The organism is Bradyrhizobium sp. AZCC 2289 (genome assembly GCF_036924615.1).
GTDB lineage: Bacteria > Pseudomonadota > Alphaproteobacteria > Rhizobiales > Xanthobacteraceae > Bradyrhizobium.
The window spans coordinates 790414-847516 of sequence record NZ_JAZHRY010000001.1 but is presented as its reverse complement, the minus strand read 5'-3'; the positions used below and the strand labels follow the sequence as shown (position 1 = coordinate 847516).

Here is a 57103-nt window from a genome sequence, read left to right as displayed (position 1 = left end):
CTTCTGCGATGGCTCGCCGGCGATCGTCCGCTTGACAGCCGCGCGTATCCGCACAGCTTCAGAGTCGTCTTCCGCCAACCGCCTGGCCAGGGATTGGATCAGGTCGCGGTCGGCATCCAAGGCAAGAACCTCAAATCGCGCCATGCCGCGTTTGACGCACCGAGTCCGATAATTCCGAAGCGCTCGCTTCTGCGCGGTGTTGCCCATGGAAGATCCCAAACTTCTCAGCCAAATCGAGAACTACAACCAGAAAATCTGAGCGGTGCGGTCGTCTTTGCGATCGACGATTCAGCTGCGCGTGATCACCGGTTCGCCGTTCCAGTTCCAGCAATCGTAAAGCACCTTCCAGGCGCCTTGCTCGCGTTTCCAGACCACGAGATATTTTGCCGTGTTCTGGGTATCGCCGGGTTTGGCACTCGGCTTGAAATGCACCAAGCCGAAGTCGGAAGCCATGTCGCCGGCGATCTCGATGTGCGTGGGCCTGAAGTCCAGGTACATGCCGGGCGATGCCTTGTAGGCCTTTTTCCAACAGGCGCGGATGGCGGCGTGCCCTTTTGCGGGCGGCTGATCCGGCCACACCACCGAACCGTCCTTCGCGTAAAATTTGATGACCTGATCGACATTCTTTGCGGTTGCCGCTTTGCTCCATTGCGCATCGAGCGCCCTGATCGCAGCTTCGTCCGGGTTCGGTTTTTTCCTCGCCATCGTGATGCTCCGTGGTCAGGTCAGTTTTTTTGAACGATGCGGGGTTGTCGCGAAGGCTGGGCGCTGCGAAGCTCGGCCAGGAGTTGGGCGGCTTCCTTCAAGTCCCTGGTGTCGCGGCCCTCGGTGAACCAGTCGTGGATGGGTGCCAGCAGCGCCAGCGCTTCGGCCTGATCGCCGCGGCTCGCCAACAGGCGGGCGAGCGTGATCGTGGCCCGAAGCTCCCACGATTTCGCTCCCTGCTCGCGCGCGACCGCGATGGCCTTGTGCAGGGCCGCCGCGGCCTGATCTGGCGCGCCCCGCAAGATCGATATCCAGCCCTTCAGGCGCAACACCTCGGCATGGTGCGAGCGTTCCTCGCCGGCCTCGATCCGGGCCACGCTCTCCTCGATGAGGATCCATGCAGCATCGAGGTCACCGATCAGAGCCAGCCCCTCGGCCTGCAAGGCCTTCAAATACCAAATCCAGATCCGGTGCCCCGTCTGCATCAATCGCTCGATGCCTTGATCGAGCTGCGTCAAGGCCTCGACCAAGCGTCCGGCGCGCAGCCACGCCACCCCACAGCTGATCTCGGCCAGGATCTCGCCGAGCAGGGCTATGCCGCGCTGCTCACCGATCCGTTCGGCCTCTTCAGCGCGCTGCTGCAACGCGTCTGAATCGCAGAGAAAGTCGAACAATTGCGCGCCGAGCGTGAGCGCGAAGGCGAGGTCGAACGGATGGCCCCGGCGTCGCGCGTTGGCCTCGGTGGCCTGGTTCGCCGCCAGCGCCTGATCGGGATAACCCATCATCCAGAGGAATTGCGCGCGATAGATGCCCTGTCCGGTGAAGGGGTCGGTGTTGGTGAGCGCCGCCAGACTGCGGTGCCGCTCCGGATCGTACATTTTTTGCACGGCATCGCTGGATTGCCGCGCCGCCTCGAATTCTCCGAGCCAATAGTGGCAGGCACTCGCGGCGCGATGTCCGATGATTTCTAGGCCGTCGTCGCCGAATTCTGCACCGCTTTTCAAAAGCCGGTCGGCCCAACGAAGCGACTCCGCCAGTTGACCTGCGCTCATATAGTGCACCGACAGCGCGTTCAGGATCGGTACGTAAGCGCCGCTTTGCTTGAGCGGCTGGGCGAGCCGCCAGGCGGGTTCGAGCGTTTGGCTGACCTCCGCATGGGCCCAGCCGCGTTGCGCCACCAGCGTCGGTCCGAGCGCGGTCCGGAGCGCGATTTCGACCCGATCCCGGCCCTTGGAAGGCCGCAGTTTCGATACCGCCGACAGACCGGTCCGCAATTGGGTGACGGCTTCGGGCAGGGCGAAGCGCGCAATCGCCGCTTCGCCGGCGCGCAGCCACAGCGGCGCGGAGACAAGATACTGTTCCGCAGCGTTATAGTGAAAGGCGAGCAACTCCGGGGCCAATTCCGGGGCCGCTTCGCGATTTGCCGGCCAACGTTCCTCCAGCAAATGGGCGATTTCGCCGTGCAGTTGCTTGCGCCTGCTTCTCAGCAGCGAGTCGTAGGCGGCGTCCTGAACCAATGCGTGCGAGAACTTGTATACGGCATTGGGAATCTCGCCATGACAGGTCGCCAGTCCGGACGAGATCAGGTGCCGCAGTCCCTCGGCCAGCGCCTCTTCGCTCATCAACTCGAGCCCGGCGATCAGCTCGTAGCTGAATTCGCGGCCGATCACCGAACCCACCTGAGCGATTTCCTTGCTCGCCGCGACCCGATCGAGGCGGGCCATGAGCGAGTCGCGCAAGGTTTCCGGGATCGTGACGTTGGCCGACGACCCGGCATAGGCATAGCGGTCGCCCTCGACGATCAGATCGCCCGACTCCAGGATGGTCTTGGTCAGTTCTTCGACGAACAACGGAACGCCGTCGGTTCGGGCTACGATCTGGGCGGCGAGGCCGGGCGGCAGCGCCTTGCCGCCGACGACCTTGGCGACCAGCGAACCGCTCTGCGCCGGCGTAAATTTGGCCAGATCCATCACGGCAACGGTGGGATGGCTGGTCCATGACGCGTTGAATTCGGGGCGCGCGGTGACGACCAGAAGCGTGCGGATGCCGGCAAGCACGCCTACGAAGTGTTCGATCAATTGCAGCGTCGTTGGGTCGGCCCAGTGGACATCCTCGAACAGAATGACCGTAGGTCCCTTGCTCGCTTGGGAGCGGGCGAGGTCGATCAGGACGCGCATCGTTTCTGCTTTGGCGAGCTTGGGTGAAACGAGAATGGCGCCGTAGCGCTCCTGGTAGGGGAGCGACAGCAACGCCGCCATGAACCGCATGTCCTCGATGGGCAGGCCAAGCCGGTTGACGACGACCGTTTCCAGGGTGTCAACGCGGGCTTTCGTGTCGATGGTGCCACCCAGGGTCAGTGCTCGGTCGATTTCAGCCCTGAGGGGATACAAAGCGCTACTCATGAAGAACGGCGAACATTGATAGATCACGATATGGTAGGGCTCGCCGAGCAGCCGCTCACGCAGGGCGCTGACCATCCGGCTCTTGCCGATACCGGCTTCCCCGCGCAGCAGGATAGCCTGCCCGGTCCCTGTCGCCTGCACCTTGCGCCAGCTATCGATCAACGCGGAGATTTCGGCCTCGCGCCCGACGATGGGCGTCCGACCGCGCAGCGTTGCCGCCTCGAAGCGGCTCTCGGTCTGGCTGACGCCGACCACGCGATAGACCCTTGTAAGGCCGCTGATGCCTTTCAGCTCCTTCTCTCCCATATCCTGGTATTCAAATTCCCCGCCCGCCAACCGGCGAACCAGGTCGCTCACGACGACGGAGCCTGGCTTGGCGATGGTCTGAAGGCGGGACGCGAGATTCATCGTTTCACCGACCGCGTTGCGCTCGCCGGCGGCGACGACGACCATGCCCGAGGCGATACCGATGCGAACCTGGAGCCTTCCTACGCCTGGAAAATGCAGTCGCGCCATGGCCTGGACAATATCCAGTCCGGCGCGGACGGCGCGTTCAGGCTCGGATTCGTGCGCCAGAGGAAATCCGAAGAAGGCGACGACGCCATCGCCCAGCGTCGTGAAAACATAGCCCTCGTACCGGTTGATACAGGTCGCGCAGGCCTCCTCGTAGGCGCGAATGATGATCTGCAGCGTTTCGGGATCGAGCCTGTGGGCGAGCTTGGTGAAGCCGACCATGTCACAGAACAGCACTGTGAGCTGACGGCGCTCACCGACCGGCGTCTCGATGTGACCGCCCGCCGCGGCCGCTCGCACCCGTTCCTCGCCCAGGAGATTGAGCATTCGCTTGCGCGGCCCGAATGGCAGGCCGAGTTCCATGAGATCGTTTTCGGTCAGCACGCGAAGCGTTGCGAGATCGACCTCGTTCTCCTCGAAGACGTCGATGAATCGTTCCAGGTCGTGGGACTTGAGCCAATCCAAAATCGACGAGGCTTTCATGACCGCGCTCCGCCCTGGTCAGGCCGTTCGACCAGGATGCCGTGACTGACGAGCCAGCCCGCGATGGCCATTCCGGATTCGAGCGGCATGCTGTTCGACCAGGATTGGGCGATCTGCAACGGCGTCTGGCCCGGCGGCAGTCTCTGCAGCAGCGGCGCCAACTCGCGACCGCCAAGGAACACCAAAGGGCCAGCGAGGCGCGGGTGATGCAAGGCCGAAGCGAGGCTGACGAAATCGCCCTGCAGACAAGGCGTGCGGACAAATTCCAGCTTCGGTGACAACGCCATGGGCGTCGTGATCAACGCACGGGCGTCAATTGCCGGAAGCGGAGGCGGCTCGATCGCAGCCCGCGAGGGCGAGCGATTCCGCCAGAACGGGCGGTCGCATGTGTCGGCAACCTCGCGATAATGCCCGGAGGTCCAGCGGCGATGCCGTTCCGATGCCTCGGCCAGATGCGAGCGATAAAACCCGAGAGCGGCATGGCTCAACTCGGGCCGGCGCAGCAGGGTGTTGGCGACGATGGCGCCGGAGAGCGCGCTCTGGATCGCCTTTTGAACACCGCTTGATGAGATCGGATCGATCGCCACGGCTGCGTCGCCCAACTGGATTGTTGTCGGCGTGACGTAATCACGGGCGAGATAGGGCGTCGCGTCGATGGCGCGCACTGGCGCGATCAGTTCGGCGTCACCGCATTCTTCCATCAGGCTTGAACGACCGATCAGCCCCAGAAAGCGCTCCGACATGGTTGAGCCGGGCGCGGAGCGGAACCAGGCGGGATCCACGAACGCGAGCGTATTGTAGGTTCCATCGGGCAGCGGAACGCCCCAATACCAGCCGTCCTGGCCCGCCTCGATCCGCGGCATCGACGGCAGGCTTGCGCCGCGCCAATAGCCGTAAACCGCCAGCGTGGACGCGCCGGTTCTGGTTTGACGGCCGGGCGAGATGCTGCGCCGTCCGCTGGCATCCGCCACGAAATCGGCGTCCAGGCATTTCGACGTGCCGTCGGCGTCGATGGTCAGGCGCCATTTCGCGCCGTCCCAGTTTTGTTCGAGGACGCGTGCGGGTTGATGAACCTGTACCCCGAAGGTTCGCGCGCGCTGCAGCAGGCGCAGGTCAAACTCGCCGCGGTCGACCAGCACGCCCTTTTCACTCGCGTCCTCGCGCAGCCTCGGACCATCCGCCCATTTGACCCAAACGCTTCGCACGGCCGGAAAGCCCGCCGCTTCGACGGTCTCGTGCATATCCGCCGCCCTGAGCAGGGTCATTACGCCGGCGCTCAGGGATTCGCCGAGATGTCCGCGGGGAAAGCGCTTTCGCTCGATCAGATGGACCTGGTGTCCAAGCTGGGCCATCCGCGCCGCGAATACGCTGCCGGCGGGGCCGGCGCCGATGACGCAGACATCAGCCATGGGCTGCTCCCGTCAGGCCGAGCCCTGCCGTTCCTGGTTTGGCCGACAGCCGAAGATAGGCCTCGAGGCAATAATGCAGCCAGCCCCGGATGTAGTCGCAAGCCGGCCGACCGCGCCGGATGACCTCGTGGTGACAGCCGCCGCCGCAGAGATAGCGCGCCCAGCAGGACTGACAGGGGTCTTGCCGGTGAACATGCCTTGCGGCCAGCCAATCGGCCTGGCGCGAAACATCGACGCCGTCATCGAGCGAGCCCATCGCTCCCTCTTCGTCGCCGACAAACCGGTGGCACGCCGAAAGTTCGCCCTCGGCGGATACGCCGAGATAGCCGGCGCCGGCGCCGCAGGGGTAGGGGCGGTGGGTGCCGCGATGGATCTCCCGCATCGCGTTGACCATGTTGGCGAATGGATAGCGCCGGCCGCTGCGCGAGGCGCGCTCGAACTCCCGCCCGCAATCGATCATTTCGCCCAGCATGAGTTCGAGATCCTCGGACTGCATTTCACCTTCGCCGGTGGGCGCGCTGAGCATAGGTGAAAAGCCGACGCTGTGAAAGCCGGCGGCGATCAAGGTGTCGAGCGTCTGGAGCAAGACAAGGTTTTTTGGCGTCACCGTCACCCGCGCGGAAACCTGCATTCCTTGCTGCATCTTCAGCAGGGGCGCGGCGCGTTTCATGATCCCATCATAGCTGCCGCGGCCGCCCTTGTAGGGACGCTGCGCGTCATGGATCTCCTGGGGACCATCGATGCTGATGGTGACGGCGAAGCCGTGCTCCTCAAAGAAGCGCCCGTCGTCCTCCGTCAGCAGCGTGCCGTTGGTGGTGATCGAGAACGTCATCTTTGCGCCGCGGCTGCCGGCCAGTTCCCGAGCGCGAAGGGTCGCGGCCCGCAGCACCTTGCGGTTGACCAGCGGCTCGCCGCCGAGAAACGCCAGATTGAGCCGTGCCCTCGGTTCGGCGGCTCCCACCAGCAAATCCACGGCGCGAAGCGCCTCGGTGAGTTCCATGTTCTTCGCAGGCCCGCCGAATTCGCCCTGCTGGGCGTAGCAATAGGTGCAGCCGAGGTTGCACTTCTGGGCGATCGCCAGCGAGAGCGCGCGGAGCGGCGGAGATGACAGCGGCGCGTCGTCGATGAAGGGGCGGCCGACCAGACCGGCCTGCCGCAGCAATTCGTCGATGGCTTCGTTGCTGCCTTCCTCCATCGCCGCGTCATAGCTTGCGAATAGATCGGCATCGGCGTCGAACAACCGGCTGCCGTCGGCGACAAACAGATGGCCGCCGAGCGAACTCTTGAGCAAGTGAATCCGCGGCGTCCGCGGCGACGACATGCGCATGTAGCGGCGAGCGTCCGCGGTGTTCACGGTTTCTTGTCCGTCGCTTCAACCGCGGGCGGGCTGTCGTGATCTTTCCCTCCAATCTGAAACTTCAGCAGATTTTCCCAGTCGGCGAACAAATCGTCGTACATGATCAGGCGGCTGTCGCCGTAGTCGTCGGCAACATAGGAGCCGGTGCGCTGCTTCTGCATCCAGTTGTCGCCCGCGCTCAGGCCGCTTTCCGTGAGCGTGACGTTGACGTAATCGGGCCGCGCGGACGCCCAGTAATAGCAGGAGCACTCGCGAAAATCGTTTTGCCACGGCGAGCACAGTCCCTGGGTCAGTTCGCCGGGCTCGGCCAGCGCGGTCGAAATGACCGCGGTGTCGCCCTCGAAGAACGACCGCACCTCGAATTCGAAACTGACGTATTTCGTGGGGTCGTCGATCCAGGGCTGTTGATGCTCCGAGGGTCTGGCGGTGAAATAGCAGCGAAGGCGCGAACCCTTGTGAGGCAGCACCCGCGCCAGCGCGTTCGACCATTCCATCGGCGCGAGCCCGTTCGGATTCTCGGAGGTGGTCAGGAGGATTTTCCCCTCCGTGTCCGAGGAGGCGGGGCCCCAGATCGGCGTCATCGTGAGAAGCGCATCGCCGGCGGGCAGGTCCACCCGCAGCAAGCGGTGTCCGGCGAGCCCGCCGGGCTTGAGCGTGACGCCCTTGTGGCCATCGACGACGGCGTCGCAGTCATCGTCGACCTTCACCACCAGATTGTCATACTCGCGCAGTTCGATTCCGCGAAACATCCGCCGCCACACCGCGCGGAAGTCGACTTCGAGTCCCGGACAGCAATTGGCGACCGAGGTGACCGGGCGCGAACTGATCGGATTGCCCTTGGCTTCGTAAGATATCTGCGCCGACAGATTTTTTGGCGTGAGTTTGTTTTTCACGACGGGCGCGGTGCGCGGCCCGGACGCGCGCGGCGCGAGTGCTGCTTTCCTGATGGTGTCGATCTGACGCCAGGTCAGGGCCAGGTAATTATTGTCGGCCCCGCACATCAGCGCCGGCATCTTGCGCCGCCCGCGGTCGGTGAAGTCAGCGACCTGGTCGGGCCGGCGCAACAGCCGCAGGAACCAGGGCGCCGTGGCGCCACGCAAGGCAGCGTAGGCCTGCTGGTGCAGGGTCATGATCGCGTGCGTGTCCACCGTGCCCGACGCCATGATCGGACGAATGGCCCGCTCGGTGTCGGCCGCTTCCTCCTGCGGCATGGAGTCGAGCGTGAGCGCTGGCCGGCCCTTGAAATCGTTGCCGTTCATGACCGCGACATTCATGAAGCGCACCGTCTCGAAGGCGCGCCGCACGATGTCGGCGGCCCTCGCACGCGTCACCTCCGATGGCTCATCCGCAGGGATATCGGGGCCATGGATCACCTGCTCGAGATCGTCGATGAGGGTGCGCACGAACAGGGAGTCCGGCGCCATCGCCGGTGGTGCGGCGCAGATCCGTGCCGTTGCGGTGAGGTCGTCGCCACCCTTCCGCCTCAGCTTGACTTCGACAATGCCGTCGCAAGCGTCGTCGAGATAGCCGCGGCTGATCGCCTGGTTGTCGTAGAGCCAGGAAGGGGCGGGTGGTTCGATCGCAAACAGTGAAGGCGGCACCGTCGGGTTTTTGGCATCGATTCCGTTCAGGCCGGACCATTCCCCTTTCGCATGATCGTAGATCCGGCGATCCGGGGGAACGCGATAATAGTCTGCACCGGCGTCTTTCGCCGCGGCGCTTTTATCGGGTCCATAGATCAATCCGGCCGCCGGCGTGAAGCGCAAACGAATTTCCGGGAAACGGTGGTTCGGCCGGATGAAACGTACCGAGCCAAATTTGACGGAGGCTCCTTTGATGAAATTTTTGCATCTGCCGTGGAGCGTGTGGCTTTTATGGTCGGAGAACTCGATCTTCGCATGGACGAGGTCGTCCGGGTTTTCGGTGCGTCGGACAATCTTGCGGTTGGAAACCCTCACTTGCCATGAGATATCTTCGATCGTCAGACCATGCTTTCGCAACAGGCCGACGGTGAGCGGCACCAGTTGATCCCGGTCGATGACCGCAAAAACTTCCAGGAACGGCGCTACCGGCCGGATCTTGCCATTGTGTTTGAATTCCAGCGAAGCCGGCGTGCGCTCGCCTTTGATTTCACCGGAACGCTTGTCGACGATCAGCGTCGGCTGCGGCTTGATCTGGCGATAGTGCAGCGGATGGTCGGGGTCGATGTCGAGGTCGAAAGAATAATTGTCCATGGGTTCGCTGGCCGAGCCCAACCGGCCGATCGCGAACGGCGGCAGAATTCGCAATTGCTTGATCGTCAACGCTCCGCCCTTTCGTTCAAGCCGCACCCGCGAGAATTTTGCCGATCCACAGCCGGGTCTGCTCGTCGAGACTCATCAAGGTGTGCAAATAAGCCTCGCCCCCGGTGCGGACGATCTGCTCCCGCATGGCGGCAAAGCCTCTTTTCTTCGCAATACTAATGACATCGGTGCATGTCTTCTGCGAGGAGGCCAGCAGGTCGTCATACAGGCGCCAGATATCGCGATCCGCTTGCGGGAGGTCCAGCGAATAGGGCATTTCGAACGGGGGGCCGGCGCGGCCGCCGCGATGACGCGGCAATCGCACCAACAGATCCGCGACGGCCTTCAGATTGTACATTTCGCCAAACACGCGGTGCATGACCATCGCGCGCAAACCCGGTTGATGGTTCGGCTGGGTCCGCGCCAGCCGGAAACTATGCGCGAGATAGGTCAGCAGCAGCCGGTAGCGCTGATTGAACAGTTGCGCGAAAAGATGGGCGGCCAGTTCGTCGTTATGGTCGGTGCCGATGTAAGTGGTGCGTTTCGGGTTGAGCTTGTGGAAGTCAATGCGGGTGGTGGGATTGCGCGGAACCGCGTGTGTTGCGAATCGCCTGCGGGCGCTGAATGCTTTGAATTCTTCATAGATCTGGACGAAACGCTCGAAATGAGATGGCTCCCCGGTCTCATCCTCTCGCAAATGCGGCGCTTCCCCTTGCGCGGCCAGCGCCCGCAAGGCCTTGACGGCTTGCGCGCGGGTCGCCACGCGCTCAACCTGCACATGGGCATGCCGATGCGCCAGGGTCTGCGGCGGCGCGCGCGAGCCAGGATCGTGCTCGGGGTCGAGGTTGCCTTCGGCGTCGACCAGCCGCGGAGACGGCTTGTAGCCGCGCGCCCAGTCGTCCCAGGAGGCCTGCATGTCGAACGTCGTGTCGTCGAAAGCCGAATCCGGAATCTTTTCGGGGTCCGAGATCAATTCGATGATCTCGTCATAGAGCTCGCCGACGCGGTGCATGTCCTTCTTGACGTGGTTTTCGGGAAATCGCGCCGCCAGTGCGCCGGTGATCTCCTTTATGATGTTCTTATGTCGCTCGGGAGGAATCGATGATTGTACAGATTTTGCCCGCTGTTTACCGCGAGCAGGCTTTTCCAGGCTGTCGAGCCTTGGCATCTCGGCATAGATGAAGCACTGCAGTGCTTTTTCGGACAGGCGCTCGAGCGAGAACGGAAACGGATAGAATTCGTGGTCCCAGGGCAGCATCTCGCGGCCGAGATTGATCGGCGCGCCCAGCAGCACGAGCACGTTCTGAACCGTCAGCAGATGCCCCATCTCTTCCCTGGCGACCGAGAGAATGCTGGCGCGCCAGCCTTCGACCATCGCCTGGTCTTCGTCGGAAGCCTGGTCTCCGTCGATGGAATAGGCGGCATAGAGATACTGCACCATCAGCGCATGCTCTATCTCCGCGCCCGAGGTGAGCATCATCACGAGATGATCGCGCGCCGACATGTCCGGTCGCTGGAAGTTGTGCAGCGGGCCTGAATTCTTCGCCGCCTCGCGATCGAGGGGCTGGTTATTGGAATGGGTGCTGTTGGGCAAAGGCGCTCCAACGTCAGAGGCCCGTATTCAGCTGCGGGACGAGCAAAAGTACATAATATGAGGGCAGCGTAGGCTTTGCGGTTGAATACTGTCAAGGGCGGCAGCTGGAGTTGCGATTGAATGCGCTCGAGCACCACTCCTGTTCCGTCGTTCGGTCACGAACCCGCCCAAAACAAAAACGGAGGCATCGCTGCCTCCGTTCTGCATTCAACAACAAGCCTTAGCCTTACCCCAGCCGTCCCGCCGCATGCGCGAGCAGGGTGTAGACCAGCCCCGTCTCCGAGGTGAGGTGGCCGCGCAGCGCCTGCGGTCGGCGATCCTCGCGGGCGACTTCATCGAGCAGCCGCTCGAATTCGGCGATGTAGCGGTCGACGGTCTGCTTGAAGCCGCGGTCGGCGCGGTATTTGCGGGCGACCTCGTCGAAGGCTTTCTGGCCGGCCGGCGTGTAGAGCCGCTTGGAGAAAGCCTTGCTCTCGCCGCGCTGATAGCGATCCCACATCTCGGCGGCGAGGTTGCGATCCATCAGCCGGCCGATGTCGAGCGACAGCGATGCCAGCGGGTTGTCACCGGCGGCCGGCTGGGTGGGGCGGGCGCGCGGGGCCTCGCGGCCGCTCGGGCCACCGGCGTCGGTGCGATTGAGGAGATCGGACAGCCATCCGTCGCGTCCGCCATCCGAGCTCCCCGGGCTGACCGGCGGCGCTTCGGTGCGGCGTGACGACGGCATGCCGAGATCCGGCGGCGGCAGCGTCGCGGCGCTGCCGGTATCGCGCATGCGGGCGTCGTTGCGGCCACCGGCGACAGCCATCACGGGCTCTTCCTGGCGCTGCACGCTGGCGCGGCCCGAGCTGACGACGTCGAGGCCGCGACCGTGATGCGCGACGATCCGGTTGAGCTCGGCCAATGCCTCGATCTGGTCGACGATCACCTTGCGCATCTGCGCGGTGTTGTCGGCGGCCTCCTGCGGCATTTCGAGCACGCCGCGGCGCAGTTCGTTGCGGGTGGCTTCGAGCTCGTGATGCATCTCCGAGGACATCTGCTTCATGGCCTGCACCATGGCGGCAAACTTCTCGGTCGACTGCTTGAACATCGCATCGGTTTCCCGGTTGCTCTGTTCGTACAGTTCGCTCATGGCCTCGTGGGTCATGCGGCGTTCTTCTTCGGCCGAAGTGCGGACCGCTTCGAACTGCCGGCTGATCGCGGCAGAGCCGGCACCGGCGGTTTCGGCCACCACGCGGGCGATATCGCGGGCGCGTTCTTCGGCGGCGGCCAGCGATTCATCGAGCAAGCCGGTGAAGCGCGACAGCCGCTGATCGAGGTCGGTGGTCCTGAGATCGATGGTAGTCACCAGCGATTCAAGCTGCGACTTGCGATCCGCAACCGAGGTCGTCGTGCTGCGGTTGGCCTGCTCGACCACGGCTGCGGCCTCGACGAGTGCCTGGCCATGGGTTTCGAACTGGCTCGACAGCGAGCCGAGATCCTCCAGCGCCTTCGACGTCTTGCTGTTGAAGACGGTCAACTGGTCTTCCAGGGTCTGGGTCGCGACGCCGTTGCGCGAGGTGACGTCGTTCATGGCGGACACGAAGTCGGCCACGCGGGTCACCAGCGCACGCTCCAGTGAGTTGAGGTTGTCGTGGGCGCCGGTCAGCACTTCCTGCAGCAGGATGTTGCCTTCGCGCAGGCGCTCGAACAGCGCCACCGTGTCGGTGCGCAGGATCTTGCTGGTCTCCTGCATTTCGGTCACAGCCGCGATCGAGACCTGACGCGACTGGTCGATGGCCGAACGCGACGCCTGCTCGAGGTCCTTCAGAGATTTGCTCACCGCGCCGGTGGCGAGATCACCGGCGGAGGTGATGTTGCGTGCGACTTCGGAACCGTTGGTCGACATCGCCTGCGAGAAGGCCTGGCCGCGGGTTTCGATTGACTTCAGCGCGTCCGCGGTGACGCGGTCGATGTCGGTGGCGAGCTGCGTGGTCTTGGACGTGAGCGCCTCGACCAGCGAACCGCGCCGGCTGTCGACGATCTGCGCCAGACGATCGGTCTGCTGCTGCACATAGGTCACGATCTCGTCGGTCTTGCCGGTCATCGTCGAGCCGAAATTGCTGCTGGCGGCGAGAACCGAACGTTCGATGTCGGCCGAGGTCGACTTGACCTTCGAGCTGACTTCGTTCGACGCGGCGACGAGCGCGCTCTGCGCATTCTGCGCCGAGGTCTGGATGTTGTCGGTGGTCTTTGCGGTGACCGCACCGAGCGAACGCTCGATATCGGCCGAGATCGCCGAGATATGGCTTGCGGCGTCGGCCGAGGTGGCTGCGAACGAGCTTTGGGCTTCACGCGCGCTGGCCAGGATCGAAGCGGCGGTATCGGCGCCAACAGCGGTCAGCGTGCGTTCGACATCGATCGCCAGCGACTTGACGTGGTTGGCCGCTTCCGAAGATGCGGTGACCAGCGTGTTCTGCGCTTCGCGGGCGCCCGTGGTGATCGACTCGGCGGTGGCATTACCGGCCATCGAGAGCGAGCGCTGCACGTCAGCGGCGAGCGATTTGACCTGGCTCGTCGCATCGGCGGACGCCGTGACGAGGGTATTCTGTGCCTCGCGGGCGCCTGACGTGATCGACTCGGCGGTGGCAGCACCGGCCATCGAGAGCGAACGCTGCACGTCGGCCGCCAGCGTAGTGACTTTGCTGGCCGCGTCCTCGGATGCGGTGACGAGCGTGTTCTGGGCTTCGCGCGCACCTGCGGTAATCGACTCGGCGGTCGCGGTACCGGCCAGCGACAGCGAGCGCTGCACGTCGGCGGAAAGCGACATGATCTGGTTGGCGGCGTCGGTGGACGCTGCCAGCAGCGTGCTCTGGGCGTCACGCGCACCGGCGGTGATCGCCTCGGCGGTGGCCGTTCCGGCGCTCGACAGCGAGCGCTCGACGTCGGCGGCCAGCGACCTGACCTGGCTTGCCGCTTCCGTGGATGCCGCCACCAGCGTGGATTGGGCCTGGCGTGCACCGGCGGTGACCGCCTCGGCGGTGGAAGTACCCGCGATCGACAGCGAACGTTCGACGTCCGCGGCCAGCGACCTGACCTGGTTTGCCGCGTCCGCTGACGCCGCTACCAGCGTCGACTGCGCCTGGCGCGCACCGGCGGTGATGGCCTCGGCTGTGGAAGTACCTGCGCTCGACAGCGAACGTTCTACGTCGGCGGCCAGCGACTTGACCTGGCTTGCCGCGTCGGCAGATGTCGACACCAGCGTGGTCTGGGCTTCGCGCGCGCCGGACAGAACCGAGGCGGCGGTGGCGCTGCCGGCGGCCGAGAGCGTGCGCTCGACGTCGGCGGACAACGCCTGGATCTGCGAGGCGACTTCGGTGGAAGCCGACACCAGCGTTGCCTGGGCTTCGCGGGAACTGGTCAGGATCGAATTCGCAGCACCGGTACCGACGGCGGTGAGGGCGCTTTCGACTTCGGCCGAGGTCAGCCGCAGCTGGGCGCCGACGTCGGTCGACACCGTGAGCAGCGCCTGCTGCGCGGTGCGCGCACCGGTCTGGATGGTTTCGGAGGTATTGACCACGAGGTTGGTGAGCGAGCGCTCGGCATCCTCGACATGAGACCGGATGCCCGAGGACAACAGTTCCGCGCGCGCCATCAGGTCGTCGCTGGCCTGCCGGCCGCTGCTTTCGATGCGCCCTGCCACGGCTTCGACGCGCGAGCCCAGCAAATCCTCGAACTGCGAGACGCGGGTGTCGATATCGGCCGCAATGGCGCCGACCCGGCTCTCGATGCCCTGATGGATTTCCTGGAACCGAGCGGTGATGGTCTCGGTCAAATGGGCGCTGCGGCCGTCGATGGTCTCGGTCACACCGGTGATGCGCTGGTCCACGGCATCGACCGCCTGGGCGGCGCCCGATGTCAGTGACGTGGTGAGATGGGTGAGGCGGGAGTCGATCGACTGGATCGCCTGCGCGGTGCCGTCGGTCAGCGAAGAGGTGAGGTGGGTCAAGCGCTGGTCGATCGACTGGATCGCCTGGGCTGCGCCATCGGTCAGCGACGACGCCAGCGTGCCGAGCCGGTTGTCGATGGTCTCGGTCACCGACTTCGCCCGGGTATCGAAGGTCGTTTCGAGCGATTTCAGGCGGCCGTCGATCGAGTCGTCGAACAACTTGATCCTGCCGTCGAGCGAACTGTCGAAGTTATGGATCTTGCTGCCGAGCGAGCCGTCGAGGAAATTGATCTTGTTGTCGAGCGACGCGTCGAGACTGGTCACGCGGTTGCCGAGCGTGGTCTCGAACTGCAGCAGGCGCTGATCCAGCGACGCGGTGATCTCGCCGCCGTTGGAGGTCAGGCGGGTGTCGAAAGTATCGACATAGTTCTTCAGGCTGTCAGCGATGTCCTGCGTGCGCTGGCCCATGCGCTCGACGATTTCGCCGCCGAATGTTTTGACGGTGCGGTCGAATTCCGAGATGTGGCGGGTGATCAGCGCACCCAGCGTGCCTGAGTCGCGCGCAAACTTCTCCACCAGTTCCGAACCCTGGTTCTTCACCAATTCGTCGAACGCGCTCATCTGCAGGGACAGCGAGTCATGCGCGGTTTCGGTCTGGCTCACCACCTTGGCGACCAGCGAGTTCACGGTCACATCCAGCGCGTCGCTGGCCTTGTCGCCCGACGTCATGATGCGGGTCGCCAGCCGATTGCCGGCCTCGTCGATCTTGCCGACGAGATCGCCGCTGCGCAGCTCGAGTTCCAGCAACAGCGAGTCGGAGGAGTTCTTCAGCGAGTCGTGAACCTGTTCGGTGCGGTCGGAGATGCCGTCGACGATGGTGGACGAACGCTGCTCGAATTCGCTGGTGATGCGGTCGATGCGCTCGTTCAGCATCTCGTGGACGCGATCGGCCAGATCGACGAACTCGTCATGGACGTGGCCGGTCTTGAAGTTGAGGCTGGTGGTCAGGCGCTCGGAGGCATCGAGCACCGCGCGGGTGGTCTCGGCGCTGGCTTCTTCAAGCCGGTCGAGCAGGTCGCCGCCGCGCTCACCGAGCGCCAGGATCATGTTGTCGCCGGCGTTGCTCAGCGCGCCGGTAATGTGGGCGCCGCGTTCTTCCAGCGCGCCGGTGATGCTTTTGGCGACTTCGTCGACGCGTGACGCAATCGCGTCCGAGATCAGCGCGATATCGTGGCGCAAATCGATCTGCACGCCGGAAATGGCGCTGCGGACCTGCTCGGCCTGTCCGACCAGATTGTCGCGCTGATGGGCGATGTCCTGCAGCAGCGCGCGGATACGCACTTCGTTGTCGGAATAGGCGCGCTCGAGTGCTGCGACTTCGTTGGCCACCAGCGTTTCGAGTTCGCCGGCGCGCGCGATCGCGCGCTCGACGCCGTCACCCATCGCCGCGACCTCGCGGCGGATCGCCTGACCGACCGTCACCATCGAGTCGGAGGCTGCGCCCTCGGGCTCGGAGAAGCGGATCGCGACCTGCGCCATCGACTGCGCGATCATCCGCATTTCCTGGCCGCGCCAGGCAAGGCTGGCGAGGAAATAGAACAGCAGCACCGGCGCAAAGAACAGGGCGGCAAGGCCGCCGAGCACCAGCACGCCGCCGCTCTGACCCATCGCAGCCTGCAGCGAGGGCAGGAAACTGACGGTCAGAAGGCCGCAGCCGACGATCCAGATGGCTGCGAACACCGTGGCCAGCGTATAGACGCTGCGGGCCGGGCGGCCTTTCTGAATGGCCTGAAGAATCTGTCCGATGGTTTCGCGATCGTCGTTGGCGGCGCGGCGCGGGCTGCGCGGCTCCTCGATCGGATCGTAGGTCTGCCGGTCGCTCGGGCGCGTGTCGAACGGTGTGTCGGAGAACGGTGTGTCGGAGTAAGTCGGCGTCGACGGAATGCCTGGCGGCGCGGGTTCGTCGCCGATCGTATTGCGGCCGGTGTCAGCGTTCACGTCGCTGATGTTGAGCGCTTCCTGAATGGCGGAAAGCGCGACTTCGGTGGGATCTTTGACCTTCTTGGGATTGTTCGCCATGTTCAGTCTGAGCCCTCTTACTTTGTACGCGTCCGGCAGGCTTGCTGACGTCCCCGCAAGCCTGAAGCCGGGATCATTCCCCGAGCGGAGCGCAAGCGCCCCCTCGGCGGCTTGTCCGCTACATCCGCAAACATCCTATTGGCAGAGCGATGCGAATGAAATGGTCGCGATTAAGACATTCTTAATCATCGTTAACAGCTTAGTGCGATAACGCCTTACGGGCACTCAAATTTCCCGCGGGAAGAGGTTAACTGTGGCGTCTCTTCGTCAAAAACAAGGCGAACTTGCGGCAAATCCATCGAACGTTCCGTTAACCAGTTCCGTGATTGGCTGACGAAAACGCCCCTGCCGGAATCGATGCGGCCGGGAGATTTGGGTTAGGCCATGCCGCTTCGTCTCGAACGGATTGACTGGATGCCATCGCCGCCGCTTGCTCCCGATGACGGTCCGATCGATTTCGACCATCTCAAACGCATGACGCTAGGCGACGCCGGCCTCGAGCAAGAGGTGCTGGCGATGTTCTCGGCGCAGTCGGCCAAGCTGATCGCCACGCTTGCGACCGCGCCTGCCGATGCGGGCGCGTTGGCGCATACGCTGAAAGGCTCGGCGCGCGCGATCGGTGCATTCGGCGTCGCCGATGCCGCCGCCCGGCTCGAAGCAGCGCTGGCCGGCGGCGCCGGTCTGTCCGCGCGGCTCAGCGAACTCGGCGAGGCGGTCGCGCTGGCGCTGACGGCGATCGAGGCGAACCTGCGCCGCGCCTGAGCGGATGCCATCCAGAGCCGCCTGAACCAGAACCGCCAAAACCGCTCCAACTCCTGCCAAAACGGCCCCGCAGGTTTGTCGTCCCGACCGCTGGCGCTGCGCGTACCGACCCGTTATAGGACTGCCCGGACCCCTTTTCCTATCCCCCGGCAGCACGAGCGATCATGGCCAAAATTCACTTTGTCGACCATTCCGGCGAAAAACGCACCATTGAAGTCGAAAACGGCGCCACCGTGATGGAAGCCGCGATCCGCAATGCCGTTCCGGGAATCGAAGCCGAATGCGGCGGCGCCTGCGCGTGCGCGACCTGCCATGTCTATGTCGACGAGGCCTGGCGCGAGAAGGTCGGCGCGCCGACACCGATGGAAGAAGACATGCTGGATTTCGGCTTCGACGTGCGGCCGAATTCGCGCCTGTCGTGCCAGATCAAGGTCAGCGACGAACTCGACGGGCTTGTGGTGTCGACGCCGGAGCGGCAGGCCTAACTAAGCGACAAAGTTTCTAATTCGGATCCACGCCGCGGCGAATCCAGCGCTGGAAATTGCCTGTTATCTCCGGCGTCAGCGGCGTCGGCTTGCGGGTTTTTTCATCGAGCAGCACCGATACCGATCGCGCTGATGCGATGCATTTGCCTTCGGAAAACACTACCTGATCGAACGTCACCGAGGTCCGGCCGAACCTGACGAGGCCGAGCCCCATTTCGATCGTGCCCGGCCAACGCAACTCGGCGCGAAAATGCATGTCGAGCTTGACCATGATCCAGGTGACCCCCTCGGGCATCAGCCCGTAGCTGCGGTCTTTCATCAGGGTGACGCGGCCGGTTTCGAAATAGGTGGCGTAAACCGCGTTGTTGACGTGCTGGTTGGGGTCGAGGTCGGCAAAGCGCACATTGTCGGTCAGCCGGTAGGGAAAATCCTCCAGACGCGGCGTTGAATCGAGACGGGCAGGCGCATTCACGGGACGATCTCCGGGCTTTCATGCCCTTACAGCCCAGTTATCGAAGCCCGGCAAGGGCTTGCCGGGAAGCCCAGCCTCCCATTTATGGCTTTCCTCAACCGGCGGCGTTGGCTAGACAGGCGCGGCCTCCCCAGTTCAACCGAAAAGAAGCTGAGTATGAGCGAAGCGATCAAAACCGATGTGCTGATTATTGGCGCGGGTCCCTGCGGACTGTTCGCCGTGTTCGAACTGGGTCTGCTCGACATGAAGGCGCATCTGGTCGACATCCTCGACAAGGTCGGCGGCCAGTGCGCCGAGCTGTACCCGGAAAAGCCGATCTACGACATTCCCGGCATTCCCTTCGTCACCGGCCACGGCCTGACGGAAGCGCTGATGCAGCAGATCAAGCCGTTCCATCCGACCTTCCATCTCAACGAGATGGTGGAGACGATCGAGAAAATCGGCGATCCCGGCTTTCGCGTCACGACCGACGCCGGCCAGGTGTTCGAGTGCAAGGTGGTCGTGATCTCCGCGGGCGGCGGATCGTTCCAGCCGAAGCGCCCGCCGGTGCCGGGCATCGAGGCCTATGAGGGCAGCTCGGTGTTCTACTCGGTGCGCAAGATGGAGCACTTCCGCGACAAGAATCTTTTGATCGTCGGCGGCGGCGATTCCGCGCTCGACTGGACGCTCAATCTGCATCCGGTCGCCAAGCGCGTGACGCTGCTGCACCGGCGCGACGATTTCCGCGCCGCCCCCCACAGTGTCGAGCAGATGCGCGCGCTGGTCGCCGCGGGCAAAATGGATCTGAAGATCGGTCAGGTCACCTCGCTGGAAGGCGAGAGCGGCAAGCTCTCCGGCGCCGTCATGAAAGGCAACGACAACGCGATCTCGAAGATCGATTGCGACACCATGCTGCCGTTCTTCGGGCTGACCATGAAGCTCGGACCGGTCGCGAACTGGGGCGTCGCGCTCGAGAACAATCTGGTGCCGGTCGAGACCGCCGCGTTCGAGACCAACGTGCCCGGCATCTTTGCCATCGGCGACATCAACACCTATCCCGGCAAGCTGAAGCTGATCCTGTCGGGATTCCACGAGGGTGCCCTGATGGCGCAGAAGGCCCACCGCTACGTCTATCCGGACAAGCGGCTGGTGTTCCAGTACACGACATCGTCGTCGAGCCTGCAGAAGAAGCTCGGGGTCAACTGATTCCAACCGAAATATGACTGAAGGGCCGCCACGGGCCTGCCATTGGTGGTGGCGATCGTCGTCACTGCCACTGGAACCCTCCGCGAAATGGCCTTAGTCTGGGGCCATTCATTTTGTGGATTGATCAGGTGGTGACGATGCGGAATGTTCTATCCAGATTTCGACTACTGATCGCGACGGGATTGGTATTGTCGGCCGCGTTTGCCGCGGCACTTCCCGCGCAGGCACAGGAGCCGTCGGCCGCAGGCCTGTGGCAGAAAATCGAAAACGGCAGGCCGGTGGGCTGGTTCCTGTTCGTCGATCATGACGGAATCTTCGAAGGCGTGATCGCCAAGACATATCCGTTGCCCGGCGACGATCCGAACGAGATCTGCTCGAAATGCACCGACGATCGCAAGAACATGCCGCTCGTCGGACTGCCCTTCATCCGCGACATGAAGCGCGACGGACTGAAATACGAGAATGGCAACGTTCTCGATCCGCGCGATGGCAAGATCTACAAGGCCAAGATGACCGTCAGCGCCGACGGCCAGTCGCTGACCATGCGCGGCTATTTGGGCATTTCCCTGTTCGGCAAGGATGAGACCTGGACCCGGTTGCCGGACACGGCGATGGCGTCACTCGATCCGGCCGTCATTGCGAAATATCTGCCGGCGCAGGCCGCTGCGATGAAGCCGCCGGTCAGCGCGAAGCCCCCGGTCGCGGCGAAGAAGACCGCCGCACCTGCGCATTAATATAATCCGCCGGTTTTGCCGGATGGTCGGGGCGTATCGGGCGTCGGTGTGATCGGCGGCACCGGCTGCGAAATCACTTCCGGCACGTTGGCGTCGAGCTGCAGCACGGCGGCTGCGGCCGGGAGTGCCGCATCCGCCATCGCGGCGTGGCCTTCGGCGCTGGGGTGCACGGCGCCGCCATACACCGCCGACAGCACTCCCCAGGTCGCGTCATGGATATCGGAAGGCTGCATCGACGATGGCAGCGCCTGCGGATAAGTCATCGCCGCGAAGTAACTGTCATTGGCGTCGCGAATCCAGCGCGCGCGCGGCAGATAGGCGCGATATTCGCCGGCGCCGCGGCCGCACAGCATCGGCTGGTTGGCGGCGGTGACGATGTCGGGATCGAAGCTTTCGCCGCTGGCAGAAAAGCATTGCCGGTCGAATTCCGGATCGCTCTCGGCCCGCGCGCAGAAGCCATGATTGGCAAATGCAGCCTGATGGGCATCGACAAAGGTCATGCGGTCGGCGCGCGGATCGCGGCACAGGATGCCGGACTGGCACAGCGCGAGCGCCTTGAGCTGCGGCAGGAACTCGCTTTCGACATAGTTCGAGACCGCAGCCAGCCGCTGCGGCTGGAGATTGAAGGAGGGGTGGATGTCGAAGCCGGCCCGCCCGCCCGGACAGGGTGTACCACTATCGGCCAGCGTCGGGTTGGCGTAGGAGGTGTAGATCACCCGCGACAGGTCGCCGACCAGCGGCTTTAGGGCCTCGCGCAGCTTGCTGAATCCCTGCGGCAGGTCCCGCGTCAGTGCGGCGCGTGAATCTTCCACCGACGCCATCACGCCGCTGCGCCGGAACAGCGCGCGCTCGGTCGGCGTGTCCACGATCACATCGGCGACGAGGCCGGAAAAATAGATGTCGTTGGCGCCGACCGACAACAGCACCAGATCGAGCTTGCGGTCGGGCTGACGGCGCTGTGCGGCGGCGAGGGCGTCGCGCAATTCGGAAAGCTGGCCGTTGACGGTGCCGGAGCAGGTGTTCGCCGTTTTCGACGGCAGGCATTCCTGCACGCGCTGGGAGCTCAACAGCCCGTCGGCAATGGTGGCGCCGGTGCAGGCCAGCGGCAAATAGGTCACCGCGATATGCGGATACTGCACCGCGAGCGCCAACGCGGTCCGGGTTTGGTAGCTGTAGAGCGAGCGATGGCAGGCCGAATTGAACCAGAGCGCGCGCTGCTTCTGCCATACGGTCAGGAAATCCGGCGCTTCGCAGGCCCGTCCGCCTTTATAGCCGGCGCGGCTCGGACGGTAATATTGCGCGGACGCCGTCCCGAGATAGGAGCGGAAGCAGAAGCCTTCGTCGGCCAGCGCAACGGCACGGTCGGGATTTCCCTCGCCGGAGGCGATGCTGTCGCCGAGGCCGGCAATCAGGATGTCGCGTACCGCAATCTCGGTGGAGACGCGCTGGGTCGCATCCGACCCACTGGAGACGTCGACATTCGCCACGGTGGTGCGGCCGTAGCGCGCCCTGAGATTGACCGGCTCGGCGCAGTCGAATGTGGAGCTTTGCGGTCCGTCGCCATCATCAAACGACCAGGCGCAGGTGGCGCCGACCGGAATAGGGCCGGTGAGCCGGACCACGATCGGATGGTCGACCGGGGTCAAATAGCTTTCCTTGACGTTGTCGCGGGTGCAGGGCTCGTTGACGCGGCCGGAAAGGTCGATGCAAAGCCGGTTCACGGTGTTGCGCGCCCAGCCGCGGCCGTCGCTTTGCAATTCCAGCGCCTGTTCGGCGGCCAGCACGCTGCGGCCGCGCTCTGCGTCGGTCTGCAGCAGGAAATCCCGTTCCTCGCGGAATAGCCGGAAGCGGTTGCGGACTTCCCATGAAATCTGCAACGGCGCGTCGGCGGCGGTCTGCGCCTCCGCCCATGACGCCGACAGCGCAGCCAGCACGCATGCGAGCAGCACGGTCGACCTAATCGAATGAGAGAGAATTCGGCCCATGGCGCGTTTGACGTTAGCGGTAAGGCAAAAATAAGAGAATGGGCTGGGTTGGCCGAAAAGATAACGCCGCTGTTACCGGTTACGACTGCCGGTTCTTGACCGGCTGCCGCACCCGCGCTTTGGCCGTGCAGGCCTCGGTCAGCCGGCGGCGTTCCTGCCAGGGCCGCACGACGTTGAGCCAGAATTCGCGGGTCCCCATGATCGAAATCGAGATCCCGAACGGGATCAGGAAATACAGGATCCGGAACACCACCAGTGTCGCCAGCAATTGCTCCCGGCCAAATTCGGGCAATGCCACCAGCATCGCGGCGTCGAATACGCCGATGCTTCCGGGCGCATGGCTGGCGAAGCCGAGCAGCGTCGCCAGGATGAACACCACCGCCAGCGAAACGAAATCGATATGCGGTTCGGTCGGCATCAGCAAATACATCGCCAGCGCGCAGAAGCCGAGATCGACTACGCCGATCAGGACCTGCAGGAGCGTCAACCGGGCCGAGGGCAGCACCACTTTCCAGCCGTTCTGCCCGAGCTCACGGCGGTTCTCGCCCAACATCAGCCAGACGAAGTAGGACGCGATGCCGGCGAGGCAGCCGATCGCGATCAATCGGTTCATCGCCGGCGGCAGCAGGTCCATCGCCGACGCCGCCCAGGGATGCCAGGCCATGCCGAAGCCGAGCACGAACAGGTTGCCGAGCCAGAAAGTGAGCCCGGAGAGGAAGCAGATTTTCGCGACATCGATCGCGGTCAGGCCGTAGTCGGAATAGATCCGGAAACGGATTGCGCCCCCGGTGAATACCGTTGCGCCGATATTGTGGCCGATGGTGTAGCTGGTGAAGCTCGACATCGCGGCGATGCGATAGGGGACCTGATTCTTGCCGATGGTTCGCAGCGCGAAGAAATCATAGAAGGTCAGCGTGCAAAACGCGCCGACCACGCACAGGGCGGCGAGCGCGATCCGGTGCGGGGCGATCTCCGTCAGCGCCGTCAGGATGATGCTGGTGTCGACACCCTTCAGGGTGCGGAGCAGCGTCGTGACCGCAAAGATGATGATGAGGAGACTCGCAGCGATACCGAGCCGTTTCCAGCCGATCTTCTCCTTGAAGCCACGCCTGAGCGTGGTCAGCAGCCGATGCATTCATCCTCCCGGCGGGGCGGTAACGCGTTGGAAAAACCGGTCACAAAAGCGACCGGAGACGGCGAGATGCACCGTGCGTGAAGACCCATAAGCTAAAACCGCGGCCTTGTGCAGTCCTTGACATCCAAGCTTCTGCCATCGTTGGCCGCCTTTGTCATACGGTGGACATATGTATTGACGTTCGGAATTTTGAGTCGCCTTTCGGCCCGTTCCGGAGATTCAAATCGTCGCATTGTGTCGTTGTTCCCTGACGAGGCTTTCAGATTTCATTACGCCGGGAAACAACTCGTCAAAGCGCAAAAATGGCTGAAAAGGCCACTGACAAGCAGCTCAAGCAAAGCTTTTTGACCCATCTCGAGGAAACCAAGACCCATGTGCAGCGGCTGGAGCTGGTTTGCCGGATGCACAGGGCAAGCTGACCACGCTCGCCGAAGGTAAAGTCAACCTGACGGCCGCCAGCTAGTCTTTTCGGATATTGAGGCAAAACGCCGCGCGGGACTCTCGCGCGGTGTTTTTGCGTGGCCGGACGCGTTCCGCTGCAAACATACTTCGATCCATACCGTATCGTCAGGTCGAAACAGGAGGGTTTATTGCGCGTTGGTTCTCCAAATTGAGGTGATCCATGCCAAGTGCTCCGGTAAAATTTGCGTCGATAAAATTCCAATCGACGACGGACACGCGTGCGTCGTCCCGTCCGGAAACCACGTCAACGCCCTCGAAACTCGCGAGTTCGCTGACGCTCGCCGCCATGAGTCTCGGCTACGGCGTCGTGCAGCTCGACGTCACCATCGTCAATACCGCGCTCAATGCCATCGGCATGTCGCTTGGCGGCGGGGTCTCGGAGCTGCAGTGGGTGGTGAGCGCCTACACCATCGCATTTGCCGCGTTCATTCTGACGGCAGGCGCGCTCGGCGACCGCGTCGGCGCCAAGCGGGTCTTCATGGCGGGCTTTGCGATCTTTACCGCAGCGTCGGTCACCTGCGCCGTGGCACCCAATGCCGCGATCCTGATCGCGGCGCGCTGCGTGCAAGGACTGGCTGCAGCCATATTGGTGCCGAATTCGCTGGCGCTGCTCAGCCATGCCTATCTGGACGAGAAGGCGCGCGGACGCGCGGTGGGCGTCTGGGCCGCCGGCGCAAGCCTGGCCCTGACGGCAGGCCCGTTGGTCGGCGGCGGCCTGATTACGCTGGTCGGCTGGCGCTCGATCTTCCTGGTCAATCTGCCGATCGGTCTTGCCGGCCTGTGGCTGACCTGGCGGTTTGCCGGCGAGACGACGCGCGCGCCGCAGCGCGAGATCGATCTGCCCGGCCAGTTCGCCGCGATCGCGGCCCTTGGCACGCTCGCCGGGGCGATCATCGAGGGTGGCGCGGGGGGCTGGGAAGACCCGCTGGTGATCGCGGGCTTTGCCGCGTCCGCGGTGCTGGCTGTGCTGTTCGTCTGGCGGGAATCGCGCGCGAGCCAGCCGATGTTGCCGCTGTCGCTGTTTCGGCATCGGATGTTCGCATTGACGTCGCTGGTCGGCCTGCTCGTCAATGTCGCGATCTACGGTCTGTTCTTCGTGCTCAGCCTGTACTTCCAGCAGGTCAACGGCCTTTCGGCGTTCGCAACCGGTCTCGCCTTCGTGCCGATGATGGGGGCGGTGCTGCCGGTCAACCTGATCGCGCCGCGCGTCACCGAACGAATCGGCGCGCCCGCGACCATCGCTGCCGGTGCAACGTTGTCGGCGGCCGGATGTCTGGCGCTGCTCGGCATTGCGGCCCATACGAGCTACTGGGCGATCTGCGCGCAGCTGATCGCGATCAGCACCGGCCTCGGCCTGCTGGTGCCGCCGCTGACCTCGACGCTGCTCGGCAGCGTGGCGAAGTCTCGCTCCGGCATCGCCGCCGGCGTGCTAAACGCCACGCGTCAAACCGGCAGTGTGCTCGGCGTCGCCGTGTTCGGCGCGCTGGTCGGCCAGTCCGCGGCCTTCATCACGGGTCTGCACGCGTCGCTGATCATCTCCGCCGGCGTATTGCTTGCAGCGGCTGCCGCGATCTGGCGGGGAGCTTCCATGAAAGATTCTTGATGACACGGAACATTGTGGAAATACCCAGTCGCGCCATGCTCTCAGCCGATCGGAAATGACTTTGCCGGGTCGTCGCTCAGGATCGAAACCGGTGGCGAATGGGTGCCGGGAATCGCCAGATAGTCGCAGGAGTTCCACACTAGAGTACGGTCGTTTTACGCGCCACTTTGAACTCCATTCAAAGCTTTGTTCACCATTCGCGCAACGAAGCCGGTGACGGTTACAGATCATGCACCATCAGTGCTGTCATTACAGACCGATAGCGGGGGTTTGTAATGTATCAAGTGCTGAATTGCCTGGTCACCGAGCATGACTGGCGGCTGGTCGTCCTTGGCGGCACCATTTGCTGGCTGGCCAGTGCGGTTGCGATCAGCCTGTTTCATCGCGCCAGGGCTTCACAGGGCCGCACGCGCGCGATCTGGATCGGGCTGGATGCGGCGGTCGGCGGCTGCGGAATTTGGGCCACCCACTTCGTCGCGATGCTGGCTTACGATCCCGGCATCGGTGCCGGATACAACATTCCGGTCACCCTCATGTCGCTGGTCTTTGCTGTAGCGATCTCCGTCGTCGGCCTCAGCATTGCGTTGCTCAATGACCGCCGGTCGACGGTTGCGGCTGGCGGCGCGGTGATCGGCGTTGGCGTCGCGGCGATGCACTACACCGGCATGATGGCGCTGGAACTTCCGGCGCGCATCGTCTGGTCGCCCGGGATCGTGCTGGCTTCGGTCGTGTTCGGAAGCGTATTCGGGGCGCTGGCGCTGGTCGTTGCCACGCGCCGGGATGATCGCGGTCATACCCTTGCCGCCACGGCCCTGCTGACGGTCGCGATCGTTTCGCATCACTTCACGGCGATGGGCGCCGTTACGCTCGTTCCGGATCCCACCCTGGTTAGCGACGAACTGACGATTTCTCCGGCCGCGCTTTCCTTTTTGACCGCGGTCGCAGCTTTCGCCATCCTCGGCATATCGTTCGTGGCCGCCATGCTCGATCGCCGCTCAAGCGGCGAACTGCATCGGCAGAAGGTCCTGCTCGACACCGCCATCGGAAACATGTCGCAGGGGCTTTGCATGTTCAATGCGGAAGGCCGCATCCTGCTGTTCAACGAGCGCTACAAGGAGATGATGGATCGGACCGGAATGCCGCTGCAGGGCCGCCTGCTGATCGACGTTCTCCAGGATCAGAAATCGATCGGAAAATGGGGACGGCGATCCCGACGAGTTCTTCGCCATGGTGGTGGCGGCGGCGAACGCCGGCGAAAGCCTGACCAGGGCGGTCACGCGCAACGGTCGTTCGATCCGCGTGGTCGATCAGCCGATGAAAGGCGGCGGCTGGGTCGCGACATTCGAGGACATCACCGAATGGCAGGAGGCGCAGGAGCAGATCTCGCATATGGCGCGCCACGACGCGCTGACCAATCTGCCGAACCGGACGCTGTTCCGGGAGCAGCTTGAGAAGGCCCTGCGCCTTGCCAAGCGCAGCGATCAGCTTGCGGTATTTTGCTTCGATCTCGATCATTTCAAGGAAATCAACGACTCGCTCGGCCATCCGATCGGTGACGCCTTGCTGAAGCAAGTTGCCCGCCGGCTCGGCGAATGCGTCACCGAGCACGACACGGTAGCAAGACTTGGCGGTGACGAATTCGCGGTGGTGCAGTTCTGCAGCGACTGCGATCCCTTGGCGGTGCCCTTGCTTGCCAGCCACATCGTCGAGAAGATCGCAGCACCCTACGACATCGGCGGCCACCAGCTCGTCGTCGGCGTCAGCATCGGCATCTCGCTGGCGCCCGAAGACGGCAAGAATCCGGATGAACTGCTCAAGAAGGCCGATCTCGCGCTGTATCGCGCCAAGGGGGACGGCCGCGGCACCTATCGCTTCTTCGAGACCGGAATGGATGCCCGCGCCCAGGCGCGCCGCATGCTGGAACTCGATCTGCGGGCAGCGCTGCAGCGCGCCGAGTTCGAGGTTTATTATCAGCCGATCCGCGACGTTGCCGGGGACAGGGTGGTCGGCTTCGAAGCCCTGGTGCGCTGGAACCATTCGCTGCGCGGCATGATCGCTCCGCTGAACTTCATTCCGCTGGCGGAAGAAACCGGCCTGATCGTTCCGCTGGGAGACTGGGTGTTGCGCCGGGCCTGCGCCGATGCCGCCTGCTGGTCGCAGGAGGTCGACGTCGCCGTCAATCTTTCGCCGGTTCAGTTCAAGAATCCCAGCCTGGTGTCGTCGGTGAAGGCGGCATTGCAGGCCTCCGGCCTCCCGGCGCATCGGCTCGAGCTGGAGATCACCGAATCGGTGTTGCTGCAGAACAGCGAGGCGACGCTTGCGGTCCTGCACGAACTCCGCGCCTTTGGCGTCAGAATCTCGCTCGATGATTTCGGGACGGGTTATTCGTCGCTGAGCTACCTGCGCAGTTTCCCGTTCGACAAGATCAAGATCGATCGTTCGTTCGTGACGGAATTGGCCTCGCGCGACGATTCCATGGCCATTGTCCGCGCCGTGACCGGATTGGGCAAGAGCCTCGGCATCGTCACCACGGCGGAGGCGTCGAGACGGAGGCGCAGTTCGATCTGCTGCGCCGTGAGGGCTGTACGCAGGTGCAGGGCTATTTGTTCAGCCCGCCGCGTCCCGCCGCCGAGGTGGAAAAGATGCTGTCCAAGGTGCGTCCGCGCGTCGTCGCCCAGGGCGCTGTCGTCCGAACCCGAAGGGCTACGCCTTGCGGAGCGCGAAATGCGCGCCGCAGAATGCCATCACGGCGCCGAGGCACAGCGCCGCAAGGCCCGCGAGCACGCCGGAGATGGTCGGGATTGGGCTCGGCGCCGAGGCGGCCTGTCCGGCGCCGGCCAGGATCAGCACGCCGACCGCGATCAGGAATTGCCGCATCCGCTGCGGAATTTGCCCCGAAACCGCGCTGTGCATCAAATTGGCGGTGAGGTAGCCCCCGGAAAAGCCGACCGTCGCAATCAGCCACCATGCAATGGCAGCGCCGGCCGGCATGAATTCGTGGGCATCGGATCGCCACAGGCCGCCGAGGTCGAGGCCGTAGCGCGCGCCCAGCATGTGCACCGCGAGCGCCAGCAGCACCCCGGAAATCATCGCGCCGGCCAGAATCAGGCGGCGCGGAAAATAGGTCGTCTCGGCCATGGCCCGCTTGTAAGATAAAGCCGGCGCGTCGCGCAAGCAGGCCGCGCGGAACCGATAGCGGGATTTCCGATTGCCAACATCATTACCGAACGCGGTCGGGATAACGGGCGAGGGCGCGCCCGAAACCCGCTACGCCTACAAGGCGTCGCTGATCGGATCGGCGCATCAATTCGAACTGACCGATGCCGGATTGTCGTGGCGAATCGCCGGCAGAGCCGGGGTCTGCGCCTATTCGGATATCGCGGCGATCCGGCTCTCCTACCGGCCGGTGTCGATGCAGTCGCGCCGCTTCCGCGCCGATATCGACAAGGAAGGCGGCGGGCGCATCGCCATCCTCTCGACAACCTGGCAAACCGCGGCCCTGATGGCGCCGCAGGACCATGGCTACCGGGCCTTCATGGTGGAATTGCACCGGCGCTTGAAGGATGCGGGCAGCAAGGCTGCGCTGATCGGCGGCATTGGTCCGAAAACCTACGCCGCCGCGCTCGCATTGTTGACGATGCTCGCGGTCGCGATGGCGGGACTGCTGCTGCGCGCGCTGTTCATCGGCGAATTCGTGGGCGCGCTGTTCCTGGTCGGCTTTGCCGCCTTGTTCACCTGGCAGATCGGCGGCTTCGTCAAACGCAACCGGCCGCGCAGCTTCAGCTTCGACGATCTGCCGGACGAGTTGCTGCCTTAGCCATCGCAATCAAGCGCAATGAAACGTGACTTCGTAAAGCCGCTTGCGCGCGGCATCGTGCGGGCATGTTTTCAAGGGCAGACATGAGCATGCCATGGTGGATCGAAGCGCGCGTTTGCCGACCGAGGCCGAAATCGCCGAGATCAATGCACGGCACCTGATCGAGACGCCATTGCAACCTGCCGATCTGCTGTTCGTGTTCGGCACCCGCGAAGACGTCGGCGAGCGTGTCGATGAAGCCTGCCGGCTCTGGAGCAAGGGCTACTTTCGCTGGTCCATCGTGAGCGGCGGGATCACGCCGGGATCGAATCGTTCGGAATGCGAAATTATCGCGGAGGTGATGACCGCGCGCGGCATTCCGGCCGACCGTATTCTGCGGGAGCATCGCGCGATGAACACCGGCGAAAACGTGATCTTCTCGCTGCCGCTTATCGACGCCGCGCTCGGATTGAAAAATATCCGCAGCGTGATCTGTCTCGGCAATACCTGGACCGGGCGCCGCTATCCGATGACGCTGCAGCGGCACTGGCCGGAAGTGGAGAAGATGCTGGTCATGGTCGATAGTTTCAAGACGCCGCGGGCGCAATGGCACACCGATCCCGAATTCCGGCGCCGTATTCTCTTCGAATGGGATAAGATCGAGCCCTACAAGGCGAAGGGATTTATCGCGGAGTGGCCGGTCGGGTGAGGGCCGAGGGTGACCTGGAGCCGAACTATTCGGTCGACTCGAAATCCTCTTCGTTGGCGCGCAGCATTCCCGCCAGCGTTCGCAGCCCTGCATCGAGCTGATCGACGGGCGGTGCGGCCAGCGCCAGCCGTATCGCATTAGGCGCGTGCCCGGGGCTCACCGCAAAGGTCGACGAGGGCGTCAGCGCGATGTCGCGGCGGGCCGCGGCCGCGACGAATGTCTGCGACCGCCAGTGCGGCGGCAGTGTCAGCCACAGATGATAGGATTTCGGATTGGTCTGGATTTCGAAACCGGCAAGCCGCTCCGCTGCCAGCTGTTGACGGCGCTGCGCATCGGCGCGCTTGAGCCTGACGAGTTCGGACGCGGTGCCGTCGGCCATCATCCGCTGTGCGGCCGCGAAGGCATAGCCTGACGCGGTCCATCCGCCAGATCGTACGGATGCCATGATGCTCTCGCGCAAACGTGGCGGCGGAACGATGAAGCCGAGCGCGAGGCCTGGGGCGACCTTCTTGGAAAGGCTGTCGATCACGACGCAGGAATCCGGCGCCAATGCCGCCAGTGGCGCCTCGTCATCGAGGAAGCCATAAACCGCATCCTCGATCACGGTGAGGCCGAGTTTTTCGACGACGCGCAACAGATCGGCGCGCCGTGAGCCCGGCATCGTCATGCCCAGCGGATTCTGAATCGTCGGCTGGATGTACAGCGCGGCGAGATGCGCTTCGCGGCGGGCTTTCTGTATCGCGTCCGGCCGCACGCCGTGTTCGTCCATCGCCAGCGGCACCAGCGTTACCCCGAGCCGCGCGGCGACGCCTTTGATGAAGGGATAGGTCAGCGCCTCGACGCCGCAGCGGCCGCCGGGCGGCACGATTGCGGCGAGGGCGGCGGCAATGCTTTGCCGGCCGTTGGCGGTGAACAGGATCTGGTCCGCGCGCGCCGACCAGCCGTTTTTCGAGAGGAAGTCCGCCGAGGTGCTTCGCGCAGTTTGCGTCCCGGTGCTGGTGCCTTGCTTCAATGCCGCTTCGAGTGCTTCCGGGCGCTCCAGACCGTCAAGGCTTTTCGCGATCAGGGTCGATTGGTTCGGCAGCAGCGGATAATTGACTTCCAGATCGATGCGCGCGCCGCGCGGCTCGGTGAAGGTGGTTGCGCCGCGGCGCGGCTGTCCGGAGATGAAGGTGCCGCGTCCGACCTCGCCGACCACGAGGCCGCGGCGCAATAGCTCGGTGTAGACGCGGCTCGCGGTCGAGACCGCGATCTTGCGCTCATAGGCAAAGCTGCGCTGCGGCGGCAGGCGTTCGCCGGGCTTGAGCCCGCCATTGGCGATCTCGGCGGCGACCGCATCGGCAAGCCTGAGATATTCGAATTTCGACATTATTGCACCGAGAGCAATGTTTTACTTGCACCGAGAAGTGTACCGGATCATCTAGGTCATATCAACCCAGCGATTGCACTGAGGAGCAAGCCATCCAACGTCACAAATGGTGCAGCCGCTGTCGGTCAGCGTTTGCGCCAGCGGCATCGCCTTGCCGGGCGAAAGCCAACCGGAGAAGAAAAATGACCACAATGTCCTCGACTGCCGCGCAACGCACGTCCGCCAGCCCGTCTGGCGGATTTGTCCGCTGGATCGAAGGTTGGGTGAATAACCTCGCCGCATATTGGGTTCGCAGGGAGGCCATCAAAGCGCTGCGGCAACTGGACGATCGTGCGCTCCGCGATATCGGGATCAGCCGCTGTCACATCGAGCGGGCGGTCGGCGGCATTGTCGATCGGGAACTCGGCCGGCTTCGCTGAACGGCACCGCCCCAAGGACGCAATGAGTTCGAACTCGACAGGAAAATATTATGACCATCGCGGTTGACCATCGGTCGCACCGCATCGGCCGGTCGACCGCGGGAAGTCTCGCGAGACTTCTCGGCATCGGCTATGGCGTTGCGGTCTATGCGATCTTTCTCGCGACGCTGCTTTACGCGGTCGGTTTCGTCAGCGGCGTCGTCGTTCCCAAGCAGATCGATACCGGCGCGATCTGGCCGTCCTCGGTGGCGCTTTGCATCGACCTGCAGTTGCTCGGCCTCTTCGTGGCTCAACACAGTGCCATGGCGCGGCGTGGCTTCAAGCGTGTGTTGACCGCGCACGTCCCGCCTTTGGTGGAGCGAAGCACATATGTGCTGTGCACCAGTCTGGTGCTCATCGTCTTGTTCGCGGCATGGCAGCCGTTACCTGCGGTGGTGTGGCGCGCGGCTGATCCGCGCGCGGTGGCGGCGATCCAGGCGCTGTCGGCTTTCGGCTGGCTGCTCGTATTCGGCACCTTCCTGAGCAGGCATTTCGAAGGGTTTCGGCGCAAGCGCGTGGTGCTGAATTTTGCGGGCCGCACCGCGTCGGCTACCCAGTTGCGGACGCCCGGGCTCTATCACCTGATCCGGCATCCGCTCTATCTCGGCTTCATGCTCGCATTCTGGTCGGCGCCGGTCATGACGGCAGGCCACTTCCTGTTCGCGGGCGTGATGACGGCCTATATCTTCGTCGGCATCTGGCTCGAGGAGCGCGATCTGCTTGCATTCTTCGGCGATCAGTACCGCCGATATCGCCAGCGGGTTGCGATGCTGCTGCCCGGAATTTTCTGATCGCTAAAAAATACGACCCGGTCGATCGACCGGGTCGCGTCGTACGATCCCGCGCTCACCGCTACGCGGTGGCCAGCCCGCCCCATGCAATTCCAAAGCCTCGGTCGTCGTCGGAACTGCCGGAAATTCGCCGGGGTTTTGCCGAACGCGCAACATTGCGACGTTCGCGCAGCCGGTTGAGCCGTGTAACGGAGATGCCGATCGCCGCGTTCAATACCCGCACCGCAAACCGCGCCAGCCGCAGCGCGAGGCGCAGCATTTCCTGGAAATGGATCCTGCCGGCGGCGAGCCGGATGGCGACCAGGAATTCCAGATACATCAACGTATCGCCGGCGAACAGGATCGCCAGATCGATCGGGAAGGTCTGGGCAAACGCCATCGCCAGCATCGCGATCGCGACGAATTCGATCGCCGTGCGCATGGTGAGGCGGTCGAGAAAGGCGGCGAACTGCACCACCAGAACTTCCCAAAGTGCGTCGCCGAACGCGAGCGGGATTTCGAACGACCACTTCCGCCACCAGTTCTTCACCTTGAGGCCCCCGCCGTTCGAGCGTGAATGTATCAGTGCCGCACCACCAGCACCGAGCATTTGGCGTAGCGCACCACATGGCCGGCATTGGAGCCGAGGAAATAGGTCCGCATCGCCGGCCGGTGCGACGTCATCACGATCAGATCGGCCTTGATCGCGGCCGCCTCTTCGAGGATCTCGTGATAGATGCCGCCCTGGCGGACCGCGGTGGATATGCGCGACGGCTCGATGCCGGATTCCCGCGCCACGATCGTAAGCGCTTCTTCCGAGATCTCGCGCTGCTGGGTGTCAAAATCGGCCGGCACATATTCCGCCAGCATCACGGGCGTCATCGGCAGCACGTTCAATAGCCGCACCGAGCCGCTCCAGGTCTTCGACAGCGTGGCAGCGGTAGCGATCGCAGGCTTCGCCAGATCGGTATCGGCCAGATCGATCGGCACGAGAATCGAATTGAACATCTGCGCCTCCTGTTCGAGGTCAGTTTAGCACGTCGGCATCGGGATGTCCGCCAGCCCTAATCGCCCGAAATTCTCTTCAATAATTTCGGGCTGATGAACAGTACGAGTTTGCCGCGGCGAAACGCTACATCGTTCCAGTCGTCGGTCGCGAAGTCGAATATGGCGAAGCCTGCGGTCGGCAAATTGTGTTCGAGCGCCTTCTTCGCGGCGGCGTCGCCGCTGCCGGTGAGCGTCAGCGCCAGTTCGTGCATGCCGGGATTATGCCCGACGACCAAGAGCCGCCGCGGATCGTTGACGGAGGCCATACGGATGGTTTGCAACAGCTGGGCCGGATCGGCGCCGTAGAGTTCGGGCAGGAATTCGACCTGTGGCTGCCGGGCATGGTGCTTCATCGCTTCCCGGGCGATCTCCCAGGTCTGGAGTGCCCGGACTGCCGGTGAAACCAGCACGAGGTCGGGAAACGGCGGATGCCGGCCGATCCAGTCGCCGATCGCTGTGGCATCGTGCCGGCCGCGGTCGTCCAGGCGGCGGTCCTGGTCCTGCCCGGACGGAGCGTTACTTTCGGTCTTGGCATGACGCAACAGCATCAAACGGCGCATGATCACAATCTCGATTCGGTCTCGGTCTGAATTAATCTACAAGCTCATGCCCGGGACAAGGTGACAAGCGTCGCAGCGATCCCTAAGAAAACGCCATGGCCGAGACTTCCACAGGTACCCCCGACCGAGCCGGTGACAACGCGCCGTTTCGCACGCGTCTTTCGTTCGACATGGACGTCGATATTTGCGTGGTGGGGGCCGGGCTCGCCGGCCTGACGGTGGCGCGGGAGGCCGCGCGCCTTGGCGCCAGCGTCGCCGTGCTCGAAGGCCGTCATGTCGGCTGGAACGCGTCCGGACATCAACTCGGCACGGTCATGCCGGGTTACGGTCTGCCGATCGGCGACTTGATCGAGCGCATCGGCCTCGAGGACGCCCGCGAACTCTGGTCGCTGTCGAAGGAGGGCGCCAATTATGTTCGCGCTGCCGCCACCGAAGAATTGATGCCGGGCATCGCGCTGACCGAGGGTGCGCTGGAAGTCTCCAACGTCGATGCCGGCGAAACGCTGATCAGCCGGCTGCAAACGCTGAGCGAGGATTTCGAGACCGAGGTCGAAGGCTGGCAGGTCGATCGCGTCCGCGCCGAGCTCAAGACCGGGCGCTATTTCCACGGCATCTATTACCCCAGGGCGTTCCAGATCGACGGCCGTAAATATGTCCATGGCCTGGCGGCGCTGGCGAAGCGGGCCGGCGCCCGCATCTTCGAGGATACGCCGGTCGTCAGCATCGATCCCTCAGGCATTCGCAAGCGCATCGTGACGCCTTCGGCGCGGCTGCGCGCCTCGCACATCGTGCTGGCCGGCAACATCCATCTCGGCGCCGCGTCGCGGCGGCTGTCGGAGACGCTGCTTCCGGTGTGGCGCTATGCCGGGCTCACCGAACCGCTCGGCGATCGGCTCGCCGAGGTGATCAGCTTTCAGGGTTCGGTGACCGATAGCGACGGCATCGATCATTTCCGGATCGTGGACGGCGACCGCCTGATGTGGGCCAGCCCGGAAATGACCTGGGACGCGAAGCCCGGCCGCTTTGGCTCCGCCATTCAGCGGCGGATTGCGACCGTCTTCCCGCAACTCGGCAAGGTCGCCATGGCCGACATGTTCGGCGGCGCGGTCGGAGTGACCGTGCACGGCATGCCGCAGATCGGCCAGCTGCGCAAAGGTCTGTGGGTCGCCAGCGGCTTCGGCCGCCAGGGCCTGAATACGTCGGCGATGGCCGGGCAATTGATCGCGCGCAGCATCCTGTGGGGCGACGAGCGTTGGCGGCTGTTTTCACCGTTCGAACTGGTCTGGGCCGGCGGCGCAACCGGCCGGGTCGCGGGCCAGCTGATCGGAATGTGGGGGCGGGGAAGCGCTGCCGCCGCCGGCGCGCTGGCGCGCTACCGGGAAGGCGCGCGGGCGAGGGAGCAGGTCCGCGAGGCGCGCCTGGCCGAGGCCAATCGCCAGGCCGGAACCAGGTCGCCGCCCCGGCGCCCGCCGCCGTCGGGCGGGCCGCACCCGGTGCGTCCGCGACCGCCGGCGCCGGCGGAAACGCATGGGGGCGGAACGGCGGCTGCGCCCTCGCAAGAAAGTGAGAAAATTCAGGACGGACCGGTGTAACTTCCAGGCCTGCGCGCCGTATCTGATGGCGAACGAGACATGTTCCGCTTCGCACGGAGACCACCATGATTGACCGCCGTATCCTGCTCGCATCGGTTGCAAGCCTGTTTGGCCTTGCCGCTTTCCGCTGGCTGCGCCCGACGCCTGCGCGGGCCGCCGAGAAATTCGAGATCGAAAAGACCGATGCCGAATGGCGCGCGCAACTGACGCCGCAGCAATATGAAATCCTGCGCAAGGAGGGCACCGAACGCCCGGGATCGAGCCCGCTGCTGAAAGAGCACCGCAAGGGCATTTTCGCCTGCGCCGGCTGCGACCTGCCGCTGTTCTCCTCGGAGACGAAGTTCGAAAGCGGCACCGGCTGGCCGAGCTTCTACCAGCCGCTCGACAACGCCGTCGGCAAAACCGAAGACCGCACCTTCGGGATGCTGCGCACCGAAATTCACTGCCGCCGCTGCGGCGGCCATCTCGGTCATGTCTTCGACGACGGGCCGAAGCCGACCGGTTTGCGCTACTGCATGGACGGTTTTGCGCTGGTGTTTCACCCCGCCGCACCCTCAGCTACCTGACGCCTCAAGCCCGGCAATTGTTGCCCGCCCGGCAATTGTGCCCCGGTCCCTGGACCGGGGTTTTTTATTTATGCGACTGATATGATTGCAGTTTTTAGTTTGGCACAACGCTTGCGATGGTCTCCTTCGATTGCGGTCAACGCTTTGCTCAGCGGCGGGCCGTCCGGATCGAATTTGGAGACGATGTTATGGGTATCTTCGACGCTCTCAATACTTCCGTTGCGGGCTTGCAGGCGCAATCCTTCGCGCTTCAGAACATTTCCGGCAATATCGCAAATGCCCAGACGACCGGCTACAAAGGCATCGGCACCTCTTTCGTCGATCTCGTTCCGGATTCGACGAGCCCCGACCGGCAAGTCTCCGGATCGGTCACGGCCTTCGCACGACCCACCATCACCTCGCAGGGAACCGTCTCGGGGTCCACGGTCGCCACGTTCATGGCGATCAACGGCGACGGCTTCTTCTCAGTGCAAAAGGCGATCGGGGTCACCGACAACGTGCCAGTTTTCAACGGCGTCACCGATTATACCCGTCGTGGCGATTTCCAGGTCAACGCCAACGGCAATCTGGTCAACGGCGCCGGCTATTACCTGATGGGCGTGGCGGTCGATCCCAAGACCGGAAACCCGCTCGGCAACGTGCCGCAGGTGCTGCAGTTCCAGAACAATTTCGTTCCGGCGGAGGCCACCAGCGCCATTCAATACGCCGCGAACCTCCCGACCACGCCGCTGACGCCGGCAAGCACCACCGCTCTCGCCGGCTCGGTGTTGGCTGCGGGCGTCCTGAACCCCGGTGATTTCGCCCAAAATCCCCTGGTGATAGGCACCCCGACTTTCGTCAACGCATCCGTGAACGGCACCGCCGCGTCGAGTCAGCTTCCGGCCGCGATCACAACCTCAACGACACTTTCCGGGGCGGCGGGAAGCAACACGCTGACGACGGGCTTTGCGGCCGGCGACACCATTACCGTCGATGGCACGACATTTCATTTTGTGAACACCGGCTCGGTATCCGGCACGTCAGGCAGCAATATCGACATCTCCGATTCGGTCGGTACCCTGCTGTCGAAAATCGGTTCGGTCACCGGCGCCGCGCCGACCCTCGCTGGCGGCGTGATCACGCTGAACACGGGCACCGGGCAAGATCTAACGATCACCACTTCGGCGTCGGCGCAGAACGCGTTCGCAGCACTCGGCCTGCCGGCCTCCGGTACCGTGGCGCTGGCGCGAGCCGCCGGCCCCCCCGGCACCGGCATCGTCATTGGCAACGACACCGGGACGTTTCAGAAGGAAAGCATCAGCGGTGGCGCGGTAACGGCTTTCAACGCCGCCGGAACGCCGGTCAACTTGCAAATGCGATGGGCCAAGGTTGACAGCTCCACGCTCGGCGCCGGACATCAGGACACGTGGAATCTTTTTTATCAGAACGATCCCGCCGCGACCGGTACAAATCCCGGCTGGACCAACGTCGGCACGAACTTCACCTTCGGCGCCAACGGCGCATTGATCAGCCCGACAGGTTCGGCGATCCCGGTGACGAACGTACAGGTCAGCGGCCAGTCGCTCGGCACTCTCACGATCAACGTCGGGTCCGGCGGCCTGACCCAATTTGCCACCACCGGTGGCGCGGCGACCATCAACAACATCACGCAGAACGGCTTTGCGGCCGGCCAGCTGCAATCGGTCGCGATCAGCAATAGCGGTCTCGTGGTAGGCACCTTCTCCAACGGACAGAACCTCGATCTCGCCTCGGTCACGTTGTCGCATTTCAACGGCACCAACTACCTGAAAGCGCTCGATGGCGGCGCCTATGCCGTCACCGATCAATCGGGGCCGGCGATCATCGGCGCCTCGGGCACGATCAGCGGTTCCTCGCTCGAGGGCTCGAACACCGACATCGCCGACGAGTTCACCAAGCTGATCGTGACCCAGCAGGCATATTCCGCGAACACCAAGGTGATCACCACGGCCAACAGCATGGTTCAGGATCTGCTGAACGTGCTGCGTTGATGGTCGTTGACAACACGTCAGCTTGTTTGATTCGAGGCGGCTAAGATGAGTTTGAGTTCGGCCCTCGCCACTGCAATGTCTGGTTTGCGTGCGAACCAGGCCGCGCTTTCGATCACGTCGTCGAATATCGCCAACACGCAGACGCCTGGCTATGTCGCCAAAAGCGTCAATCAGGTCCAGACCCTGAGCGGCGACTTCGGCGCGGGCGTCAACGTCACCGGCGTGTCCCGCCAACTCGATCAATTCGTTCAGAGCCAATTGCGATCGGAGACGTCCGGCGGCGCTTATGCCGACCAGATGGCGAGTGTCCTGACCCAACTGCAATCCGTCTATGGAACGCCCGGAGATGCCGGGACGCTCGAAACCGCATTTTCCAATTTTACGACGGCGCTTCAATCGCTTTCGACGACGTCGGGAAGTTCATCGTCACAAATCTCGGCTGCGACGGCGGCACAGGCGCTGGCGCAGCAACTGAATGTAACGACGCAGGGTATTCAAACCCTGCGTTCCAATGCCGAGCAGGACATCAACATTTCGGTGGGGCAGGCCAATACGGCCATGACCCAGATCGCGCATCTGAACGTCCAGCTGCAGCGAATGAGCGCAACCGATCCCACGGCGGCCACCCTGATGGATCAACGCGACCAGGCGATCGACAAGCTGTCGCAGCTGATGGATATCCGCGTCTCCACCAATGGAAACAATCAGGCGACCATCTACACCACGAACGGTGTCGAACTGGTCGGCGCTCAGGCCTCCACGCTCAGTTTCAATTCGCAGGGTACGCTGAACGCCAACTCGCAATGGAATGCCAATCCGGCAAATTCATCCGTCGGCACGATCTCGATCAAGCTCGCGAACGGCGCTGTCACGGACATGATCGGGACCGGCTCGATCATCTCCGGTCAGATCGCCGCCGACGTCACGTTGCGGGACAAGACGCTGGTGCAGGCGCAGGCCCAGGTCGATCAGCTCGCGGCATCGTTGGCCAGCGCGCTGTCGAACAAGACCACCGCGGGGACGGCCGCTCCGGCCGCTCTTGCCCCCAAGGCCGGCTTCGATCTCGACCTCTCGAACGTACTGCCCGGCAATACGATCAACCTCACCTATACCGACACGACGACCAACGCCCAGCATCAGGTGTCGATCGTGCGGGTCGATGATCCCGCCGCACTTCCCCTGTCGAACGTCGGGGGAAATCCGAACAATCCGGTAATCGGCGTCAATTTTACCGGTGGAATGGCCTCGGTCGTTGCGCAACTGAACGCTGCGCTCGGTACCGCCAATCTGCAGTTTTCGAATCCGTCCGGATCTACCTTGCGGGTGCTCGACAACGGCACCGCCACGGCGGCCGTCAACGCGGCCTCGGTTACCACGACGGTTTCGTCGCTTGCGAGCGGTGGTCCTCAACTTCCGTTGTTTACCGACGGGAATGCATTGTACACCGGGGCCATCACGGCGCAGGCCCCGCAACAACTGGGATTGGCTGGACGGATCACGGTCAATGCCGCGCTGCTCGCCGATCCGTCGAAGTTTACGGCATACAGTACTTCACCAGCAACCCCCGCCGGCGATACGACGCGTTCGGATTTTCTGTATTCCCAGCTGACGTCGGGCACGTTCACTTACTCGCCGCAGACCGGGCTCGGTACGGCCGCGACGCCGTTCAAGGGGACGCTGTCAGGGTTCATGCAGCAGTTCCTGAGCCTGCAGAGCAATGCGTCTACCTCGGCGACGCAGCTTCAGCAGGGGCAGGATGTCGTCGTCAACACGCTGCAGCAGAAAATGAAATCCACTTCCGGTGTCAATATCGATACCGAGATGGCCAATTTGATCGCTTTGCAGAATTCCTACGCGGCCAATGCTCACGTGATGTCTGTGGTTCAGACCATGATGTCCACCTTGATGCAAGTCCAGTTGTAAGGCGATCGACATGGCAATCAACAGCGTCAGTTTCGGCAGTTCCGTTCTCAACCAGTCGATAGTTGATCTCAAAAATCAGCTGACGATGCTGCAGTCGCAGCTGACGACCGGGAAAAAGTCGACGTCCTATGCAGGCATGGGGGTCAACGAGGGATTCGCGATCGCCGCCCGGTCGCAATTGGCCAACATTTCCGCCTTCTCCGACACGATGAGCAACATCAACACCAACATCGGCGTCGCCAACACGGCCCTGCAGGCGATGGTCGACATCGGAACCACGGTTCAAAACAGCGCGAACAGTTCGTCGCAGGCGCTAAACAGCGCGGGCCAGACCATCGCGCAGCAGACCGCCAGCTCTCAACTGACTTCGATGCTGGGCATTCTGAATACCCAGGCGGGTGATCGCTACCTGTTTTCGGGCAGCGCCATCAATACGCCGTCCGTTGCCTCGATCGATACCATTCTCAACGGAACCACCACCCAGGCCGGGTTGAAGCAGGTGACCTCCGAGCGGAGGCAAGCGGATCTCGGTACCAACGGCCTCGGTCGTCTCGTTATTTTTTCGCCGACGCCGAGCTCGGTTCAAGTGGCGGAGGACGTCGCAGGCTCGCCGTTCGGCCTGAAGCTGAACGCGGTGTCATCCTCGCTGACCGGAGCGACCGTCACCGGTCCCGGCGGATCGCCGAATGGCGTTTCGATCGACCTCGGCGCGACCAACCCAAACAACGGCGATCAGGTGAGCTTCAAGTTCAATCTGCCGGACGGTACGACCGAATCGATTCAGCTCACCGCCTCGAGCGCAACGCCGCTGCCGACCGGGAGCTTCGCCATCGGCACGACCCCGGCGGCGACCGCCGCCAACCTGAACGCGGCGCTGACCACGGCGATCGGCACGCTTGCCAATACGTCGCTTGTAGCCGCTTCGGCCGTCGAGGCGGGCAACGATTTTTTCAATACGACTGGAACGGCTATTGGAACGGTGGCCAACAACCAGGCGGCTGTTCCTGCGCCGATCACCGGCGCGACGTTGTTATCCGGTGTCGCGGGTACCGACTCGCTGGCTACCAGCTTCGCAGCTGGCGACACCATCACCGTCAACGGCACACCGATCACTTTCGTCGCCGCCGGCGCGACCGGAAACCAGCTCAACGTCACGGACAGCGTCCAGACACTCTTGACCAAAATCGACTCGATCACGGGCACCTCGACCCCGTCGACCGTCAGCGGCGGTGTGGTCACGCTGCACACCGACGATGCCGCAAGCCTTTCGGTCACGAGTTCGAACCCGGCCGCGTTTGCGGCGCTCGGGCTCGGTCCCACGGTGACGGCGATCAAGCCGCCGCTGCGCGTCAGTGGCTTGCCACTGGGCTCCGCCACCTCGTTTGTCAGCGGTACGCCGGCAAATACCGTATCCTGGTACACCGGCAATCCAGGGCCGCTGGCTTCAGCGCGCGCATCGTCGACCGCGCGGATCGATCAGTCGGTGACCGTTCAATACGGGGCGCAGGCCAATGAATCCGCGATTCGTTCGCAGCTTCAAACCCTGGCGGTTTTTTCAGCGTTCTCTGCTCCGCCTGCGGGGACAAATTCCGCGGGGCAGATTCTGGCGCTGAGCCAGCGGGTGGCGCAAAGTCTGACGACGCATCCGGGTGCGCAAACGATCCAGGACATTCAGGCGGATTTTGCCACGGCGCAGATGACGATGAAGAATGCGACGAGTCGGCAAAAGCAAAGTCAGGCGATGCTGCAGAGTATCGTCGACCAGGCCGAGACCGTTTCGCCTGATCAGGTGGCGAGCGAGGTGCTGGCACTCCAGACCAGCCTGCAGGCTTCCTATCAGACGACGTCGATGCTCTCGCAGCTCACCCTGACGAAGTATCTTCCGGTCGGCTAACCGCGGTCATTAGCCTTTCGTTAACCACGTCTATTTAACGTTTGTTCAGAACTGCAGGCCGTGTCAGCCGCGTCGGAGCTAATCATGAACGAACAGTTTCACCTCGTGGTGGCGACGCCCTGCTTCGGCGGGCAGGTCTCGAGCATCTATGCCAGCTCGATTTTTCAGCTGCAGCGGGCCGTGCGCTCCAAATCAAACATCGACCTCAAGGTCCTGATGCGGGATGGCGACGCGCTGATCACGCGGGCGCGTGCCAACCTGGTGACGATGTTCCTCGACGATCCCACCGCAACCCATTTCCTGTTCGTGGACGCCGATATCGGCTTTACGCCCGACCAGGTGTTTCGGCTGATCGAATCCGGCGCGGACGTGGTGGCCGGCATCTATCCGATCAAGCGGGTCAACTGGGACAAGGCAAAGCGGGCGCTGCAGTCCAATCCGTCGAAAGCGCCGTCGGCGGCGCTGGATTACGTGCTCGAATTCGACGATCCGGACAAGGTCGTCGTCGTCAACGGTTTTACGCAGGTGCGCTACGCCGGAACCGGCTTCCTGATGATCAGGCGGCACGTCCTGGAAAGGATGTGCGAACATCCGGCCTACGCATCGCTGCAGTTTTTCCGCGAACATTCTGCCGACGCCCTCGCCGGAAGCCCCAACCGCTTTGCGCTGTTCGAGTGCATGATCGATCCGAGCACCGGGACTTACCTCAGCGAGGATTTCGCCTTCTGCAAACGCTGGACGGATATCGGCGGCGAAATCTGGGCGGATTTTGAAAGCCGCCTCGATCACGTCGGTCCGTCCGTGTTTCATGGCGATCTCTCCTCGCAATTTGCGACGGCTGCAGCCGTGCCGAACGCTGCGTGAGTGATGTTGACGCCGCCGCTCTGCAGGCTCCGCTTACACGGTACATGCATGGCCTTGCTGGACGCGCGCCGCGATTGTTGTCCATCCCTGGAGTTGCGACATGCAGCCTGATTTCGAAGCGCCGATCGCGACCGCCAAGCTGCCGTGCGCGGACCGGATCGGATTTGCCAGGCTCACGACGATGGCATTTAACGGGACCGATCTTCGCCCGTTGCGGGATGAGCTGATTTCCAAGGTTGCCGGCGGAACCGCGGACGCCGGTGAGGGGCTCGACCTGTCGCTGATCGCGCAACTGCTAGGCGACAAGCCGACGGGACTGGCCATCCAGGCAGAAGTACTTGCGTTTCACCAGTTGTTCCGGTCTCCTTGCGCGGCCGAACAGCCGAAACTGCGCGTCCTCGCCCTGGCGGCCTCGATCGACATGGGTGGCAACACGCCCATCGAATTCCTGCTCGAGGACTCCGCGATCGAGTTGCTGACGCTTTATGTCGTGGCCGGAGTCCCGCTGCCGGTACCGCTGCCCGATCATGACATTGCGATCGTGATCGCTTCCGACTCGGAAGAATGCCGCGATGCGCTCCGCATCATCGATCAGGCGGCGGCTGGCTGGCCGCGGCCGATGCTCAATCCACCGCGCCTCGTTGCAAATCTGGACCGTGACAAATTGCATAATTTGCTGCGCGGGATCAAAGGACTCGATATTCCCGCAACCGTATCTGTGACCCGCGCGCAATTATCGGACGCGTCCAGGCCGGATCCCAAGTCGGATCTTCTGCTTGCCGATGTTGCGCCGGAACTCCGGTTTCCGTTGATCGTCCGGCCGCGTGGTTCGCATGCCGGCGTCGGGCTGGCCAGGATTGACGGGCCGGCTGCGATAGACCGATATCTTGCCGAAAGAGCCGAGCAGGAATTCTTCGTCTCCCGCTTCGTCGATTACGCCAATGATGACGGTCTGTTTCGCAAATATCGAATAGTTGTCATCGACGGCCGCCCGTACGCCTGCCACATGGCGATCGCAGACCGGTGGGATATCTGGTACCTGAACGCGAACATGGCATTCAGCGCCGGCAAGCGGCTCGAAGAAGAGAGCTTCATGCGCGACTTCGAAACCGCCTTCGCGGGTCGCCATCAAGACGCGCTGGCCGCAATGGCGGAGAGGGTAGGGCTCGACTATTTCACCATCGACTGTGCGGAAAACAAGCGCGGGGATTTGCTGATATTCGAAGCGGACAATACCGCCGTCGTGCACAACATGGATTCGCCGGATCTGTTCCCCTACAAGCCGCCGCAGATGCGCAAGATCTTCGACGCGTTCGCCGCGATGTTGTATCGCCGGTCCCGCCCGGGCCGCGAGCAGGCCGCGTGACAAAAATGGTGCGCGAAGCATTGCTGCAATCCGAGTCGAGCCACACCCTCGACCCGCAAGACTGGGACGCGATTCGCGCACAGGGTCATCGCATGCTCGATGACATGATCGACTACATCGCCAACATTCGCGATCGCCCGGTCTGGCAGCCGATACCGGATGACGTTCGCGCGCGGTTTCGCGCCGAGCTTCCGCGTCAGGCTTCCGAGCTCGGCGACGTCTATCGGGAGTTCACCGATTTCGTCGTACCCTACGCGACCGGCAATGTTCATCCGGGCTTCATGGGATGGGTGCATGGCGGCGGTACCGCCGTCGGCATGCTGGCGGAGATGCTGGCTGCCGGACTGAATGCCAATCTCGGCGGACGCGATCACATTCCGATCGAGGTCGAACGTCAGGTCGTGGAATGGACCCGCCAGATGCTCGGCTTTCCGAACGAGGCGAGCGGCATTTTCGTCACCGGCACATCGATGGCAAATCTGATGGCGGTGCTGGTGGCGCGGACGACAGCACTTGGACAATCGGTGCGGCAGTGCGGCGTCGAAGGCGCGGCGCTGACGGCCTATACTTCGAAGGCGGCGCACGGCTGCATCACCAAGGCGATGGATATCGCCGGCTTTGGCAGCGACGCGTTGCGGTGCATCGAAGTCGATCGATTCCACCGCATCGACGTTGCCGCGCTGCGGTGCCGGATTGCGCTGGACCGCGAGGCCGGCTTGAATCCCTTCCTCGTCGTCGGCTCGGCGGGGACGGTGGACATCGGGGCCATCGATGATCTTGTGGCGTTGAGCGCGCTATGCCGTGAAGAGGGGCTCTGGTTTCACGTCGATGGCGCCTTTGGCGCGCTCGGAATTCTCTCGCCGGTACTTGCGCCGCGGCTCGCCGGCCTAGAAAGCGCGGATTCGATCGCGCTTGATTTCCACAAATGGGGGCAGGTGCCCTATGACGCCGGCTTCCTGATTGTCCGCGACGGCCAGCGGCATCGCGACACGTTTTCGTCGCCGGCGGCGTATTTGCGCCGCGAGACGCGGGGGCTTTCCGCGGGCTCACCCTGGCCTTGTGACCTCGGCCCCGATCTGTCGCGGGGCTTTCGGGCGCTCAAGACCTGGTTCACGTTGAAAACCTTCGGTACGGAACGGTTGGGAGCCGTCATCACGCGCACCTGTGCGCTTGCCGGATATCTGGAATCCCGTGTGCTGGCTGAGCCGCGGCTGGAGCTGCTTGCGCCGGTGCAGCTCAATATCGTTTGCTTCCGTTACCGCGCCGCGGATTCCAACAAGGTCAATGGCGATATTGTCATGGACATTCAGGAATCCGGGATAGCGGCTCCCTCGACGACGCTCCTCGATGGCGAACTCGCCATACGTGCGGCTATCGTCAATCACCGCACCGAGGCCCGCGATATCGATGCACTGATTGCCGCGGTGCTTGAATTTGGCGCGCGGCGCTCAGCTTCCGAAGACGGCGCAGTGCCGGAATTAGAGCAATCTCCACCGCTGGCAATGTAGGCGATTATTTTGGGCGGAACGGCGAACTGCCGTTCACGCCTCGGTCGTGCCGAGCAGCCTTGTTGTGGCGTTACGCCGATTTGCGCTCGTCGCCGGCGTCCTGCGGGCGTTTTGCAGCTGCAATCAGCTTCTCTTCATGGGCGATCAACTTCTTCGACTCTTTCAGCGCGTGATAGAGATCGCCGTTCAGGATGTGGTTGTTGATCCCCTCGATGAAGGGCCAGCCGCTGGGCATGGCAGTCAGGATGTCGCGGACCAGGCTGAAATAGGTCGGGTGCTGGGCCATCGGATCCGGCGCAAGATACATCAGCTGCACCGCGAGATAGACCAGCTTGGCCGGGGTGTCGGCGGACTCGGGTGTCAGGATATCCTTCTCGCGCAGGATCGGAATCCGGTCGCCGTCGATCAGCAGCCGGGCGCGCTGATCGGTGTTGGTGACCACGCAAGCGCCGATGATGATTCGTTCGTGCGGCTTGAGCTCGACTTTTAAGGCCATGCCTGTTCTCCGTTGTCGCTCTTCGCGCAGATTATCGATGCCCGCCGGCCGATTCGCATCCTTTCTGATGATGGTTAATCATTGGTAAATGCACGATTAGTGCAATTGTGGCGCGGGTAAACGCGAAAGGTCCGCAGGAAGCGGCCAACAGCCAGGCGCTGTCGACCCGCCAGTCGATCGCGGTGCCCGCGCTGTCGCTGGCCAACCAGAGCCAGCAGAGTGTGCCGCAGCTCCTGCGCTCAGAGGCAACGATCAAAGCGGCGGGGGATACCCCGCCGTTTTTCTTTCCAGGTGACAGGGCGAAACCATCGCCTTTTGTCGGATAGCGGACACATTGATAATCGCCGCTAACCCTATTTAAAGGCACCACCTGTATGAAAGTTAAGCAGTCTTGAAGCCCCGCGGCCTGCGATCCGCTCCCACCGAGGTTATTGAATGTCCAATGCAGCCCAAGCCTACGCCCGTGCGTCACAAGCGACATCTTCTCCGCGTGAAATAGAGGCGCAGGCGCTGCTGAAAGCTGCACGGCAACTCCAGGAAGTTCAATCCAACTGGGCCGGTCCCGGCAAGGCCATGGAAAGCGCGCTGCTGTTCAATCGCCGGCTGTGGTCGATCTTCATGAGCGCGGCTCAGACCGACGAAAATCCCCAGCCGATTGAGATCCGTCAGAACATCGCCAATATCGGCGTGTTCGTGATGAAGCAGACGGTGGATATGCAGATGAACCCGGATCCGGCGAAGTTGAAGTCGCTGATAGACATCAACTGCAACATCGCTGCCGGCCTGGCGGGCCGGGGCTGAAATTCCGGTCACGGCGACGGAGGAGCAGATGGTCGACCTGATGAGCATCCTGTCGGCCAACTACAAGACTGTTGGGCTGACCGTCCCCTCCAAGACCTCCTATGTAGCAGTCGATCCCAAGCTCTATCAGGGCACATGGACCGGAAAATACGCCAACAGCAAGACGTTCAAGATCACAGTCTCGAACGTGTCTGGCTTTCGCGCCAAGGTGCATTACCAGAGCGACGCCACCAGCAAATATCAGGATGTGCTGGTCAAGGATCAGTCGTTCCGGATCGGGGATACCAAATTCATCCTGACGAAAGCTGGAACGGCGCTGATCAAGAACGTCGTCACCGACCCCGCGACCGGATCAACCTATCTCGACACGGCCTACGCGACGCAATCCAGCTGATGATCAGACCTTCCGCCTCCTAAGCGCTGCGGTCGGTGGCGCGCAGACGCGGCGGCGCCTCTTTGGTCAGGTCGAGCGCGTGGAAATAGGCGCGGCGCCGCAGCACCGCTTCGTCGGGAAACTGTTTCACCACCTGGCTCGTCCGGTTGTCCACGACCTGATAGACGACCGCGGCGGCGTCGCGGTCGATGAACACCTGGTTCGATAGCGAACCATTCGATAGCGAATCATTCGAAAGCGAAACGGTGACGGCGTCGGAATCGCTGGCGGCGCGCGAACTCGCGTCCGTTGCCGTGACGCTCTGGCTCGCCGGCAGATCGGTCTTGACGGCATGCTGGGCCGCATCGTTCACGGGTTGAGCGATCGGTGCGGCGACCGGTGCCCCCACCGGCTTGATGCTGAAATCTGTACTCATGGTGCCTCCTAGCGCGACGGCACTAGCTTGCTCGAGTCAAATCCCAACCCCTCACGGACCGCAACTATACGGGGCACCTCTCAACGCGGAGTTAGAGAACGCGCTGAATGCCGCGCTGACGCCTGCGCACGGATTTTATGAAAAATGTAAATGTTGGATCAGAGCGAACGGCTGACCGCCAGCGGCGTGATGTGGCGCGGTCCCGGCGTCGCGTGCTGTCCGGCGGCGGTGTAGGTATTGGGGATGTTGCGGCGCTGGATCTCGGCATTGACGCCGCGCACGATGCCTTCGGAAACCGCATGCGCGGTCGCAAGCACGGTGAGATTGATCTGCAGCATGGCGCGGAAGGTGTCGTGATGGCGCCGCAGCGTGGTCAGCAATTCGGGCGATACCTGCGCCAGATAGTTTTGCCCCGTTCTCAGATTTTCCAGCGCAATCATATAGCGGCGTGACAGACCGGACTTCTCCTCCGCCAGCATCATCGCCTCGCGCACCTTGCCGGCGCGGACCAGTTCGGTCTCGCGCTCGATGATGCCGAGCAGCGCGCTCATCACGTCCATCAGCTCTTCCGCAAGCCTGCGGGCCTCGACGGGTGTGGAAATCACGGCCTTCGGCGCCGCAATCGGTGCGGGGGCCGGCCTTGGTTGAGGGCGTTGATTCATGTCGGGCTCCCTTTGGATCAGCCGGCGCGGTTGGCTTGCTGCAGGATCAGCGTGCGGAACACGTCGTTGGAAATCCCGACGCCGCCGGCTTTCGCGAACGATTTCGAATATTCGTCCGTCAGCATCGAGCGCCACACTCCGGTGCCCGGCGTATCGCCGAACGGGCCGTCGCCCTTGATGCCGCTGGTCATCTGCGAGAACATCGAATTCAGGAACATCGCTTCGAAGTCGGTCGCCGTCGCCTTGGCCTTTGCTTGCGCCTGCGGCGAGACCTTGCTCAGCGCCTCTGCGAACTGCGGATCCACACGGCCGTTGAACATCGGCATGACCGCTTTCGCGGGCATGCTGCCGGTGGTGCTGCTGACCAGGCTGCTCTGCATCACATCACCTCGATGTCGGCCTGGATCGCGCCGGCGGCCTTGATCGCCTGCAGGATGCCGATCAAGTCGCGCGGCCCGATGCCGAGGCCATTGAGGCCGTCGACGAGCTGCTGCAGCGAGACGCCGTCTTTCACGACCGCCAATTTCTTGCCGTCCTCGGAGACGCTGACGCTGCTGCGCGGCGTTACCACGGTTCGGCCCCGCGACAGCGGATTGGGCTGGCTGACCTGCGGGCTTTCCGAAATCGTCACGGTGAGATTGCCTTGCGCCACCGCGACGGTGGCGACGCGGACGTCGCGGCCCATCACGATGATGCCGGAGCGTTCGTCGATCACGATCTTGGCGGCGAGATCCGGTTCGACCTGCAACTGCTCGATCTCGGTCAGGAAGGCGACGACGTTGCCCTTGAATTCGGCGGGAATCGCCAGCTGCACCGTCGAGGGATCGATCGGTTCGGCGGTCTTGACGCCGAGATAGTCGTTGACCGCGGCTGCAATGCGCTTGGCGGTGGTGAAGTCGGCGTTGCGCAACGCCAGCCGCACATTGGGCAGGCGATTGAGCGCGAACTCGATCTCGCGTTCGATGATGGCCCCGTTGGCGATGCGGCCGACCGTCGGCACGCCGCGGGTGACGCTGGCAGCGGCGCCTTCGGCCTGGAAGCCACCGATCGCAAGCGAGCCTTGCGCCACCGCATAGACGTTGCCGTCGGCGCCGAGCAGGGGGGTAACGAGCAGGGTGCCGCCCATCAGGTTTTTGGCGTCGCCGAGCGCGGACACCGTGACGTCCATCCGGGTGCCCTGGGTGCCGAACGCCGGCAGATTGCCGGTGACCATGACGGCAGCGACGTTGCCGGTGCGGATGGTGGCGCCGCGGATGTTGACGCCCATGCGTTCCAGCATCGCCTGCAGCGATTGCTTGGTGAAGGGAATGTTGTTCAGCGTGTCGCCGGTGCCGTTGAGGCCGACGACGAGGCCGTAGCCGATCAGCTGGTTCTGCCGCACGCCTTCGATATTGGCGAGGTCCTTGATCCGCGAGGTCGCACTTGCTGACATGGCCGACAGCGCCAGCGCCAACAGCGCGGCGCAGGCCAGCCGAAATACTCTTGCCGTACGGATGCCGGGCATCCTGTGCTCCCCTTTGGGTCTTCCAGCGGACCGCGCGACACTCCCATGACGGCGATCCAGCATTAACTATGCGAGATCGGTGCCACGCCGCGCCGCGCAGGCAATGTATTGATATATTTATGGAAATTGTCGCGAGCTGGTTTGGCTCCGATTGGCCAGCACGCGCGAAACTGCCGCCTGGCGGCAGATTTTGCCGGGTCGTTTACGCGTCATTAACCATAACAAGGCGAAGCTCTCGCCACTCCATCCTGCGGGATCATGACGATGCGCATCTACGGACCGAACGGCACCACGCTTGGATCGCCCGCGAGCAACACGCGGCGAACCAGCTCGAGCGGCTTTTCGCTGCCGGATACGCCGGCAGCACCCGAGGAGACCCGTTCCGCCACCGCGCCGAAAGCCACCACCAGCCTCGACGGGCTGCTGGCCCTGCAAGGCATCGAGGATCCGACCGAACGCCGCAAGCGCTCAGTCGCGCGCGGCAAGGGCGCGCTCGACGTGCTCGACGACCTCAAGCTCGGGCTGCTCTCCGGCAATCTCAATGCCTCCACCGTCCACCGGCTGCGCGATGCCGCCGCCAATCTGAAATCCTCCTCCGGCGATCCCGGCCTCGATGCGGTCCTGTCCGAGATCGAGCTCCGCGTCGAAGTCGAACTCGCCAAGGCCGGGCAGGTCTAGATCGATCCTGCATTTCGTGGCCTCATGGTTCTCCCGGCGATGCGAAGCATCGTCCGGAGACGCGCGGCGTTGCCGCGCTCCTCACCATGAGGGTCTCAGATCTCATCCTGAGGAGCGCTGCGACAGCAGCGCGTCTCGAAGGATGAAGCCACGGAGCCGGAAGATGCGCTCTCCCGACACATCGTCTCACGCCGCGACCTGCTTGCGCTGCGCGTCGTAGCGCCGTTGCGCATTCAAAACTTCCTTCAGGTTGCTTTCCGCCCAGTCGCGCAGGGGATCGACGGCGCCGGCCAGCGTGGTGCCGAGCGGCGTGATCGAGTATTCCACCGTCACCGGCACGGTCGCGATCGCGCGGCGGCGGATCAGTCCGTCGCGCTCGAGACTCTTCAGCACCTGCGACAGCATTTTTTGCGAGATGCCCTCGATCGCGCGGCGGAGCGCATTGAAGCGCATCGGCTCGTCGCGCACGAGCAGCAGGATCAGCACCGCCCATTTGTCGCCGACGCGATCCAGGATCTGGCGCGTCGGGCAATCGGCCGAATAGGCGTTGGCGACTTTCATCATCGTTCTCCTGATAGTTCTCTTTGGCGGTTACTCCGGCGTAATCAGGTGACCCCAAAGTGCTCTCTTAACACTTACACGCTTTTCGTTATCTAGTCTCCATTGGATACCATATCCCTGAGCCAAGGAGACCTTCATGAAAATCGCCGTCGTCGGCGCCTCCGGCAATGCCGGTTCGCGCATCACCGCCGAACTCGCCCGCCGGGGCCACAGCGTGACCGCCATCGCCCGTAACCCCGAAAAAATCGCGGCCCAGGCCAATGTCACGGCGAAAAAGGGCGACGTGCTGGACCAGGCCGGCCTGGCCCAGCTTCTGGCCGGGCATGACGCCGCGATCAGTTCGGTGCATTTCCTCGACAGCGACCCGGCCAAACTGATCGGAGCTGCCCGCAATTCCAAAGTCGGCCGCTACCTCGTCGTTGGCGGCGCCGGCAGCCTGGAAGTGGCCCCCGGCGTCCGGCTGGTGACGACGGAGGGCTTTCCCGCCCAATACAAGGCCGAGGCCGCGAAGGGGGCTCACTTCCTCGACCTGTTGGGGAAGGAAAAGGAGCTGAACTGGACCTTCCTGTCGCCCTCGGCCCTGTTCACCGCAGGCGAGCGGACCGGCAAGTTCCGGCTCGGGACCGACCAGCTTTTGACCGCCCCCGACGGGAAAAGCTGGATCTCCTTCGAGGACTTCGCAGTTGCACTCGCCGACGAAATCGAGCGTCCGGCCCATATCCGCCGGCGCTTTACGGTCGGCTATTAGGGCGCCGGGAACCAGATCCGGCCCGCCCCGGTCGGGCCGGAGACGATTGTCTGTGCAAGGTCTTGGGGAGGTACCTCCTTTCCCCTGGGGCCGATATTGTCTGTCACAACCCGCCGCTATATAAGGCGCGCGCGGACGGACCTTTTTGCCCGCCGCCTTGTACGTGAAGATGGGCTGGCCTTGGAAAAGTTGAAGAATTATCGACCCTCCGAAAAAGAGCCTTTCATGAACGACCGCCAGCGCGATTATTTTCGCGCCAAGCTTCTGGCGTGGAAGGACGAGATCCTGAGGGAATCGAAGATCACGCTGCAGACCCTGCAGGAAGAGAACGTCAATCATCCCGATCTGGCTGATCGCGCCTCTTCCGAAACCGATCGCGCCATCGAACTGCGCGCCCGCGACCGCCAGCGCAAGTTGATCTCCAAGATCGACGCCGCGCTGCAGCGCATCGAGGACAACACCTACGGCTATTGCGAGGAGACCGGGGAACCGATCTCGCTGAAGCGGCTGGAAGCCCGCCCCATTGCAACGCTGTCGGTGGAAGCGCAGGAACGCCACGAAAAACGCGAGAAGGTTTACAGGGACGAGTAGGGCGTGACCGCCGCGTGCGGTCATTTTGTTGTGTAGAACGGAAGGCTGCCGCTGATGGACAACAATCTCGCGGCCGCGAAAGTCATCGCGAGCGCCCGCCGCAAGCGGACGAAGCTCGATTCGCTCCCGCCTGACATCGCGCCGCGCGACGAGGCGGAAGGCTACCAGATCCAGCGCGCGGTCCACGACCTGCTGCTGCCGCAGTTCGGCGCCATGGTCGGCTACAAGATCGGCTGCACCAGCGCGGTGATGCAGCGATATCTCGACATCCCCCATCCCTGCAGCGGCGGCGTGTTCGCCAAGGGCGTCTACGAGAGCGGCGCGCAGCTCAAGGCCGGCGACTACATCCAGGTCGGCGTCGAATGCGAGATCGCGGTGCGGCTGGCGCGCGATCTGACGCCATCGGAAGCGCCGTTCACCGCCGAATGGGTGCACGAGTCGATCGAGGCCTATCACCCCGCGATCGAGATCGTCGACGACCGTTACGTCAAATGGGAAACCATTGGCGCGCCGACCCTGGTGGCGGATGATTTCTTCGGCGCCGGCTGCGTGCTCGGCCAACCCGTCGCGCGATCGGCCGCGCCTGATCTCCTCAACGTCGTCGGCCGCGCCGTCATCAACGGCAAGGAAGCCGGCCGCGGCACCGGCGCCGACGTGCTCGGCCATCCGCACAACGCACTCGCCTGGCTCGCCAATCATCTGGCCGCCGATGGCCGCGGTTTGCATGCCGGGCAGATCGTGCTCACCGGAAGCCTGGTGAAGACGGTGTGGCTCAACGCGGGCGACAGCGTCGTGATAGAGCTGTCCGGGCTCGGCAACGTCGCCGCTGATTTTCGGGGTTGAGAAAAACTCATGAAAGCGCAGGAGAGCGTTCCGTCGGTGCGCGAAGAGGATGCCGCCGGCGAAATCGCTGAAATCTTTGCGGACATCCGAAAGGTGCTCGGCACCAACGTCGTCAATCTGATCTGGCGCAATCTCGCGACCATGCCGGGCGCGCTGCGATGGACCTGGTCGACGGTGCGCCCGCTTTATCTCGGCGACGCGCCGCCGCATGCCGAGGCCGTCCGGCGCACGATCGCGTTGCCGGATCTGCCCGGCTTCTCCGAGGACACGTTGCTCGCTGCCGGCATTTTGCCGCCGGACCAGATCATCATCCGGCAGGTGCTGGACAGCTATCAATACACCAATGCGCTGGCGCTGGTCGTATTGTCGGCGCTGCTGGCGCGTTTCGAACCAAAACCTGCCGAACCCGTGCAACCGGCAACCGCCGCGCCAAAACCGTTGGGCGTGAAAATACCCGAACTGCCGCCGATGGACGCGCTCGACCCCGAGGTGGCGCGGCTGGTCGCGGAATTGAACGGCTTTGGCGAAGACACGCAACCGCAGCTGATCGCCAGCATGTACCGCCATCTGGCCTATTGGCCGGCCTATCTCGCGCTGGTCCGAACGCTGCTGGTGCCGCCGCACGCCGACGGCCGGCTGCTCGCGCTGACCAACGCCACCCGCGCGCTCGGCCATGCCCATGGTCAGATGCTCGCCGCGCAATTGAAGCCTGCCGCGCCGCCCGACGCGCTCGCGGATGCGCTCGCCTCCTGCCGCCTGTTCGTCGAGCATCCGATTGCGCGCATGACCGGGCTCTGCGCGTTGATCCGCCGCGCCACGCCGGCATGATGGCGGACTGATATTCTCAATCGATCAATTTCACCTTGCCGTCGCCGAGGCGATAGACGCCGCCGACGATCTTGATTTTGCCGTCCGCGACCGCGGCGCTGAGGATCGGCGTCGCCGATTTGAGCTTTGCGACGACGTCGACGACGTTCTGCCGGATGGCGTTGGCAAGCTTGTCGCCGGGCTTGTCCATGGTCGCTTTCACCGCGGGCGCGAGCGCGGCAACCAGCGACGGCAGATGGCCGGGCAGGGTGGTGTTGTCCTTCAGTGACTTGATCGTCGCATCCACCGCGCCGCAACTTTCGTGGCCGAGTACCAGTATCAGCGGCGAGTTGAGCACGGCGACGCCATATTCCAGGCTCGCCACCGTGTCGTCATTGGCGAAATTGCCCGCGACCCGGCAGACGAACAGATCGCCCCGGCCGCTGTCGAAGGCGTATTCGGGCGCAATGCGCGAATCCGCGCAGCTCAAAATGCTGGCGTAGGGATTTTGCCCGCCGGCCAGCGCTTCCCGCTCATGCGTGAAATCGTGCCGGCGCGACACGCCCTCGACATAGCGTTTGTTGCCCTTCATCAGACGCTTCAGCGCCGCGTCCGGCGATATCTCGTTCTGCGGCTTCGGCGGCGGTTTTGTCTCCTTGGCAAAGGCCGGCGGCGCCAACGCAAGACCGGCGGCGATCCCGCCGGCGAATTGCAGGAAGCGGCGGCGTGAAGTTGTCTCGGGCGCAACAGCGTCGCGGGCATCGCACAGTCGGCACATGGCGGTTCTCCTTGGCGAGAATGAAGGCGAAAGCAAGTTCGAAAACAACGTCAAGTTTTATGCCATTGCGTACGCAGCGAAGCAATCCATAGGACCTACGGCGAAGAGCCTCCCGCGCATGCGGGGGATCCAGTACGCCGCGGCTTCTCGGTTCTATCGCCGACGTCTCGGGAATACTGGGTCGCCGGGGCATAGGCGAGCGGGAGCGACGCCGTCCTTCGGACGGCTAAGCCGGACGATGACAACTGAGAGAATGGTACGGCCCCCTCCGGAGGCGGGACCCGGTGGCTCCTCGCAATGACGGTGCCCTAATTCCACGTACAACTCCGCGTTCTCGCGGCGCGATCTGCCCGAGTCTTGCAAATCATTTCGCCCAAAAAAGAAGAGGGCGCAGGGAAAGCCGGGTGCGCGCTGCACCCGCGGTCTCGCGTGCAAGATGTGCACAAGAGCACGCACACGAGCATACAGGTTCAGCGGAGAGCATCCGGCCTTCCCTGCGCAATGGTTTTACGGCTTATATCGCGCTCTCCCCGGCGACGAATTCGTCTTGTCACCGTCGTCAGCGGATTAAGGTGTTGCCAGACCCGGTCGGGTTGACATCGCCTCCGCCGACTTGACACCAGCAACGGGTGCCAGGACCACACGGTTTTGCCGTACGCTTCAGCGCCGTCGTCTGCGTGCCGGTGATCGCTCACGGGAAACCCGCCCTGCGATTCCGTTTCGCGCCCAACGCTGCTGCGTCCACCGCATCCCATCCCAACGACCGTGACGATCATGATACGCCCCTCTTGCGGGATAGGATGGGGCGAGCTTCTATCGGTGATTTGCCCGACGGCGAAAGCGAAATATTTTTGCGAACAGGGCTGGACAGGATTTGACTGATTTGCCCGTCGGGCAAGTGCCCCCTGCTTCAACTCGCCTCTTTCTTGGCCATCGGCGGCAGACTACGCTGGTGTTGCCGCCGAGCCAGACAAGCTAAAATATGCGGTGGAAAGCGATGCCGCAGCCAGCGCCCGTGAACGCCGCGAATTGCTGGCTATGCTCGGCGGATCGATCGCCGCGGCGCTAGCCGCGTCGGTCCTGGCGCCGCGCACTGCCTTCGCACAAGAGGCCTGGCCGGCGCGGACGGTGCGCTACGTCAACGGCTTTGAAAGCGCGCTACGCCGACCTCGGCGCCACGCCCTAGCCGACCTCGCTGGCCGGGATCAAGGCATTTCGTGACGCAGAGGAAGTGTGGCTGTTGCCGATCATGCGGGCCGCCGGGATCAAGCCGCAGTGAAGGGGTGGTCGAAACCAGCGACCCTCGATTGGTGCGGAGCTTACGTTTCAACGAGTCGTGTCACGAAACCCCGGATGTCGCTTCGCCCATCCAAGCTGCGCTTGCTTCCCTCGACGCGCGGCTATTCGGGCGTTGACAACAGCATCGGCCGGCAACTTCCGCTGGTCTGTTAACGGATTTTCTATATAGAGTGCGCAGGGACAACCGGAAATTTTGCGCGGCTGCGGCGGTTCCAAGGTTCGAAATATGGCGTCGGCACAACAGCTTATCGGGCTCATCAAGAGCCATGCTGAAGGCGATGAGGATCGATTCTTCGACCTCGCTATGCAGCTTGCTGCCGCCGAGGCCCAAAAGGGTCACAAGCGTTTGGCCGAACAGCTCCGGCAGTGGGCCGAAGCGAGCAAAACTCCACCCAACAGAACAAACCTTTCCAAGCCGACGCCGCTTGCGGCGCCACGGGGAGACCTCGCTGGGTTACTTAGCGCAAGCTATCCTACGACGCGCTTGAGCGATGTTATTCTTCCATCTCATCTCGGAGACGAA

At 63.4% G+C, this 57103-nt stretch carries 49 protein-coding genes and 2 pseudogenes (2 of these 51 running past the window's edge); 28 read left to right on the top strand and 23 right to left on the bottom strand.

What is annotated here, in order from left to right; translation table 11 throughout:
* The 8 genes from V1289_RS04345 to V1289_RS04310 form a co-directional block, all read right to left on the bottom strand.
* Positions 1-207, bottom strand: partial view of a hypothetical protein gene (locus V1289_RS04345; RefSeq protein WP_334395780.1) — the 5' portion only. 96 nt of this gene lie to the left of the window's left edge; the window shows 207 of its 303 coding nt (coding positions 1-207); it begins with the start codon at positions 205-207; its stop codon lies off the left edge, out of view.
* A gap of 81 nt (positions 208-288) precedes the next feature.
* Positions 289-705, bottom strand: coding sequence for a YybH family protein (locus tag V1289_RS04340; RefSeq protein WP_334395779.1), 417 nt, complete (start codon positions 703-705; stop codon positions 289-291).
* 20 nt (positions 706-725) lie between these two features.
* Positions 726-4103, bottom strand: coding sequence for an AAA family ATPase (locus tag V1289_RS04335; protein ID WP_334395778.1), 3378 nt, complete (start codon positions 4101-4103; stop codon positions 726-728).
* Positions 4100-5512, bottom strand: coding sequence for a flavin-dependent monooxygenase QhpG (qhpG, locus tag V1289_RS04330; protein WP_334395777.1), 1413 nt, complete (start codon positions 5510-5512; stop codon positions 4100-4102). The genes V1289_RS04335 and qhpG overlap by 4 nt, the downstream gene beginning before the upstream one ends.
* Positions 5505-6866, bottom strand: coding sequence for a radical SAM/SPASM domain-containing protein (locus tag V1289_RS04325; RefSeq protein ID WP_334395776.1), 1362 nt, complete (start codon positions 6864-6866; stop codon positions 5505-5507). The genes qhpG and V1289_RS04325 overlap by 8 nt, the downstream gene beginning before the upstream one ends.
* A complete protein-coding gene (locus V1289_RS04320) occupies positions 6863-9172 on the bottom strand; it encodes a hypothetical protein (protein ID WP_334395775.1) in 2310 nt (769 codons plus the stop codon). The genes V1289_RS04325 and V1289_RS04320 overlap by 4 nt, the downstream gene beginning before the upstream one ends.
* Positions 9173-9188: 16 nt before the next feature.
* Positions 9189-10745, bottom strand: a complete 1557-nt coding sequence (locus V1289_RS04315; protein WP_334395774.1) for a ferritin-like domain-containing protein — start codon at positions 10743-10745, stop codon at positions 9189-9191.
* Between the two features lie 226 nt (positions 10746-10971).
* Positions 10972-16749, bottom strand: coding sequence for a negative regulator of septation ring formation (locus V1289_RS04310; protein WP_334395773.1), 5778 nt, complete (start codon positions 16747-16749; stop codon positions 10972-10974).
* A gap of 384 nt (positions 16750-17133) precedes the next feature.
* On the opposite strand from V1289_RS04310, the gene V1289_RS04305 reads away from it, so the two are divergent.
* Both V1289_RS04305 and V1289_RS04300 read left to right on the top strand, forming a co-directional pair.
* On the top strand, positions 17134-17511 hold the full coding sequence (locus tag V1289_RS04305; RefSeq protein ID WP_334395772.1) for an Hpt domain-containing protein: 378 nt from the start codon (positions 17134-17136) through the stop codon (positions 17509-17511).
* 164 nt (positions 17512-17675) lie between these two features.
* Positions 17676-17996: a 2Fe-2S iron-sulfur cluster-binding protein gene (locus tag V1289_RS04300; protein WP_074274642.1), complete on the top strand. Its 321-nt coding sequence runs from the start codon at positions 17676-17678 to the stop codon at positions 17994-17996.
* A gap of 16 nt (positions 17997-18012) precedes the next feature.
* Here the strand turns inward: V1289_RS04300 and V1289_RS04295 are convergent, their stop codons facing one another.
* The gene (locus tag V1289_RS04295) at positions 18013-18468 is read right to left on the bottom strand and encodes an acyl-CoA thioesterase (protein WP_334395771.1); all 456 of its coding nucleotides are present in this window, start codon (positions 18466-18468) and stop codon (positions 18013-18015) included.
* A 156-nt stretch (positions 18469-18624) separates the two neighbouring features.
* Here V1289_RS04295 and V1289_RS04290 point away from each other — a divergent pair, with 156 nt between their 5' ends.
* Positions 18625-19653 carry an NAD(P)/FAD-dependent oxidoreductase gene (locus V1289_RS04290; RefSeq protein WP_334395770.1) on the top strand — a complete coding sequence of 343 codons (1029 nt, stop codon included), beginning with the start codon at positions 18625-18627 and terminating at the stop codon, positions 19651-19653.
* Positions 19654-19790: 137 nt separating this feature from the next.
* On the top strand, positions 19791-20387 hold the full coding sequence (locus V1289_RS04285) for a DUF2147 domain-containing protein (protein WP_334395769.1): 597 nt from the start codon (positions 19791-19793) through the stop codon (positions 20385-20387).
* On the opposite strand, the gene V1289_RS04280 is transcribed toward V1289_RS04285, so the two are convergent.
* Positions 20384-22372 carry a hypothetical protein gene (locus V1289_RS04280; protein ID WP_334395768.1) on the bottom strand — a complete coding sequence of 663 codons (1989 nt, stop codon included), beginning with the start codon at positions 22370-22372 and terminating at the stop codon, positions 20384-20386. The genes V1289_RS04285 and V1289_RS04280 overlap by 4 nt on opposite strands.
* A gap of 79 nt (positions 22373-22451) precedes the next feature.
* Positions 22452-23507, bottom strand: a complete 1056-nt coding sequence (locus V1289_RS04275; protein WP_334395767.1) for a lysylphosphatidylglycerol synthase transmembrane domain-containing protein — start codon at positions 23505-23507, stop codon at positions 22452-22454.
* Positions 23508-23777: 270 nt separating this feature from the next.
* On the opposite strand from V1289_RS04275, the pseudogene V1289_RS04270 reads away from it, so the two are divergent.
* The 3 genes and pseudogenes from V1289_RS04270 to V1289_RS49490 all read left to right on the top strand — a co-directional run.
* Positions 23778-23914 (top strand): annotated as a pseudogene (locus V1289_RS04270) (DUF892 family protein); the annotation flags it as partial.
* A gap of 215 nt (positions 23915-24129) precedes the next feature.
* Positions 24130-25572 carry an MFS transporter gene (locus tag V1289_RS04265; RefSeq protein ID WP_334395766.1) on the top strand — a complete coding sequence of 481 codons (1443 nt, stop codon included), beginning with the start codon at positions 24130-24132 and terminating at the stop codon, positions 25570-25572.
* 275 nt (positions 25573-25847) lie between these two features.
* Positions 25848-28247 (top strand): annotated as a pseudogene (locus tag V1289_RS49490) (EAL domain-containing protein); the annotation flags it as partial.
* A 28-nt stretch (positions 28248-28275) separates the two neighbouring features.
* On the opposite strand, the gene V1289_RS04250 reads toward V1289_RS49490, so the two are convergent.
* Positions 28276-28710 carry a hypothetical protein gene (locus V1289_RS04250; protein WP_309178170.1) on the bottom strand — a complete coding sequence of 145 codons (435 nt, stop codon included), beginning with the start codon at positions 28708-28710 and terminating at the stop codon, positions 28276-28278.
* A gap of 70 nt (positions 28711-28780) precedes the next feature.
* Between V1289_RS04250 and V1289_RS04245 the strand changes: the two genes are divergently transcribed.
* Together V1289_RS04245 and V1289_RS04240 are read left to right on the top strand one after the other, a co-directional pair.
* Entirely contained in the window at positions 28781-29389 is a 609-nt protein-coding gene (locus V1289_RS04245) for a hypothetical protein (protein WP_334395765.1), read from the top strand.
* A gap of 94 nt (positions 29390-29483) precedes the next feature.
* Positions 29484-30077 (top strand): YdcF family protein, encoded by a 594-nt coding sequence (locus V1289_RS04240; protein ID WP_334395764.1) that lies wholly within the window; start codon positions 29484-29486, stop codon positions 30075-30077.
* Between the two features lie 25 nt (positions 30078-30102).
* On the opposite strand, the gene V1289_RS04235 is transcribed toward V1289_RS04240, so the two are convergent.
* Complete coding sequence (locus V1289_RS04235) at positions 30103-31446, bottom strand: aminotransferase-like domain-containing protein (RefSeq protein ID WP_334395763.1); 1344 nt, start codon at positions 31444-31446, stop codon at positions 30103-30105.
* Positions 31447-31628: 182 nt separating this feature from the next.
* Between V1289_RS04235 and V1289_RS04230 the strand changes: the two genes are divergently transcribed.
* Both V1289_RS04230 and mddA read left to right on the top strand, forming a co-directional pair.
* Positions 31629-31865 (top strand): DUF1127 domain-containing protein, encoded by a 237-nt coding sequence (locus V1289_RS04230; protein WP_334395762.1) that lies wholly within the window; start codon positions 31629-31631, stop codon positions 31863-31865.
* A gap of 50 nt (positions 31866-31915) precedes the next feature.
* The gene (mddA, locus tag V1289_RS04225; RefSeq protein ID WP_334395761.1) at positions 31916-32695 is read left to right on the top strand and encodes a methanethiol S-methyltransferase; all 780 of its coding nucleotides are present in this window, start codon (positions 31916-31918) and stop codon (positions 32693-32695) included.
* 61 nt (positions 32696-32756) lie between these two features.
* Here mddA and V1289_RS04220 read toward each other — a convergent pair whose 3' ends face one another.
* The 3 genes from V1289_RS04220 to V1289_RS04210 are packed head-to-tail and all read right to left on the bottom strand — an operon-like array spanning position 32757 to position 34281.
* Positions 32757-33224: a hypothetical protein gene (locus V1289_RS04220; RefSeq protein WP_334395760.1), complete on the bottom strand. Its 468-nt coding sequence runs from the start codon at positions 33222-33224 to the stop codon at positions 32757-32759.
* A 32-nt stretch (positions 33225-33256) separates the two neighbouring features.
* Positions 33257-33682: a universal stress protein gene (locus V1289_RS04215; RefSeq protein WP_309178162.1), complete on the bottom strand. Its 426-nt coding sequence runs from the start codon at positions 33680-33682 to the stop codon at positions 33257-33259.
* Positions 33683-33738: 56 nt separating this feature from the next.
* Positions 33739-34281, bottom strand: coding sequence for a SixA phosphatase family protein (locus tag V1289_RS04210; protein WP_334395759.1), 543 nt, complete (start codon positions 34279-34281; stop codon positions 33739-33741).
* A 95-nt stretch (positions 34282-34376) separates the two neighbouring features.
* Here V1289_RS04210 and V1289_RS04205 point away from each other — a divergent pair, with 95 nt between their 5' ends.
* The 8 genes from V1289_RS04205 (at position 34377) to V1289_RS04170 (ending at position 46003) form a co-directional block, all read left to right on the top strand.
* On the top strand, positions 34377-35873 hold the full coding sequence (locus V1289_RS04205; protein ID WP_334395758.1) for an NAD(P)/FAD-dependent oxidoreductase: 1497 nt from the start codon (positions 34377-34379) through the stop codon (positions 35871-35873).
* Positions 35874-35938: 65 nt separating this feature from the next.
* Entirely contained in the window at positions 35939-36439 is a 501-nt protein-coding gene (gene msrB, locus V1289_RS04200) for a peptide-methionine (R)-S-oxide reductase MsrB (RefSeq protein ID WP_334395757.1), read from the top strand.
* 188 nt (positions 36440-36627) lie between these two features.
* Positions 36628-38448 (top strand): flagellar hook-basal body complex protein, encoded by a 1821-nt coding sequence (locus tag V1289_RS04195; protein ID WP_334395756.1) that lies wholly within the window; start codon positions 36628-36630, stop codon positions 38446-38448.
* A gap of 45 nt (positions 38449-38493) precedes the next feature.
* Positions 38494-40371: a flagellar hook-associated protein FlgK gene (gene flgK, locus V1289_RS04190; protein ID WP_334395755.1), complete on the top strand. Its 1878-nt coding sequence runs from the start codon at positions 38494-38496 to the stop codon at positions 40369-40371.
* 10 nt (positions 40372-40381) lie between these two features.
* Positions 40382-42265, top strand: a complete 1884-nt coding sequence (locus tag V1289_RS04185; protein WP_334395754.1) for a flagellar protein — start codon at positions 40382-40384, stop codon at positions 42263-42265.
* Positions 42266-42349: 84 nt separating this feature from the next.
* Positions 42350-43129, top strand: coding sequence for a hypothetical protein (locus V1289_RS04180; RefSeq protein ID WP_334395753.1), 780 nt, complete (start codon positions 42350-42352; stop codon positions 43127-43129).
* A gap of 100 nt (positions 43130-43229) precedes the next feature.
* The gene (locus V1289_RS04175) at positions 43230-44495 is read left to right on the top strand and encodes an ATP-grasp domain-containing protein (RefSeq protein WP_334395752.1); all 1266 of its coding nucleotides are present in this window, start codon (positions 43230-43232) and stop codon (positions 44493-44495) included.
* 5 nt (positions 44496-44500) lie between these two features.
* Positions 44501-46003 (top strand): pyridoxal phosphate-dependent decarboxylase family protein, encoded by a 1503-nt coding sequence (locus tag V1289_RS04170; protein WP_442896165.1) that lies wholly within the window; start codon positions 44501-44503, stop codon positions 46001-46003.
* A 70-nt stretch (positions 46004-46073) separates the two neighbouring features.
* On the opposite strand, the gene flbT is transcribed toward V1289_RS04170, so the two are convergent.
* Complete coding sequence (gene flbT, locus V1289_RS04165; protein ID WP_309178151.1) at positions 46074-46499, bottom strand: flagellar biosynthesis repressor FlbT; 426 nt, start codon at positions 46497-46499, stop codon at positions 46074-46076.
* Between the two features lie 107 nt (positions 46500-46606).
* Here flbT and V1289_RS04160 point away from each other — a divergent pair, with 107 nt between their 5' ends.
* The 3 genes from V1289_RS04160 to V1289_RS04150 all read left to right on the top strand — a co-directional run bounded on the left by V1289_RS04160 (position 46607) and on the right by V1289_RS04150 (position 47694).
* The gene (locus tag V1289_RS04160) at positions 46607-46825 is read left to right on the top strand and encodes a hypothetical protein (protein ID WP_334395750.1); all 219 of its coding nucleotides are present in this window, start codon (positions 46607-46609) and stop codon (positions 46823-46825) included.
* Positions 46826-46934: 109 nt separating this feature from the next.
* Positions 46935-47300, top strand: coding sequence for a flagellar biosynthesis regulator FlaF (flaF, locus tag V1289_RS04155; protein WP_334395749.1), 366 nt, complete (start codon positions 46935-46937; stop codon positions 47298-47300).
* 28 nt (positions 47301-47328) lie between these two features.
* Positions 47329-47694: a hypothetical protein gene (locus V1289_RS04150; protein ID WP_334395748.1), complete on the top strand. Its 366-nt coding sequence runs from the start codon at positions 47329-47331 to the stop codon at positions 47692-47694.
* A 19-nt stretch (positions 47695-47713) separates the two neighbouring features.
* On the opposite strand, the gene V1289_RS04145 is transcribed toward V1289_RS04150, so the two are convergent.
* The 4 genes from V1289_RS04145 to V1289_RS04130 all read right to left on the bottom strand — a co-directional run bounded on the left by V1289_RS04145 (position 47714) and on the right by V1289_RS04130 (position 50275).
* The gene (locus V1289_RS04145) at positions 47714-48109 is read right to left on the bottom strand and encodes a hypothetical protein (protein WP_334395747.1); all 396 of its coding nucleotides are present in this window, start codon (positions 48107-48109) and stop codon (positions 47714-47716) included.
* Positions 48110-48267: 158 nt separating this feature from the next.
* Entirely contained in the window at positions 48268-48771 is a 504-nt protein-coding gene (locus V1289_RS04140) for a hypothetical protein (protein ID WP_334395746.1), read from the bottom strand.
* 17 nt (positions 48772-48788) lie between these two features.
* Entirely contained in the window at positions 48789-49151 is a 363-nt protein-coding gene (flgJ, locus tag V1289_RS04135; protein ID WP_442895942.1) for a flagellar assembly peptidoglycan hydrolase FlgJ, read from the bottom strand.
* Positions 49151-50275 (bottom strand): flagellar basal body P-ring protein FlgI, encoded by a 1125-nt coding sequence (locus V1289_RS04130; RefSeq protein ID WP_309178144.1) that lies wholly within the window; start codon positions 50273-50275, stop codon positions 49151-49153. The genes flgJ and V1289_RS04130 overlap by 1 nt, the downstream gene beginning before the upstream one ends.
* Before the next feature lie 264 nt (positions 50276-50539).
* Between V1289_RS04130 and V1289_RS04125 the strand changes: the two genes are divergently transcribed.
* The gene (locus tag V1289_RS04125; protein ID WP_334395745.1) at positions 50540-50953 is read left to right on the top strand and encodes a flagellar assembly protein FliX; all 414 of its coding nucleotides are present in this window, start codon (positions 50540-50542) and stop codon (positions 50951-50953) included.
* 186 nt (positions 50954-51139) lie between these two features.
* Here V1289_RS04125 and V1289_RS04120 read toward each other — a convergent pair whose 3' ends face one another.
* Entirely contained in the window at positions 51140-51514 is a 375-nt protein-coding gene (locus tag V1289_RS04120) for a winged helix-turn-helix transcriptional regulator (protein ID WP_074274667.1), read from the bottom strand.
* Positions 51515-51650: 136 nt separating this feature from the next.
* Between V1289_RS04120 and V1289_RS04115 the strand changes: the two genes are divergently transcribed.
* The 4 genes from V1289_RS04115 to V1289_RS04100 all read left to right on the top strand — a co-directional run bounded on the left by V1289_RS04115 (position 51651) and on the right by V1289_RS04100 (position 54524).
* A complete protein-coding gene (locus V1289_RS04115) occupies positions 51651-52262 on the top strand; it encodes an NAD(P)-dependent oxidoreductase (RefSeq protein WP_334395744.1) in 612 nt (203 codons plus the stop codon).
* 225 nt (positions 52263-52487) lie between these two features.
* Complete coding sequence (dksA, locus tag V1289_RS04110) at positions 52488-52853, top strand: RNA polymerase-binding protein DksA (protein WP_092509290.1); 366 nt, start codon at positions 52488-52490, stop codon at positions 52851-52853.
* A 54-nt stretch (positions 52854-52907) separates the two neighbouring features.
* A complete protein-coding gene (locus V1289_RS04105; RefSeq protein ID WP_334395743.1) occupies positions 52908-53696 on the top strand; it encodes a 2-keto-4-pentenoate hydratase in 789 nt (262 codons plus the stop codon).
* 9 nt (positions 53697-53705) lie between these two features.
* The gene (locus V1289_RS04100) at positions 53706-54524 is read left to right on the top strand and encodes a hypothetical protein (RefSeq protein WP_334395742.1); all 819 of its coding nucleotides are present in this window, start codon (positions 53706-53708) and stop codon (positions 54522-54524) included.
* Between the two features lie 16 nt (positions 54525-54540).
* On the opposite strand, the gene V1289_RS04095 is transcribed toward V1289_RS04100, so the two are convergent.
* Positions 54541-55281: a carbonic anhydrase gene (locus tag V1289_RS04095; RefSeq protein ID WP_334395741.1), complete on the bottom strand. Its 741-nt coding sequence runs from the start codon at positions 55279-55281 to the stop codon at positions 54541-54543.
* A 1525-nt stretch (positions 55282-56806) separates the two neighbouring features.
* Between V1289_RS04095 and V1289_RS04090 the strand changes: the two genes are divergently transcribed.
* Positions 56807-57103, top strand: partial view of an AAA family ATPase gene (locus tag V1289_RS04090; protein ID WP_334395740.1) — the beginning only. Its footprint extends 789 nt past the window's final position; only the first 297 of its 1086 coding nucleotides appear in the window; its start codon is at positions 56807-56809; its stop codon lies off the right edge, out of view.

What these genes read in the sequence shown, in the direction of transcription:
- V1289_RS04095 (WP_334395741.1), bottom strand. Translation starts at nt 55,281, where the DNA reads ATGTGCCGACTGTGCGATGCCCGCGACGCTGTTGCGCCCGAGACAACT.
- V1289_RS04185 (WP_334395754.1), top strand. Translation starts at nt 40,382, where the DNA reads ATGGCAATCAACAGCGTCAGTTTCGGCAGTTCCGTTCTCAACCAGTCG.
- flgJ (WP_442895942.1), bottom strand. Translation starts at nt 49,151, where the DNA reads ATGCAGAGCAGCCTGGTCAGCAGCACCACCGGCAGCATGCCCGCGAAA.
- V1289_RS04115 (WP_334395744.1), top strand. Translation starts at nt 51,651, where the DNA reads ATGAAAATCGCCGTCGTCGGCGCCTCCGGCAATGCCGGTTCGCGCATC.
- V1289_RS04300 (WP_074274642.1), top strand. Translation starts at nt 17,676, where the DNA reads ATGGCCAAAATTCACTTTGTCGACCATTCCGGCGAAAAACGCACCATT.
- V1289_RS04215 (WP_309178162.1), bottom strand. Translation starts at nt 33,682, where the DNA reads ATGTTCAATTCGATTCTCGTGCCGATCGATCTGGCCGATACCGATCTG.
- V1289_RS04305 (WP_334395772.1), top strand. Translation starts at nt 17,134, where the DNA reads ATGCCGCTTCGTCTCGAACGGATTGACTGGATGCCATCGCCGCCGCTT.
- flaF (WP_334395749.1), top strand. Translation starts at nt 46,935, where the DNA reads ATGTCCAATGCAGCCCAAGCCTACGCCCGTGCGTCACAAGCGACATCT.
- V1289_RS04210 (WP_334395759.1), bottom strand. Translation starts at nt 34,281, where the DNA reads ATGCGCCGTTTGATGCTGTTGCGTCATGCCAAGACCGAAAGTAACGCT.
- V1289_RS04275 (WP_334395767.1), bottom strand. Translation starts at nt 23,507, where the DNA reads ATGCATCGGCTGCTGACCACGCTCAGGCGTGGCTTCAAGGAGAAGATC.
- dksA (WP_092509290.1), top strand. Translation starts at nt 52,488, where the DNA reads ATGAACGACCGCCAGCGCGATTATTTTCGCGCCAAGCTTCTGGCGTGG.
- V1289_RS04265 (WP_334395766.1), top strand. Translation starts at nt 24,130, where the DNA reads ATGCCAAGTGCTCCGGTAAAATTTGCGTCGATAAAATTCCAATCGACG.
- V1289_RS04145 (WP_334395747.1), bottom strand. Translation starts at nt 48,109, where the DNA reads ATGAGTACAGATTTCAGCATCAAGCCGGTGGGGGCACCGGTCGCCGCA.
- msrB (WP_334395757.1), top strand. Translation starts at nt 35,939, where the DNA reads ATGATTGACCGCCGTATCCTGCTCGCATCGGTTGCAAGCCTGTTTGGC.
- V1289_RS04250 (WP_309178170.1), bottom strand. Translation starts at nt 28,710, where the DNA reads ATGGCCGAGACGACCTATTTTCCGCGCCGCCTGATTCTGGCCGGCGCG.
- V1289_RS04105 (WP_334395743.1), top strand. Translation starts at nt 52,908, where the DNA reads ATGGACAACAATCTCGCGGCCGCGAAAGTCATCGCGAGCGCCCGCCGC.
- V1289_RS04280 (WP_334395768.1), bottom strand. Translation starts at nt 22,372, where the DNA reads ATGGGCCGAATTCTCTCTCATTCGATTAGGTCGACCGTGCTGCTCGCA.
- V1289_RS04180 (WP_334395753.1), top strand. Translation starts at nt 42,350, where the DNA reads ATGAACGAACAGTTTCACCTCGTGGTGGCGACGCCCTGCTTCGGCGGG.
- V1289_RS04170 (WP_442896165.1), top strand. Translation starts at nt 44,501, where the DNA reads ATGGTGCGCGAAGCATTGCTGCAATCCGAGTCGAGCCACACCCTCGAC.
- V1289_RS04130 (WP_309178144.1), bottom strand. Translation starts at nt 50,275, where the DNA reads ATGCCCGGCATCCGTACGGCAAGAGTATTTCGGCTGGCCTGCGCCGCG.
- V1289_RS04240 (WP_334395764.1), top strand. Translation starts at nt 29,484, where the DNA reads ATGGTGGATCGAAGCGCGCGTTTGCCGACCGAGGCCGAAATCGCCGAG.
- V1289_RS04195 (WP_334395756.1), top strand. Translation starts at nt 36,628, where the DNA reads ATGGGTATCTTCGACGCTCTCAATACTTCCGTTGCGGGCTTGCAGGCG.
- V1289_RS04175 (WP_334395752.1), top strand. Translation starts at nt 43,230, where the DNA reads ATGCAGCCTGATTTCGAAGCGCCGATCGCGACCGCCAAGCTGCCGTGC.
- V1289_RS04205 (WP_334395758.1), top strand. Translation starts at nt 34,377, where the DNA reads ATGGCCGAGACTTCCACAGGTACCCCCGACCGAGCCGGTGACAACGCG.
- V1289_RS04290 (WP_334395770.1), top strand. Translation starts at nt 18,625, where the DNA reads ATGAGCGAAGCGATCAAAACCGATGTGCTGATTATTGGCGCGGGTCCC.
- V1289_RS04235 (WP_334395763.1), bottom strand. Translation starts at nt 31,446, where the DNA reads ATGTCGAAATTCGAATATCTCAGGCTTGCCGATGCGGTCGCCGCCGAG.
- V1289_RS04125 (WP_334395745.1), top strand. Translation starts at nt 50,540, where the DNA reads ATGCGCATCTACGGACCGAACGGCACCACGCTTGGATCGCCCGCGAGC.
- V1289_RS04335 (WP_334395778.1), bottom strand. Translation starts at nt 4,103, where the DNA reads ATGAAAGCCTCGTCGATTTTGGATTGGCTCAAGTCCCACGACCTGGAA.
- V1289_RS04310 (WP_334395773.1), bottom strand. Translation starts at nt 16,749, where the DNA reads ATGGCGAACAATCCCAAGAAGGTCAAAGATCCCACCGAAGTCGCGCTT.
- V1289_RS04100 (WP_334395742.1), top strand. Translation starts at nt 53,706, where the DNA reads ATGAAAGCGCAGGAGAGCGTTCCGTCGGTGCGCGAAGAGGATGCCGCC.
- V1289_RS04140 (WP_334395746.1), bottom strand. Translation starts at nt 48,771, where the DNA reads ATGAATCAACGCCCTCAACCAAGGCCGGCCCCCGCACCGATTGCGGCG.
- flbT (WP_309178151.1), bottom strand. Translation starts at nt 46,499, where the DNA reads ATGGCCTTAAAAGTCGAGCTCAAGCCGCACGAACGAATCATCATCGGC.
- V1289_RS04230 (WP_334395762.1), top strand. Translation starts at nt 31,629, where the DNA reads ATGACCACAATGTCCTCGACTGCCGCGCAACGCACGTCCGCCAGCCCG.
- V1289_RS04285 (WP_334395769.1), top strand. Translation starts at nt 19,791, where the DNA reads ATGCGGAATGTTCTATCCAGATTTCGACTACTGATCGCGACGGGATTG.
- flgK (WP_334395755.1), top strand. Translation starts at nt 38,494, where the DNA reads ATGAGTTTGAGTTCGGCCCTCGCCACTGCAATGTCTGGTTTGCGTGCG.
- V1289_RS04120 (WP_074274667.1), bottom strand. Translation starts at nt 51,514, where the DNA reads ATGAAAGTCGCCAACGCCTATTCGGCCGATTGCCCGACGCGCCAGATC.
- qhpG (WP_334395777.1), bottom strand. Translation starts at nt 5,512, where the DNA reads ATGGCTGATGTCTGCGTCATCGGCGCCGGCCCCGCCGGCAGCGTATTC.
- V1289_RS04340 (WP_334395779.1), bottom strand. Translation starts at nt 705, where the DNA reads ATGGCGAGGAAAAAACCGAACCCGGACGAAGCTGCGATCAGGGCGCTC.
- mddA (WP_334395761.1), top strand. Translation starts at nt 31,916, where the DNA reads ATGACCATCGCGGTTGACCATCGGTCGCACCGCATCGGCCGGTCGACC.
- V1289_RS04150 (WP_334395748.1), top strand. Translation starts at nt 47,329, where the DNA reads ATGGTCGACCTGATGAGCATCCTGTCGGCCAACTACAAGACTGTTGGG.